Source organism: Litoribacterium kuwaitense (assembly GCF_011058155.1).
In the GTDB taxonomy this organism is placed as follows: domain Bacteria; phylum Bacillota; class Bacilli; order Bacillales; family DSM-28697; genus Litoribacterium; species Litoribacterium kuwaitense.
On sequence record NZ_JAALFC010000022.1, the window covers coordinates 1 to 57671 of the forward strand.

The 57671-nt window shown below is 42.4% G+C and carries 52 protein-coding genes and 1 CRISPR repeat array (1 of these 53 running past the window's edge); of the genes, 44 read left to right on the forward strand and 8 right to left on the reverse strand.

Annotated elements, in window-relative coordinates; translation table 11 throughout:
* Positions 1–70 precede the first annotated feature (70 nt).
* The 5 genes from G4V62_RS11645 to G4V62_RS11665 all read left to right on the forward strand — a co-directional run bounded on the left by G4V62_RS11645 (position 71) and on the right by G4V62_RS11665 (position 3874).
* On the forward strand, positions 71–973 hold the full coding sequence (locus G4V62_RS11645) for a GNAT family N-acetyltransferase (protein ID WP_165202395.1): 903 nt from the start codon (positions 71–73) through the stop codon (positions 971–973).
* Between the two features lie 530 nt (positions 974–1503).
* Positions 1504–1821, forward strand: a complete 318-nt coding sequence (locus G4V62_RS11650) for a hypothetical protein (protein ID WP_165202397.1) — start codon at positions 1504–1506, stop codon at positions 1819–1821.
* 15 nt (positions 1822–1836) lie between these two features.
* Complete coding sequence (locus G4V62_RS11655) at positions 1837–2034, forward strand: hypothetical protein (protein WP_165202399.1); 198 nt, start codon at positions 1837–1839, stop codon at positions 2032–2034.
* Positions 2035–2251: 217 nt separating this feature from the next.
* Positions 2252–3112: an endonuclease/exonuclease/phosphatase family protein gene (locus G4V62_RS11660; protein ID WP_165202401.1), complete on the forward strand. Its 861-nt coding sequence runs from the start codon at positions 2252–2254 to the stop codon at positions 3110–3112.
* A gap of 183 nt (positions 3113–3295) precedes the next feature.
* Complete coding sequence (locus G4V62_RS11665) at positions 3296–3874, forward strand: hypothetical protein (RefSeq protein ID WP_165202403.1); 579 nt, start codon at positions 3296–3298, stop codon at positions 3872–3874.
* A 370-nt stretch (positions 3875–4244) separates the two neighbouring features.
* Positions 4245–6294: direct repeats of the CRISPR family, unit length 29 nt; unit sequence GTTTTATCTGAACGTAGTGGGTTATAAAG.
* Between the two features lie 167 nt (positions 6295–6461).
* Here the strand turns inward: G4V62_RS11665 and G4V62_RS11670 are convergent.
* Positions 6462–8186, reverse strand: a complete 1725-nt coding sequence (locus tag G4V62_RS11670) for an ABC transporter ATP-binding protein (protein WP_165202405.1) — start codon at positions 8184–8186, stop codon at positions 6462–6464.
* Positions 8187–8310: 124 nt separating this feature from the next.
* On the opposite strand from G4V62_RS11670, the gene G4V62_RS11675 reads away from it, so the two are divergent.
* The 12 genes from G4V62_RS11675 to G4V62_RS11730 all read left to right on the forward strand — a co-directional run bounded on the left by G4V62_RS11675 (position 8311) and on the right by G4V62_RS11730 (position 20785).
* Positions 8311–8763 carry a MarR family winged helix-turn-helix transcriptional regulator gene (locus tag G4V62_RS11675; RefSeq protein ID WP_165202407.1) on the forward strand — a complete coding sequence of 151 codons (453 nt, stop codon included), beginning with the start codon at positions 8311–8313 and terminating at the stop codon, positions 8761–8763.
* Positions 8760–10484: an ABC transporter ATP-binding protein gene (locus G4V62_RS11680; protein ID WP_165202409.1), complete on the forward strand. Its 1725-nt coding sequence runs from the start codon at positions 8760–8762 to the stop codon at positions 10482–10484. The genes G4V62_RS11675 and G4V62_RS11680 overlap by 4 nt, the downstream gene beginning before the upstream one ends.
* Positions 10481–12322, forward strand: coding sequence for an ABC transporter ATP-binding protein (locus G4V62_RS11685; RefSeq protein WP_165202411.1), 1842 nt, complete (start codon positions 10481–10483; stop codon positions 12320–12322). The genes G4V62_RS11680 and G4V62_RS11685 overlap by 4 nt, the downstream gene beginning before the upstream one ends.
* A 269-nt stretch (positions 12323–12591) precedes the next feature.
* The gene (locus G4V62_RS11690; protein ID WP_165202413.1) at positions 12592–14379 is read left to right on the forward strand and encodes a methyl-accepting chemotaxis protein; all 1788 of its coding nucleotides are present in this window, start codon (positions 12592–12594) and stop codon (positions 14377–14379) included.
* Positions 14380–14794: 415 nt separating this feature from the next.
* Positions 14795–15055, forward strand: coding sequence for a metal-sensitive transcriptional regulator (locus G4V62_RS11695; protein ID WP_165202415.1), 261 nt, complete (start codon positions 14795–14797; stop codon positions 15053–15055).
* A 296-nt stretch (positions 15056–15351) separates the two neighbouring features.
* The gene (locus G4V62_RS11700; protein WP_165202417.1) at positions 15352–16479 is read left to right on the forward strand and encodes an MBL fold metallo-hydrolase; all 1128 of its coding nucleotides are present in this window, start codon (positions 15352–15354) and stop codon (positions 16477–16479) included.
* A 37-nt stretch (positions 16480–16516) separates the two neighbouring features.
* A complete protein-coding gene (locus tag G4V62_RS11705) occupies positions 16517–16753 on the forward strand; it encodes a sulfurtransferase TusA family protein (protein ID WP_165202419.1) in 237 nt (78 codons plus the stop codon).
* 211 nt (positions 16754–16964) lie between these two features.
* Complete coding sequence (locus G4V62_RS11710; protein WP_165202421.1) at positions 16965–17639, forward strand: hypothetical protein; 675 nt, start codon at positions 16965–16967, stop codon at positions 17637–17639.
* A complete protein-coding gene (locus tag G4V62_RS11715; RefSeq protein ID WP_165202423.1) occupies positions 17618–18361 on the forward strand; it encodes a cytochrome c biogenesis CcdA family protein in 744 nt (247 codons plus the stop codon). Before G4V62_RS11710 ends, G4V62_RS11715 begins: the two co-directional genes overlap by 22 nt.
* 16 nt (positions 18362–18377) lie before the next feature.
* A complete protein-coding gene (locus G4V62_RS11720; protein ID WP_165202425.1) occupies positions 18378–18974 on the forward strand; it encodes a peroxiredoxin family protein in 597 nt (198 codons plus the stop codon).
* 55 nt (positions 18975–19029) lie between these two features.
* Entirely contained in the window at positions 19030–19707 is a 678-nt protein-coding gene (locus tag G4V62_RS11725) for a response regulator transcription factor (RefSeq protein ID WP_165202427.1), read from the forward strand.
* Complete coding sequence (locus G4V62_RS11730) at positions 19697–20785, forward strand: sensor histidine kinase (protein ID WP_165202429.1); 1089 nt, start codon at positions 19697–19699, stop codon at positions 20783–20785. Before G4V62_RS11725 ends, G4V62_RS11730 begins: the two co-directional genes overlap by 11 nt.
* Positions 20786–21020: 235 nt before the next feature.
* Here the strand turns inward: G4V62_RS11730 and G4V62_RS11735 are convergent, their stop codons facing one another.
* Together G4V62_RS11735 and G4V62_RS11740 are read right to left on the reverse strand one after the other, a co-directional pair.
* Complete coding sequence (locus tag G4V62_RS11735; protein ID WP_165202431.1) at positions 21021–21707, reverse strand: lysophospholipid acyltransferase family protein; 687 nt, start codon at positions 21705–21707, stop codon at positions 21021–21023.
* 2 nt (positions 21708–21709) lie between these two features.
* Positions 21710–22429: a glycosyltransferase family 2 protein gene (locus tag G4V62_RS11740; protein WP_165202433.1), complete on the reverse strand. Its 720-nt coding sequence runs from the start codon at positions 22427–22429 to the stop codon at positions 21710–21712.
* Positions 22430–22947: 518 nt separating this feature from the next.
* Here G4V62_RS11740 and G4V62_RS11745 point away from each other — a divergent pair.
* The 4 genes from G4V62_RS11745 to G4V62_RS11760 all read left to right on the forward strand — a co-directional run bounded on the left by G4V62_RS11745 (position 22948) and on the right by G4V62_RS11760 (position 25377).
* Positions 22948–24159, forward strand: coding sequence for a sensor histidine kinase (locus tag G4V62_RS11745; protein ID WP_165202435.1), 1212 nt, complete (start codon positions 22948–22950; stop codon positions 24157–24159).
* Positions 24110–24586 (forward strand): response regulator, encoded by a 477-nt coding sequence (locus tag G4V62_RS11750; RefSeq protein WP_165202437.1) that lies wholly within the window; start codon positions 24110–24112, stop codon positions 24584–24586. The genes G4V62_RS11745 and G4V62_RS11750 overlap by 50 nt, the downstream gene beginning before the upstream one ends.
* A 14-nt stretch (positions 24587–24600) precedes the next feature.
* On the forward strand, positions 24601–24798 hold the full coding sequence (locus tag G4V62_RS20615; RefSeq protein ID WP_165202439.1) for a response regulator transcription factor: 198 nt from the start codon (positions 24601–24603) through the stop codon (positions 24796–24798).
* A gap of 396 nt (positions 24799–25194) precedes the next feature.
* On the forward strand, positions 25195–25377 hold the full coding sequence (locus tag G4V62_RS11760) for a hypothetical protein (protein WP_165202441.1): 183 nt from the start codon (positions 25195–25197) through the stop codon (positions 25375–25377).
* Positions 25378–25784: 407 nt separating this feature from the next.
* On the opposite strand, the gene G4V62_RS11765 is transcribed toward G4V62_RS11760, so the two are convergent.
* Positions 25785–27125, reverse strand: a complete 1341-nt coding sequence (locus tag G4V62_RS11765; protein WP_165202443.1) for a C39 family peptidase — start codon at positions 27123–27125, stop codon at positions 25785–25787.
* Positions 27126–27537: 412 nt separating this feature from the next.
* Positions 27538–28443 carry a glutamate biosynthesis transcriptional regulator GltC gene (gene gltC / locus G4V62_RS11770; protein ID WP_165202445.1) on the reverse strand — a complete coding sequence of 302 codons (906 nt, stop codon included), beginning with the start codon at positions 28441–28443 and terminating at the stop codon, positions 27538–27540.
* 174 nt (positions 28444–28617) lie between these two features.
* Between gltC and gdhA the strand changes: the two genes are divergently transcribed.
* The 4 genes from gdhA (at position 28618) to G4V62_RS11790 (ending at position 31222) form a co-directional block, all read left to right on the forward strand.
* Positions 28618–30000, forward strand: coding sequence for an NADP-specific glutamate dehydrogenase (gene gdhA, locus G4V62_RS11775; protein ID WP_165202447.1), 1383 nt, complete (start codon positions 28618–28620; stop codon positions 29998–30000).
* A gap of 261 nt (positions 30001–30261) precedes the next feature.
* The gene (locus G4V62_RS20850) at positions 30262–30567 is read left to right on the forward strand and encodes a mannitol dehydrogenase family protein (protein WP_165202501.1); all 306 of its coding nucleotides are present in this window, start codon (positions 30262–30264) and stop codon (positions 30565–30567) included.
* The gene (locus tag G4V62_RS11785; RefSeq protein ID WP_165202449.1) at positions 30564–30731 is read left to right on the forward strand and encodes a hypothetical protein; all 168 of its coding nucleotides are present in this window, start codon (positions 30564–30566) and stop codon (positions 30729–30731) included. Before G4V62_RS20850 ends, G4V62_RS11785 begins: the two co-directional genes overlap by 4 nt.
* 107 nt (positions 30732–30838) lie before the next feature.
* Positions 30839–31222, forward strand: coding sequence for an HIT family protein (locus tag G4V62_RS11790; RefSeq protein WP_165202451.1), 384 nt, complete (start codon positions 30839–30841; stop codon positions 31220–31222).
* 166 nt (positions 31223–31388) lie between these two features.
* On the opposite strand, the gene G4V62_RS11795 is transcribed toward G4V62_RS11790, so the two are convergent.
* Positions 31389–32279 (reverse strand): ROK family protein, encoded by an 891-nt coding sequence (locus G4V62_RS11795; RefSeq protein WP_165202453.1) that lies wholly within the window; start codon positions 32277–32279, stop codon positions 31389–31391.
* A gap of 455 nt (positions 32280–32734) precedes the next feature.
* Between G4V62_RS11795 and G4V62_RS11800 the strand changes: the two genes are divergently transcribed.
* The 4 genes from G4V62_RS11800 (at position 32735) to G4V62_RS11815 (ending at position 38332) form a co-directional block, all read left to right on the forward strand.
* Complete coding sequence (locus G4V62_RS11800) at positions 32735–33802, forward strand: glycosyltransferase family protein (protein ID WP_165202455.1); 1068 nt, start codon at positions 32735–32737, stop codon at positions 33800–33802.
* A gap of 523 nt (positions 33803–34325) precedes the next feature.
* Positions 34326–34640, forward strand: a complete 315-nt coding sequence (locus G4V62_RS11805) for an ArsR/SmtB family transcription factor (RefSeq protein ID WP_165202457.1) — start codon at positions 34326–34328, stop codon at positions 34638–34640.
* Between the two features lie 247 nt (positions 34641–34887).
* Positions 34888–35760: a phytanoyl-CoA dioxygenase family protein gene (locus G4V62_RS11810; protein WP_165202459.1), complete on the forward strand. Its 873-nt coding sequence runs from the start codon at positions 34888–34890 to the stop codon at positions 35758–35760.
* A gap of 259 nt (positions 35761–36019) precedes the next feature.
* A complete protein-coding gene (locus G4V62_RS11815) occupies positions 36020–38332 on the forward strand; it encodes a glycoside hydrolase family 95 protein (RefSeq protein WP_165202461.1) in 2313 nt (770 codons plus the stop codon).
* A gap of 47 nt (positions 38333–38379) precedes the next feature.
* Here G4V62_RS11815 and G4V62_RS11820 read toward each other — a convergent pair whose 3' ends face one another.
* Positions 38380–39255 carry an AraC family transcriptional regulator gene (locus G4V62_RS11820; RefSeq protein ID WP_165202463.1) on the reverse strand — a complete coding sequence of 292 codons (876 nt, stop codon included), beginning with the start codon at positions 39253–39255 and terminating at the stop codon, positions 38380–38382.
* Between the two features lie 178 nt (positions 39256–39433).
* Here G4V62_RS11820 and G4V62_RS11825 point away from each other — a divergent pair, with 178 nt between their 5' ends.
* The 13 genes from G4V62_RS11825 (at position 39434) to G4V62_RS11885 (ending at position 55530) form a co-directional block, all read left to right on the forward strand.
* A complete protein-coding gene (locus tag G4V62_RS11825; RefSeq protein WP_165202465.1) occupies positions 39434–40306 on the forward strand; it encodes a phytanoyl-CoA dioxygenase family protein in 873 nt (290 codons plus the stop codon).
* Between the two features lie 747 nt (positions 40307–41053).
* Positions 41054–42112 carry a LacI family DNA-binding transcriptional regulator gene (locus G4V62_RS11830; protein WP_165202467.1) on the forward strand — a complete coding sequence of 353 codons (1059 nt, stop codon included), beginning with the start codon at positions 41054–41056 and terminating at the stop codon, positions 42110–42112.
* A gap of 74 nt (positions 42113–42186) precedes the next feature.
* Entirely contained in the window at positions 42187–43155 is a 969-nt protein-coding gene (locus tag G4V62_RS11835; protein WP_165202469.1) for an ABC transporter permease, read from the forward strand.
* Between the two features lie 7 nt (positions 43156–43162).
* On the forward strand, positions 43163–44029 hold the full coding sequence (locus G4V62_RS11840; protein ID WP_165202471.1) for a carbohydrate ABC transporter permease: 867 nt from the start codon (positions 43163–43165) through the stop codon (positions 44027–44029).
* Positions 44030–44302: 273 nt separating this feature from the next.
* Positions 44303–45832 (forward strand): extracellular solute-binding protein, encoded by a 1530-nt coding sequence (locus G4V62_RS11845; protein ID WP_165202473.1) that lies wholly within the window; start codon positions 44303–44305, stop codon positions 45830–45832.
* Positions 45833–45864: 32 nt separating this feature from the next.
* Positions 45865–46911, forward strand: coding sequence for a Gfo/Idh/MocA family protein (locus G4V62_RS11850; protein WP_165202475.1), 1047 nt, complete (start codon positions 45865–45867; stop codon positions 46909–46911).
* A 34-nt stretch (positions 46912–46945) separates the two neighbouring features.
* The gene (locus tag G4V62_RS11855) at positions 46946–47845 is read left to right on the forward strand and encodes a Gfo/Idh/MocA family protein (protein ID WP_165202477.1); all 900 of its coding nucleotides are present in this window, start codon (positions 46946–46948) and stop codon (positions 47843–47845) included.
* A gap of 18 nt (positions 47846–47863) precedes the next feature.
* Complete coding sequence (locus G4V62_RS11860) at positions 47864–48724, forward strand: sugar phosphate isomerase/epimerase family protein (protein WP_165202479.1); 861 nt, start codon at positions 47864–47866, stop codon at positions 48722–48724.
* A 38-nt stretch (positions 48725–48762) separates the two neighbouring features.
* Positions 48763–49536, forward strand: coding sequence for a glucosamine-6-phosphate deaminase (locus tag G4V62_RS11865; protein WP_376768310.1), 774 nt, complete (start codon positions 48763–48765; stop codon positions 49534–49536).
* Positions 49529–50680 (forward strand): N-acetylglucosamine-6-phosphate deacetylase, encoded by a 1152-nt coding sequence (locus G4V62_RS11870; RefSeq protein ID WP_165202481.1) that lies wholly within the window; start codon positions 49529–49531, stop codon positions 50678–50680. Before G4V62_RS11865 ends, G4V62_RS11870 begins: the two co-directional genes overlap by 8 nt.
* A gap of 495 nt (positions 50681–51175) precedes the next feature.
* The gene (locus G4V62_RS11875; RefSeq protein WP_165202483.1) at positions 51176–52636 is read left to right on the forward strand and encodes a protein adenylyltransferase SelO; all 1461 of its coding nucleotides are present in this window, start codon (positions 51176–51178) and stop codon (positions 52634–52636) included.
* Between the two features lie 376 nt (positions 52637–53012).
* Complete coding sequence (locus G4V62_RS11880) at positions 53013–54311, forward strand: UDP-glucose dehydrogenase family protein (RefSeq protein WP_165202485.1); 1299 nt, start codon at positions 53013–53015, stop codon at positions 54309–54311.
* A 127-nt stretch (positions 54312–54438) separates the two neighbouring features.
* Positions 54439–55530, forward strand: coding sequence for a hypothetical protein (locus G4V62_RS11885; protein WP_165202487.1), 1092 nt, complete (start codon positions 54439–54441; stop codon positions 55528–55530).
* A 158-nt stretch (positions 55531–55688) separates the two neighbouring features.
* Here G4V62_RS11885 and G4V62_RS11890 read toward each other — a convergent pair whose 3' ends face one another.
* Positions 55689–56294, reverse strand: coding sequence for a nitroreductase family protein (locus G4V62_RS11890; protein ID WP_165202489.1), 606 nt, complete (start codon positions 56292–56294; stop codon positions 55689–55691).
* A 203-nt stretch (positions 56295–56497) separates the two neighbouring features.
* Between G4V62_RS11890 and G4V62_RS11895 the strand changes: the two genes are divergently transcribed.
* Together G4V62_RS11895 and G4V62_RS11900 are read left to right on the forward strand one after the other, a co-directional pair.
* Complete coding sequence (locus G4V62_RS11895; RefSeq protein ID WP_312855486.1) at positions 56498–56842, forward strand: winged helix-turn-helix transcriptional regulator; 345 nt, start codon at positions 56498–56500, stop codon at positions 56840–56842.
* A gap of 426 nt (positions 56843–57268) precedes the next feature.
* Positions 57269–57671, forward strand: the beginning of a protein-coding gene (locus G4V62_RS11900; RefSeq protein WP_165202491.1) for a DUF418 domain-containing protein. Its footprint extends 737 nt past the window's final position; 403 of the gene's 1140 nt are visible here — the first part of the coding sequence; the start codon lies at positions 57269–57271; its stop codon lies beyond the right edge, outside the window.

Consider the following 57671-nt stretch of genomic DNA (forward strand, 5'->3'; position numbering starts at 1 on the left):
TTTTTTTCAAACACTACAGGAAAGGGTCTGTGGTGTTTTTTTATTTTCTGATAAAGGAGCGGAACGGTAGATGACGAAGGCACAGATTGGTGTCAAGCTTGCTACGGGTGAAGATGCAGAAGCATTGCTAGCATTGGAGGTTAGAAATCGGGAGTTCTTCCAAGGGTTTGCTGGGAAAAGACAAGCGTCTTCTTATACGCTTGCTGGGCAACAAAACAGAGTAGAAAAGGCAGTCGATGAAGCTGAAAAAGACGAAGGCTACTTGTTTCTCATTCGCTTGCAAGAGACGAAGGAAGTTATCGGTGAAGTTGCATTAACGGAGGTGCAGCGGGGGCCATTGCAAAGTTGTTGGATCGGTTATTTCCTCGACCAAGCGCACAATGGCAAAGGCTATATGACCGAAGCAGTTCGACAGGTTGTGGAAGTCGCCTTTCAAACCTTGCAATTTCACCGGATTGAAGCTGGGGTGATGCCTCACAACCTCGCCTCAATGAAAGTTCTCTTGAAAGCAGGTTTTCATAAGGAAGGGATTGCGCGGCAAAATGTTTGTATTAATGGAGAGTGGAAAGACCATCAGACGCTCGCCATCATTAATGAGCCGAAGGAATTACGAGACGAGGCGAAGAAGCCGATGGTCGAATCTAACTTTAAATTGATTCCAGCGGATACACTGGTATTTTTACTGTCTGGGCAAGCCGGAACAGATGCAAACGGTGAGGTGCCGGAGGGTGTAGAAGCACAGCTAGTCAATGCTTTAATGAACAGTAAAGAAATACTGACGAGCGAGAATGCCTCAATGAACCACATCCTAAAGGTGAATATTTGGGCAACAGAGCGATTGGACAAAGCAGTTTTTCAAAGACATTGGCAAAGTTTTTATGAGGACAGCCCACCAGCCATGACATTAGGCTACGTATCTGAACTAGCGGATTCAGCAACAAAAGTTGAGATTGAAGTATGGGCTGCTCGGTAAGCAGAGTAACGAATACGGAAACTGAGGGCGGGAAACGATTTTCGCCCTCGCTTCTACGAAGCTGTTATGCTAGCTGAGCGTAACCTCAGGTGAACATAAAGTTATTTAATGCTGCTCTGTTTTTTAAATTATGCTCAGAATCTCTCACTGATCTTAGCCAGACTAGGTGGAAGGTGAGCGCAGGCACGGAAAAAATTATTTTATGAGAGGATAGGCAAGACTTGGAAGGGTGAACGCGAGCATTAATTGACCAAGGTGAAACAAGCCGTTTTCAGCGAACTTTCTTCCTTGGCAAATGATTGCAGGGTGTAAAAACTATTTGACAACAGAAGTGTGCTTGTTTATGATTGGAGTGTAAAATACTTTTGACAGAAGCGTTCTTTGCATCGTGAAGAACTTTGCGGGCAATGAGCTTTTCGCTGTGATGTAGGTAATCCATATACGTTTTTCCTCTTCAAGAGAAAGAATATTGAGAATAAATAAAAGGTCGCTAGTAGAAATAACTGATAGGCCATAAAGGAGGGTCTAAGATGGGCATCATACTATCATATCTCATTATTCCTATAATTTGGATGGTGATCGTTGGTTGGTTCACGGGTAATAAAGGTCTCCTTTTTAAATCTTATCAGCCAGATGATGATGAACGAAAGCAATTGATTAAACAAAAAGCGATTGTTCAAAGCTGGTCTACCTTGCTTTTGGTCCTTCTGTTAAATACCGTTTTAAAATTATTAAATATAGGGACTACTATGGAAGGGCAGATCTATCCGGAACTTTTCTATGTCGTTATTTTACTTGGAAGTTATGTCGTATTTTACCTAGTCAACTTTAGAAAAATGAGTGGTTAATTAAGGAGGCACAATGTGAAAAAAATAACAAAAACACAGATTGTCACCATTATTTTTATTTTGGGTTATATCATCTGGGAAATTTATGTTAGAGAATGGGCGAGCACGGTATCTGGACCAATCATTCGCGTAGATTTAGTCATCATTTATCCGATTCTTTTACTGATGGTTTTCTTATCTATTGTTCAGCTTGTGAAGAGACTCAATCGTTAGTTTAAAAGAACAACACGTTCAATTGTGTGCAGGTCCAATTGGGCGTGTTTTTTTCGTATAAGCCCATCTTTGGTCATGAAGTTGCTGAGATATAATAGTTTTTTGAACCAATTAACGAAAACTTAGAGGAATCGATAAAGATATGACGAAATACAGGAAACGTAACGTTAGGTGTTCTTATAGAAGGGGAAATCAAAAACACCTAGGAGGTTCAAGAGTGAAGAAATCAAACTGGAGCCGCATCATGTCTGTTGTTTCCCTGTCTCTCGTATTATTGTTATGTTTTGCTGGTGTCAATCAAGTGTCTGCTAAGGGGGGCCCCCCACACGTGCCTAAAGGAAAAATATTAAATGTAAAGGTTATGTCCTATAATGTTCACCATGCTGTCGGTGAGGATGGTGTTTTAGACATGGATCGGATTGCAGATGTCATCCGACAATCGGGTGCGGAGATCATCGGTTTACAAGAAGTGGACAGACATTGGTCCGAACGAAGCGATTTTGTCGACCAAGCAAAGGCGCTGGCAGATGCTCTAGGCATGCATTATGTGTTTGGTGCAAATCTTGATTTTGATCCTTTAGCGGAAGGAGACGAAAGACGGCAGTACGGAACGGCGATCTTGAGCACATATCCAATCCTTGATTCCGAAAATGTATTGCTCAACAGTAACGGTGAGCAGCGTGGGCTGTTACGGACTAAAATCAATATTCGCGGCGAGCACATCCAATTTTACAACACGCATCTCGGTTTAAGTACCGAAGAGCGTGAGCGTCAAACGGCTGAGATTATGCAAACCAGTCAAACTTTTTCCGGACCTTCGATCATTGTTGGTGATTTTAACGCCGAGCCAGATGATGTTGAATTGGACAATATCACAGCAGAGTATGAAGACGCATTTGCGGACAACAATGAAGCGTATACGTATTCTGCCGCAAATCCAACCACTCGGATTGACTATATTTTTCATTCGGATGAACTGAACTTGCAAGGTGCTGAAGTGATTGATACGTTAGCTTCGGATCACTTGCCCATTGTTGCGGAGTTCGAATGGAAACGAAAGCACCCGCATGCTAAGTAAAGTAAGTAGGACAATAACATAGATATGAGGAAATACAGGCTCCTTCTTTCTTTGAAGGGGCCTTCATGTGTTGACGATGGAGGTCATTGGTTATAGTTTTAGATCAATTGTAGTCGAATGATTTGAACTTTAACGTAGCAGTGGTGTTGTTGGTGGCGTTAATCATAAAATGAGGAGCTTGTCATGTCATATAAAGAATGGATCAGCGCGATTGCTATTTTGATTACAATTGTCGGCTTTTTTCCTTATATTCGTTCAATTATACGAGGTGTGGGAAAACCGCATGTGTTTTCATGGGTCATCTGGGGAATCGCGACATTGGTCGTCTTTGCTGCCCAGCTAGAGGATGAAGGTGGGGCAGGCGCTTGGCCAATCGGAGTGTCGGGGGCGATCACTTTGTATGTCGCTATGCTGGCATATCTTAAAAGGGCTGAAATTACCGTTGTGCGCATGGATTGGATGTTTCTATGTCTTGCACTTGCGTCCATTCCCCTCTGGTATGTGACATCGGACCCTTTGATTGCAGTGATCATCGTTTCAACGATGGAAGTTCTAGGCTTTGGCCCGACGCTTCGGAAATCGTATAGTGATCCATTCGGCGAAAATTTGACATTCTTCATTCTGTTCTTCGTCCGAAATGTCCTCGCGATCGTAGCGTTAGAAAACTTTTCGCTGACGACACTCTTGTTTCCCGTTGTCGCCTCCGGTGCTTGTCTCGTATTGTTGAGCGTCATTATCACGCGGCGGCGTATGGTTTCTTGATTCTCTAGAGGTGGGTCGAAGGAAAATTGAGAGGTGGGAAAATAATCCATCTAGGGTATCGTTGCTATGATGTTGTCGGAAATGAGAAGTGGCTGAGGAAAATAGTCAAACATGCAGCGCCATATTTTTCCCAAAGTTATGATAAGATGGAAGCAACAGATGATCCGAACATAACGATTTGTTTCTTTCTGCAGTGAACCGATTTTTGACCTAGAGCGCTGAAAGCCATGGCGCTCTAAGGACACAAGCTAGATTAGAAAAATTATAAATACACGACTGAAGGTTCACTGCAAAATGAAAAAGATTGTTTCAACGCCCATCTCCGCTGAGCCTTACAGCGAGAAGGGATTTCGTCGGGGGGAAATGAAGGGTTTTATCTGAACGTAGTGGGTTATAAAGAGTGACACGGATTCATAATGATCAAGGGGCGCTTAAACGGTTTTATCTGAACGTAGTGGGTTATAAAGTGATACTGGTAACCCGGGTAGCTCTGCTAGAGCCAATGTTTTATCTGAACGTAGTGGGTTATAAAGTTGTACAAGTAAATGGCGATGAGGCGACTGTGAAAAGTTTTATCTGAACGTAGTGGGTTATAAAGAGTTATACAGTCATGAGGATTTGATATTCAACAACAAGGTTTTATCTGAACGTAGTGGGTTATAAAGCCGTCATAGGCGACTTATCGTTTTCGTTATTTACAAGTGTTTTATCTGAACGTAGTGGGTTATAAAGCCGGCTTCGTTACGATAGGCGAAATGATATTACACGCGAGTTTTATCTGAACGTAGTGGGTTATAAAGTAGTAGGACTGAGGTTCTGTGCGATCTCGGAACACAGTTTTATCTGAACGTAGTGGGTTATAAAGCGGTCTACTATATCCTCAAGAAGTCCTTCTAGTTCGTTTTATCTGAACGTAGTGGGTTATAAAGCCTATTTTTAAGGCAGTGTTTAGTCACTGCCTTTGTGTTTTATCTGAACGTAGTGGGTTATAAAGGATAACGAGCCTCCTGCATCGTACTGGGGTCATTATCGTTTTATCTGAACGTAGTGGGTTATAAAGTTGGATACATAGACGCTCAGATCATCGATGGAAATGGTTTTATCTGAACGTAGTGGGTTATAAAGGGTAATTTCTTCGAGGATTGTTCTTCCCTACAGGTTTTATCTGAACGTAGTGGGTTATAAAGAAAGCTCAGGATTTTCGTAAATGTTTCCAACGATCTCGGTTTTATCTGAACGTAGTGGGTTATAAAGCTTGGACATCATGCTCAATCCCGACGAAGATAATCTGTTTTATCTGAACGTAGTGGGTTATAAAGACAAGCGCTAGTGTCCGTCCTGCTGCTACGAGTCATGTTTTATCTGAACGTAGTGGGTTATAAAGAGTTGTTCGACATTCGTGTTTGCGCTAGATGCGGCTGTTTTATCTGAACGTAGTGGGTTATAAAGGAGGTACAAAGCAAACACCTCGATATGACGCTAAAAGTTTTATCTGAACGTAGTGGGTTATAAAGTTAGTGTCAGTAGTTGTCACTAATGAATTAATATCTGTTTTATCTGAACGTAGTGGGTTATAAAGACTGATTTTCCAATATTACCAATCACTTCTGATTCAGTTTTATCTGAACGTAGTGGGTTATAAAGAATCGATATGCCTCGACGTTTATCCCTAGCGAGTGGTTTTATCTGAACGTAGTGGGTTATAAAGTAGATTCAGGATCAGCTAGCTCTTACGAGTTAAGGGTTTTATCTGAACGTAGTGGGTTATAAAGTTTTCTGTAAGGTACGAGAAAGTGTACCTTTTTTGGTTTTATCTGAACGTAGTGGGTTATAAAGGTAGGCAGGTCGAAAAATGGGTTTTTCGACAGGACAGTTTTATCTGAACGTAGTGGGTTATAAAGCATAGTTGCCTGCGCCGGTGTCTTGGCGTTCGATGCGTTTTATCTGAACGTAGTGGGTTATAAAGTCGAAATACTGGGCAAACCAAGAAAAATCTTGTTTTTGTTTTATCTGAACGTAGTGGGTTATAAAGTCATGGTCAAAAACTTTGACCGTAGCAAAGACGGCGGTTTTATCTGAACGTAGTGGGTTATAAAGTGTCACAAGCGGATTTTCGAAAATCGAAAATCAAGGTTTTATCTGAACGTAGTGGGTTATAAAGTCAGACGGGACAACTACGCCGTCAGCGCCTGCCTCGGTTTTATCTGAACGTAGTGGGTTATAAAGCAATTTTCACATACTCTTCCCCGTCTTTGTTTACCCGTTTTATCTGAACGTAGTGGGTTATAAAGCAGATTCGATCAAACGCTCCTTCGCCTTCTGACGCGTTTTATCAGAACGTAGTGGGTTAAAAAGTATGTCGATATTTACGAACTTGTTGTATTCCTTGATGTTTTATCTGAACGTAGTGGATTATAAAGACATAAATGGACACAACGGGGGAACATCAAAAAAAACAACGACGTCTTTCGTATAAGAAAGGCGTCGTTTGCATTTTCTAAACATGTCACATCATATGTAGATGGGGTCAGGCTTTATGGTCTCCCGTCCATGACCTTCATGAATTCCCTCAATGGCTTTATTCCCGTTAATAAATAGAAGCCTGCTGATGTGAATGCAGCTTCGTGAAGAGTCCGTCTTTGATGGAGAGCAGTTCTTCATGAGTGCCATCTTCGGCAATACCGCTTTCGTTAACAACGAGAATGCGATCGGCGTTGCGGATTGTTGCTAAACGGTGAGCGATGACGAGTGTCGTGCGATCTTTCGCTAGCTCGGTGAGTGCGTCTTGAATCAGTGCCTCGGTTTCTGTGTCGAGTGCGGAAGTGGCTTCATCTAAGATCAGAATGCGCGGGTTTTTCAGAAACATTCGGGCAATAGAAAGGCGTTGTTTTTGCCCGCCTGACAGCTTCAGCCCTCTTTCACCGATTTGTGTATCGTAGCCTTCGGGTAATGAAGCGATCAGGTCGGTGAGGTGAGCGCGTTTGGCCGCGTATTCAATTTCTTCCTGCGTCGCGTCTAAATGGCCGTAGGCGATGTTTTCTCTTAATGTTCCCGTAAATAGGAAGACATCCTGTTGAACGATCCCGATATTGGCGCGTAACGATTCTTTCGTCATATCCCGGATGTCGATGCCATCAATCGTGATGGCGCCATGATTGACATCATAGAAACGCGGGATCAACGAGCAGATGGTCGTTTTTCCTGCACCGGAGGGTCCGACGAGCGCAACGGTTTGCCCAGATTGGATTGAAAAGCTTAAATTGTTAATGATGCTTCGGTCGTCTTCGTAGCCGAACGTCACTTCGTCAAAGGCGATATTCCCTTGTAAATCGTTGACATGAATGGCGTCCGGATGATTTTCAATATCAGGGTGTTGGTCCATCAGCTCTGTAAAGCGTTTGAAGCCGGCCATTCCCTTTGGATAGAGTTCAAGCAGGGCACTGATTTTATCGATTGGCTTAAACAGGATGTTGATATAAAGGATAAAAGCGACCAATTCCCCGTACGTGAGCTGTCCTGAAAAGCTTAACCAGGCGCCATACACTAAAATAAATAATGTCATCAACCGCGTCGTCATGTAAATACCTGATAAATTATAGCTCATCACCTTGTAGGCTTGGAGCTTGGAAGCACGGAAGATTAAATTGTTTTTGTTAAAGCGTTTCTTTTCGTACTCTTCATTCGTAAAGGACTGAACGACACGTACGCCTGAGATGCTGTCCTCGACACGCGCATTAACGTCGGCAATATTGCCATACATTTTCGTCCATGCCTTGTTCATTTTGATATTTGAATAAGAAATGAGCCAGACGAGAAACGGGACGACAATAATGGCAATGAGGGCAAGCTTTACATTGATTGTCATCATGATCCAAAATGCGCCGATGAAGGTCATGACAGCGATGAACAAATCTTCGGGACCGTGGTGGGCGAGCTCTCCGATATCCATCAAGTCATTGGTGACACGGCTCATAATATGTCCGGTTTTCGTGTTGTCAAAGAAACGAAATGATTGGCGTTGGACGTGGTAAAATAGATCCCTCCTGAGATCTGTTTCAATATTGATGCCAAGCTTATGGCCCCAGTAATTCACGACAAATTGCATGATGGAACTCATCAAATATAGTGTGAGCAGTCCAGCACTGACAGCGAGAATGGTCTGCCAATCGCCGTTAGGCAGAAGGCTGTCAATAAACCAGGAAACCGCTAAGGGAAAGCCGAGCTCTAATAGCCCAACGAAAACAGCACAAATAAAATCAATATAAAATAGCTTTCGATGGGGGCGATAATAGCTGAAGAAACGTTTGATCATGTAAGCACCTCCTTTGGAAATGATTGAGAACCATTTTCATTATATAGAAATGTGCTCGGTTTTGCATTATAATTAACGCTAAATTAATTAAGTTACTAACTTATATAATAAAGGGGTTTTTAAAATGGACCCAGTTGCTGAAAAATTATCTGTATCAATTCGGCGTTTTCAGCGCAAGACATATGATTTGAAAGGCGCGCTTGGGGAGCATAATATCAATGAAGCGCGAGTGCTCCACATCCTGGCGAAGCGTGGACAGGACGATCTTCGGGTGTCAGAGCTTAGTGACATCATGCGGGTGACGTCACCCTTTATTACCCAGCTGCTTCAGCGTTTGGAGGAGCAGGGGTTTATTGTGAAGCATCGATCACCTAAGGATCGCCGTGTCGTCATGATTTCGCTCACCGATGCTGGTGAGAAGAAAGCGGAAAGCATTCAAATTGTAATGAGTCAGTTTTTTGAGGGACTCGTCGATCATCTTGGTCAGGAAGAAAGCCTACAACTGGCATCCTTGCTCGATCAAGCTTTTGAGTATGTGGAAGGTCATATTAAACGGCAAGGAGGAAATCATACGTGAGGTCGTTGTATCCCTATTTGAAACCTTATCGTCTCCAAGTTTTTCTCGTCATGCTTTTAACATTGGCAGGCATTATGCTTGAGCTCTATTTACCGACGCTGATGGCAGATGTCGTTGATGTCGGTATTGTCAATCAAGATGTTGACTATATTTTGCGAACAGGTGGCTTAATGCTCCTTTGTTCTGTTTTGGCGGTCGTGATGACCATTACTGTGACCTTCATTTCCTCACGTGTCGCGCAAAAGTTTGGTCGTGACGTGCGTCGCGGTCTTTTCGTGCACGTTGAGCAATTTTCGATGCAGGAGTTTGAACGTGTCGGTCCAGCCACGCTTATTACAAGGTCAACGAATGATGTGAAGCAAGTACAGGACGTGTTAAACATGCTGTTGCGGATGATGACACGCGCACCATTTATGCTCATTGGCGGGATTATTTTAGCGGTGTCCAGGGACGCGCAGCTGTCACTTATCTTTTTAACGGCATTGCCTATTTTAGCAGGTCTTATTTTTCTTATTTCTAAAAAGGCCATTCCGTTATTTAAATCGATGCAAAAAAAGACAGACCGCCTTAATTTACTGTTGCGTGAGACGCTGATCGGGACACGTGTTGTTCGGGCATTTAACCGCGTTCCTTTTGAGAAGAAACGTTTTAATGAAGCGAACGAAGCGTTTCGTGATACTGGGATTCGTGTCGGACAAATTTTAGCGTTTATGTTTCCGACGATGATGATTGTTATGAACTTTACAAGTGTCGCCATCATTTGGTTTGGCGCGCTGCGCGTTGATGCTGGAACGATGCAGATTGGTAATCTCATGGCATTTATGCAATATGGAATGATGATTTTATTTTCGTTAGTCATGATGTCGATGGCTTTTGTTATGATTCCGAGAGCGCAAGTGTCTGCGCGCAGGATTTATGAGGTGCTCGATCAAGTTCCGTCGATTACTGATATCCAAAACAGTGACGTTCCTTCAAAGCAAGGTGTTTTAGAATTTAAACAAGTCACTTTCCGCTATCCAGGGGCGGAGCGTCCGGCGGTTAAAGATGTATCATTTTCCGTTCGACCTGGTGAAACGACGGCGATTATTGGCAGTACTGGTTCAGGTAAAACGACGCTGCTTCAGCTCATTCCTCGTTTTTATGATGTAGAACATGGCGAGGTGGTCGTCGATGGCGTGAATGTAAAAAATTGGCCGCAAAAAGAGCTGCGCCAGAGACTTGGGTATGTACCGCAGAAGGCGTCTCTTTTTACTGGAACGGTCGCAGAAAACATCCGTTTCGGCGATGAAGCCATTCGTGATGAAACAATAAAGGAGGCGCTGGAGATTGCGCAAGCGTCGTCGTTTATAGAGGAGCGAGAAGACGGTATACATTCCATGATTTCACAAGCAGGTGCGAACTTGTCGGGTGGACAAAAGCAGCGCCTGTCTATTGCGCGCGCGTTGGCAAGAAAGCCTGCCTTTTATCTGTTTGACGATAGCTTCTCTGCGCTCGACTATCAGACGGATGCGAAGCTGCGCCAGGAGTTAAAGGAAAGAACAGAGAATGCTGCGATTTTGATCGTGGCCCAGCGTGTAAGTACGGTCGTACAGGCTGATCAGATTATTGTATTGGATGAAGGAAAGGTCGTTGGTATTGGCACGCATTCGGAGCTGCTCCGCGATAGTTCTGTTTATCAGGAAATCGTCAATTCACAAAAGGCTGAGGAGGTGGGCGCATGAAGGAGAATGAGCGAAGAGGAGGCTCTAGGCCAATGGGAGGACATCCAGGCGGGGCTGCGATGAGGCCTGTGGAGAAGCCGACAGAGTTCAAAAAAACGTTGAAGCGAATGGCTGGGTATTTAAAGCCGTTTCGTTTCCTTCTCACCCTTGTTGCCATCGCGTCGTTGCTCGGAACGCTGTTTAACGTCATCAGTCCGAAGCTTCTCGGTTTGGCGACGACCTCATTGTTTGACAGTTTTACGCGAGGGATCGGCGTGGACTTTTCCTTTATTGGTCAGCTCCTCCTCTTATTGCTTGGCTTATATACGGTGTCGTCACTGTTTTTATGGGTGCAGCAATATGTGATGGCTAGCATTTCGCAACGAACCGTAGCGAGTCTCCGTAAAGCGGTTAATGAAAAGCTTTCGCGATTGCCGCTAAAGTATTTTGACCAAAACGCCCATGGTGATGTACTGAGCCGGGCGGTCAATGATGTCGACAATATTAATACGTCGATGCAGCAGGCGTTGACGCAAGTGATTACGTCTTTGTTTACGCTGTTGGGCATCATTACGATGATGTTATTTATAAGCCCTGTTTTAACGCTTGTCGTCCTCGTGACCATTCCGCTTTCGACACTGGTGATCAGGAAAGTCACAGGACGATCGCAAAAATATTTTACGCGACAGCAGTCTGAACTTGGTGCGGTTAATGGTCATATTGAGGAAATGTTTAGCGGTCATCAGGTCGTTAAAGCATACGGGCATGAGGAAAAAGCGATTGAAAAGTTTGACACGATGAACGACAAGCTGTATGAAGCAGGGTGGAAGTCGCAGTTTATCTCAGGTGTGATGATGCCTTTGATGACGTTTATTGGCAATATAGGCTACGTCCTCGTCAGCATTGCTGGCGGCGTTCTTGTCATTTTTGGGCGCATCGCTATTGGAGATGTTCAAGCGTTTATTCAATATACACAGCAAATTTCACAACCGATGGCGCAAGCGGCGGGTATTGCCAATATGATTCAGTCTGGACTGGCCTCGGCTGAACGTGTGTTTACGCTTCTTGACGAAGAGGAGGAAGTGGCGGAACAGCCGGCAGATATCGATTTAGACGCGCTTGAAGGTCGGATCACTTTAGACAATGTTGTCTTTAGTTATGAAAAAGGGACGCCGATCATTCAAGGCGTTGATTTAGAGGTTGAGCCGGGACAGATGATTGCAATCGTCGGTCCAACGGGAGCTGGAAAAACGACGCTCATCAATTTGTTAATGCGTTTTTACGAATTGGATAGCGGGAGGCTCCTTTTAGACGGTGTCGATGTAAAAACATTGAGCCGAGAGCAATTAAGGAGTCGGTTTGCGATGGTCCTCCAAGATACGTGGTTATTTCATGGAACCATTCGTGAAAACATTGCTTATGGTCGTGAAGGTGCCACCGATGAGGAAATCGTGAAAGCAGCGAAAAATGCGTACGCCGATGATTTTATCCGCACCCTTCCGGATGGCTACGATACGGTGCTCGGTGAAGATGCGTCCAATATTTCGCAAGGACAGCGACAACTGCTCACGATTGCACGGGCGATGCTTTCCAATCCGCTTATTCTCATTCTCGATGAAGCGACGAGCAACGTCGATACGCGAACAGAGATGAACATCCAAAAAGCGATGAACGAAATTATGAAAAATCGTACAAGCTTTGTCATTGCACACAGACTGTCGACAATCCAAGATGCGGATCGCATTCTCGTGATGAATCAGGGAAATATTATTGAACAAGGCTCGCATGAAGCGTTGCTGCAGGAAAATGGCTTTTACGCCGATTTATACAATAGTCAGTTTGCGGAGCGAGCTGTTTAATGTACCTTTGACAGAAGCGTGCAGATAAAGTCAAAAATCACTTTGTCTGCGCGCTTTTTTAACAGCAACCGCTTGTTTTCATAAATGTTTAAAATGATTTGTTCATTTGACCTCAAGACAATGTAAAAATCACTTAGCGCATCGTATATGCCAGAAGGATTTTTGAAACATCCCCTTCAGAACCTGACTGTTCGTGACGATATGAATGATACCAACTAGACTTGATTTATTAATCGATAACAGAAATATCACGAGTGGAGATGGGTAAGATGCAGACATTATTAAAGAGACTAAATATCGGATCAAAGTATGGGCTCGTTTGGGCAGTAGTGACAGTCCTTTTTATCGCTTCAGCTGTTGCTGTCACTTTTTTACTTAGGACGGTAGAAAACGATATTGAAGCGATGGAACGCCGAGCACAACGTTCCGTAGACATTATTCATCTGCAAGTGAAAATTGCCGAAAAAGAAGCATTGGCTTATCAATATTTGGCAGAATCAAGTCCTGAATTAATTAAGGACTATAAAAATAAGCAAGGCGAGTTCACTGAAGTGATGAAAGCTCTCAAGCCTAAAATGGATACAGAAAAAGAGCTGACGCTATATGAAAATATTCGGGCGAATAACCAAGAAGCGGATGACTTATTTCTCGAAGCGATCGGTACGGTCAATGAAGAAACGGTACTGACCTTACTTTTAGAATCGACGAAAATGCAAAATTTGACAGAGCAATTGTTAAATGAGTTAGTAGACGAAGTGAAAGATACAAGGCTTGAAGCGAATGATCATGCCAAAGAGAGTGCAAGCATGACTTTCTGGGTGCTCGTTGGCAGCGTGCTTGCTTCAATTGTGCTGAGCGGTATTCTTTTTGTCATCATCAATCGGATTGTCAGGCGTCCAATGAATTACGTTGTTGCGACACTTGAACAGATGTCTACGGGTGATTTAACAGTCCCTCTCGTTGAATACGAAGCAAAGGATGAAATTGCTAAAATTGCAGCCGCCTTAAATCAGATGGTTCAGCAATTTCGTGACTTAGCCTCTCGCATCCACACGACTTCAGACGAAGTAAGCAGTCAAGGGTCAATGCTGCAGCTGGCGTCAAGCGAAGTAAACATAGGGGCACAGCAAATTGCGGCATCGATGGAGCAAATGGCCGCGAGTGCGGAGGAACAGGCTAGTGGAGCGCAAATGATTGCCAGTCTACTGGAGGAGTTGGACAATCAAATCAAAACAGCGAATGAGGCAGGCGATTCTTTAGACGAAGCCTCTCGTCAAGTATATGAACGCTCGACTGAAGGAAAAGTGAAAATGCAACAGTCGATGGACGACATGACATCAATTCATGAACTTGTTTCTGCAGCGGTTGAAAAGGTGAAGTATTTGCAACAGCATACAGAAGACATTGGCGATTTGGTTGAGGTCATTAAAGGAATTTCCGAACAGACAAACTTGCTTGCGCTAAATGCCGCCATTGAAGCATCAAGAGCGGGCGATGCAGGGCGTGGTTTTGCTGTCGTCGCTGAGGAAGTGCGAAAGCTGTCCGAAGAGGTGTCCAAATCTGTCGGAAACATCACTGAGCGCATCAATGGAATTCAATCTGAAACAAAAAATGTTGTGGACTCTTTGCAAGACGGGTTTGAAAAGGTAGAAGCGGGCACGAAGCAAATGCATGTGAGCCAAGAGAGTTTTGGTGAAATTAGCGAAGCGATGGAGCAAATGTTGCATCGCATCCAACACATTTCTGAAAGTTTAGCATCAATGACTGACCAGAGCGATAAGGTACGTCAGTCTGGTGAAGATATCGCTGCAGCGTCGGAAGAATCTGCCGCAGGGGCAGAAGAAAGTGCTGCTACCGCTGAACAGCAAAGTGCATCTATTCAAGAAATGGCAAGCAGCATCGAGACATTGAATGGGTCCGCACAGCGAATGAATGAATCGATGGAAGCTTTTAAAGTAGATCATCAAAAAACGACTCACAAGACCTATGAAGAAATGGATGTAAGTGAATTAACGGAAGAACAGGAAAGCGCAACGAAAGACGAAGCACAAGTTTAAGCAGACGTGTAAACACTTTTAATAAAATACATGACTTCAGTGTTGGACTGAAGTCATGTATGAGTGTAGACAACGTCTTTTTTTTGTGTTCTTCTACATCTTTGCGCAACCTTTTCATCATTTTCGGTCTGACTTGAAAGTCTAGGCGCTAAGGAGAGCGAAGACTCGAATAAAATATTTTGGTTATGAGAGGACGAGTGAGAGTGTTTGTTATGAAAGCGTTTGTTAACAGGCTGTAATTATGTTTTTCAAAAAATGAGGCATCCTAAAAGGAAAAGCAAAGTTTGAGTAGAAACGAATAAAGGGAAATGAACGAAGTGGTAAATAAAAAGTAATTTCGCTCTTGACAAAATACCCGATGGGGTATAAAGTGTTTATAGCAAGTTTTTGAGATGACAAAGGAGGTGTGAGCGGTATGGAGTATGATGCAAAGGTGATCAATCGAGTGAAGCGAATCGAAGGGCAGGTACGCGGACTCATCAGCATGATGGAAGAAGGAAAAGACTGCCGAGAAGTTGTTCCTCAGATGACTGCTGTTCGAAATGCGATTGACCGAACCGCTGCCGTAGTTGTCAGCAAAAACTTGGAGCAATGTATCCGTGAGGAAAAAGATAATGGTCAAAACGCCGAACAATTAATTCAAGAAGCAGTCAATATGCTCGTAAAGAGCCGCTAAGTTTTAAATGAGCAATAAAAAGGGACTTACTGAAAAAGGCTAGCCCTTTTTTTACAACAAAATTTATACCCCAACCCGTATTAGTATAAACCTTTAAGTGAACAAGTTGTTGTTGGAAAAAGATAACGACCATTGCTTGATGCAGATGATGTTTAAGTGCTGATTTCTTAGGTCATTCACGCTCTATGAGTGACTATGCTTTCAACCTTAGGGAGTCAGCGCTCTGAAAGGCAACATGAATGTGTTTATTTAATAAGAGGAAAATAATGAACAACAATTGAAAGGGGAATGTACACATGGCAAAAACGATCGAGCCACAACAACTCATGGAGCGTATGCTATCTAAGCAAAAAACGACTGTTCTCGATGTGAGAGCAACAGATGTCTTTGAAGAGTGGAAGCTTGAAGGGGAAGCTTTTGATGTCATTAATGAACCGTATGTCAATTTACTGGACGATGTGTCTGCGCTTGAAGGACGGTTGAACAAAGATGATGAAGTGGTTGTCATTTGTAATAGAGGAAACTCGTCCACGCTCGTTGTTGAGCAACTCGAAGCAAATGGCTATACAAATGTGGTAGAAGCCACAGGCGGGATGTCTGCTTGGGGAGAATATTTATACCGCGTAAAAATCAGTGACTTAAAAGACGGCGGAGCCCTTTATCAATTTGTCCGTTCAGGTAAAGGATGCCTTTCCTACATGGTTGTTGCTGACGGCAAAGCGGTTGTTGTTGATGCTGCAAGAATGACTGAAGTGTATGAAGCATTTGCTGAAGAACAAGGTGTTGAGATTACGCACGTCATTGATACGCACCTTCATGCTGACCATATCTCTGGTGGACGTTCACTGGCTGCTAAAACAGGTGCGACGTATTTATTACCAGAAGGCGATGCAGGTGAGGTCACTTACAGCTTTACCCCGCTTGAAGAAGGAAAAGATATTCAATTGGGTTCATCCGCTGTGACTGTTCGACCAATGCACTCACCAGGACACACACCGGGAAGTACATCATTGATGGTAGACGATCGTTTCATCTTAACTGGTGATATTTTGTTTTTAGCTTCCATTGGTCGTCCTGACTTAGCTGGTAAAGCGGAAGCTTGGGCGGACAATTTGTATACAACATTGCAAGAGAAGTTAATGTCTCTTCCAGAACACCTTTACGTGCTTCCGGGGCATTTTGCTGAAACGACAGAACTCAATGATCAAGGCGCTGTTGTTGCCGAACTTGGTGACATTAAGAAAAATAACAACGGGCTGAACGTTAAAGAAGAACAAGCATTTCACCGCATGGTTACGGAAAATCTTCCTCCACAGCCGAATGCCTATCAAGATATTCGTATGGTGAATATGGGGAAACAAACTCCGGATGCAGACCAGCAAAAAGAGATGGAATCAGGACCGAACCGTTGTGCAGTTAACTAAAAAATATCGCTATAAACAAATCTGAGGAGGAATAATGATGAATTCAACGAAAGTATTAGATGCAAAAGGCTTGGCATGTCCAATGCCGATCGTTCGAGCGAAAAAAGCGATGGCTGAGCTGGAGCCAGGTCAAGTATTGGAAATCCACACGACAGATGTAGGCTCAAAAAGCGACTTAGTCGCATGGGCAAAGTCTGGCGGACACACGCTCTTGCAAAATGATGAAGAAGGCGGAGCTTTCCGTTTCTGGATTGAAAAAGGAAACCAAGGGTAAATTACACGTAATCGTATCAATAAGGAAGATAAGACTTTTAAAAAGAGTAAGCGCAATGACTTCTAAGATGAATGAGCTAGACAAATAAAGATTAAGTTGTCTACACTATGGAGCGACAGGAAATCATCTGTCGCTTTCTTTATTTTCATCAAATCTTCATAAACGATTGATATGCTTATGATGTTATGTATAGCGAGGATGGAGGTAGAGGATGCCGTCAGCATGGGTTTTTGGTCCATTTGTGATTCAAGATCGTCTTGTTTATATCGTAGCTAGTTTTGTTTTAGCGCTTTTATTTTATCGTTTGGTAGCGAATCCTTTCCCTAAAGATAAGGTGAAGCAACATATTGACCAATGGTTTTCACTGCTCTTTACGTTTATTGTGATTCTTTGGGTAGCTAAAATCATTGTCCATTTTGATGTCTTCCTGGCGGATTTCAGGTCAATTCTTGCCTATCCAGCGGATGTCACATCATTGTACATTGCGATCGTGGCTGTCTTTTTGTATACAGCGATTAAGCATCCTCTAAAGTCAAAAGAGAGGATGATGCAATGGTATTCGTGGTTGTACATGCTGTTGGCAACCTTGTTTATTTATCATTTTTATCAACTCATTTGGGAAGATGCGAATGCGTCGATCAGTACGGTAGGCGTGACGGTGGCGCTGCTCGTTTTCGTCACCTTGATTGAGAATCGCGCAATAGCGACAGTTGTGATGGGGGTAGGCTGGGCGGCTAGTTCATTTATCATTTCTTTTTTTCTCAGTGTGCCCTTCTTCCATTTTCCCGTAGATAAATGGTTTTATGCGCTCGTGCTCATCTGCTTATTTGCAATTTTATTATTACAACGACGGAGGGAAACTTCATGGAATCGACGCTCGACTTAACAGCTTGGATTGCGCTAGGGGCAGGAATCCTTTCATTCCTTTCCCCTTGTACACTCCCTCTATTCCCGGCATACTTATCTTATATTACGGGGATGAGTGTAAAAGAAATACAAACTTCAACAGAAATTAATGTTCGAAAACGATTGTTGACACATGCAGTATTCTTTTTACTTGGTGTATCAACGATCTTTTTAAGTCTAGGTGTAGGGGTCTCATTGGTTGGTCAATGGATGCAGCAATTGATTTCTGGTGAGATCGGTCTCTTTTTACAACGAATTGCCGGATTGTTTATTATTATCATGGGGTTGTTTGTCGCTGGTTGGATTAAATTTGGCGCACTGATGAAGGAAAGACGTTTTCAAATGACGAGAAAGCCATTAGGGATCATTGGTACATACTTCGCTGGGATAGGTTTTGCGGCGGGGTGGACGCCCTGTATTGGACCGATTTTCGCCTCGATTCTTGTCATGGCTGGCAGTCAGCCTACCCAAGGCGCGTTTTACACAGTGATGTATGTCATCGGGTTTGCCATTCCTTTCTTAGTCTTAACGTATTTTATTGGCTCAGCGAAATGGCTTGTTCGGCATAGCGGTAAAATCGCGAAGGCTGGCGGTGTGTTAATGATTGCTATGGGTGTGTTGCTATTTACTGGTCAGATGACGAAGATTTCTAACTTTGTACTCCGTTTAGTACAAGACAGCTGGTTTGCTAATCTAGGGTGAAAGGGGATAGAGAGACGTGAAAAAGATTGTTTTAGCGGCAGTATTTACCGCGCTATTCGGCTGGGCAGTGTTTGATCTTGTTTCTAGCCAAAATGAAACGAAAGAAGAATTTGTCGTACAGAGCAATGAAAAAGCGATAGTTAGCGGACAAGACGCTAACATGAATACGGATTATACCAATACAGGCGAAGTCGGGCTGAATGAAGGGAATATCGCTCCCGACTTTACGTTGACAAATTTGGAAGGGGAGACGATGACGCTTTCTGATTTCCGTGGACAAAAGGTCATGATCAACTTCTGGGCGACGTGGTGCCCGCCATGTCGAGCAGAGATGCCAGATATGCAAACCTTTTATGAAGAAAAGGATATCGAGATACTTGCAGTCAACTTGACGCAAACTGAGTCAGGTACGGATGTTGTCGACGAATTTATTACTGATTTTGAATTAACGTTCCCAATCTTAATGGATGAAGAGCTTGAGGTGTCTTTAGATTATCAAATTAGGCCGATTCCTACGTCCTTTATGGTGGATGAGGAAGGCGTTATTCGCTACAAAGCGCTTGGTGCTTTGAATTATGATTTGATGCTTCAAGCGTATGAAGGAATGAACTAAACGCTCTCTATTTTGTCCATTTTCACGTACAATAGGGGCAGGAGGTGGTCTTTAAGTGAAACAAACACTGTTGGTGGTTGAAGATGACCCCATGATCAGAAATCTCATTCGACTCTATCTTGAAAAAGCAGATTACGATGTGAAGACAGCTGGGGATGGGGAGGAAGCAAAAACCATTTTCTTACGAGATCATCCTTGCCTAGTGATTTTGGATTTAATGCTCCCGAAGATCAGTGGTGAGGAATTGTGTCAATGGTTCCGTGATCAGGAGAATAATGAAGTTTCGATAATCATGCTATCGGCAAAAGCGAGTACAAATGATAAGATTCAAGGGCTGAAAATGGGAGCAGACGGATATATGACAAAACCGTTTGAGCCGGAGGAGCTTGTAGCTCAGGTCGAAGCCGTGTTGCGCAGGACAGGCCAATTTTGTCAAAAAATCGCTTACGGTGGGCTTTGTATTAAGCCGCGTAAAGGAGAAGTGTTGTTATACAATCAACCGATTCATTTAACGAAGCATGAGTTTACGCTGTTGTTCTATTTGATGGAGCATCCGAATCAGGTGTTTTCAAGAGCCGATTTACTTGAACAACTGTATCCATATGGGGATCGTGACGTGATGGATCGGACGATTGATGCCCATGTGAAAAAGCTTCGTGAGAAAATCGAAGAAAGCTCTTCACAAAGGCGCCTGCAAACGGTTCGAGGGATGGGGTATATGTTTGTTCCGTAAAGACCAGCTTTTCTTACGACAACCAAAGAAGGTGTTTTGGCGTCTATTTATCTTTAACGTAGCTGTTACAACGCTGTTTATCGCCTTTAGCAGCGGTACGATTTATTACACGGCCTGTTTTTTAGTTGATAGAATCAGTGGTACAGAAAGTGCGCAACAGCTGCAATTTGATGCCGACTTGTTTTCCTATTTATTGCCGATTAGCATCGGTGCTATTTCTGGTGGAACGGTACTGCACTACGTCTTTACGCGACGCATCCTTAGCCCGTTGCGGGATTTAATTGCGTCTACAAAGAAAATGAAGCAAGGAGAGTATCCGCCTCCATTAATTGTGAAATCCGAAGATGAAATGGGCGAATTGATCGTTCAATTTAATGAAATGGTGCAGCAGCTCAAAGATACGAAGGAGCGGCACGAAAAAAAGGTATCTGATCTCTCGCACGAGTTTCGGACACCGCTTGCCAACCTTTCCGGCTATTTAAAGGCGCTAAAGAGTGGTGTTATTACAGGAGATCAACAACTGTATGAGTCACTGTATGATGAATCGCAGCGCCTCATTCGCATGGTCGAGCAGCTTGAGCAGCTGAAGGAATGGTACGAGGCGCCGATGAGCACGCTTTCCAGAACAGTAGATAACGAAATGCGTTCGCTTATCCATCAATCAGTGGCGATGTTTCGTCTCAGTTCAGCAGAAAACAACTGCACAATTGATGTGTCAGCAGATGAAGGATACGTCATGGAGCGTAATGGCGGTTTAAGTCAAGTGCTATATAATTTGTTAGACAATGCGATCCAACATTACGAAGGTGTGGGTGCGATTGTCGTACAAGGAGAAAAGATAGACGGGGCATACCGCGTTTCCGTGTCAGGACCAGGAAAGCCGATCCCGCCGGAAGCATCTAGCGCCGTTTTTGAGCGGTTTTATCGAGTGGATGCTTCTCGAGAAGGAAAAACAGGTGGGGCAGGTCTTGGCTTAGCCATTTCAAAGGAAATCGTTGAAAGACACGAAGGAGAGATCGGTATGTCGTCGAACAACGGTTATCATACGTTTTGGTTCACTGTTCCTGTGAATCATTAAACAGTGAGATGATTAGAAAAACACTACCGTCACAAGGTGCTCGCAGATTAAAGGAGTCATCGTGAGAATAAATAGTTCATGCGCGTGAGCGTATTAAACAGGCTATGCCTATGTCTATGTCTAAGTTCAGAATAGACATAGGCTCTTTTTACCTCTACGATCAAAGTCTTTTAATCAGAAACATATGTTTTGACGATGTAAGCCGCACGATAGCTTTGCTTTTACTCATTTCTCTTTACGAGTTGGCTAGCTGATTGAGCTGATGCTGGATAGATGTTAGCAGCCGTTGTCGTTCCACGGTCATTGCCTTTCCATTTGGCAAAACGATCGGCTCTCCTTCGACAATTGTGCGTTGTGCTCGGTCGATGTGAATGGGAACGAATTGCACATGCTCCCCTGTCTCTTTGACATAATAATCATCTACATGTAAAAAGCCTTCATACATTTGTCCAACTTCTGTAGACTGGCTAGTGTATTCAATATCAGGGAAAATGGCGATTGCTCTATTCTGTTTAAGTGCAGCTGCACTTTGTTTAAACGTTTGAATAATTTTACGCGAGCCCCGGTAGACAGGAATGGCACGCATAGAGTGCATGAAAGCACTGATCGCGTAAGACAATGGATAGGCCAGTATGGTCGCAAGCCATTTTGGCAGGCGAACACGCTTCGTCCACGTGTATTCTACATATTGTTTAAAGCACGATTTTCGCTGGCAAAACACATGGTAGACCCAGACGTGTATGGGGGCGGGGTGCCAAAGCATAAGCATGACCGGTCCCCAAAGGTTTTGATGGTGCCCTACATAAACGACCGGCTGATGGTGCGATCGTGTATAGACTTTGTACTTCGGCATCATCAAACGGATAAGAGCCCGAATCAATTTGAAGAATCGTCCATAGAAGGGTTGAGGTAGTGTAGTCATCGTTAACTTTCCTTTTTACGCGGTTGTGCTTGAAACAAACCACGGACTAAGTTTGCTGAAATGCGTACTGAGTCTTTGATTGGGTTAAAGTGTGAGCTTTCATTTTTCTTAAAGTACAATGTTTGAATAGGAACTTGATAAATCGGTAAGCCCCGCTTACTTGCATCGATCAGCATCGTCATTTCAAATTCAAAGCGTTCTCCGTGAAGCGTCAACAAATGAGGCAGATCTGTAGCATGAATCCCCCGCAATCCTGTCTGAGTATCCAGAAGGTTCTGTCTAAATAGAGCATGAAAGAGCATACACGTCATTTTATTCCCAAAATAGCTGCGAACAGGCACTTGAGGGGAATGAAAGTCACGACAGCCGAGAATGAGTCCATGTGTCGTTTTTTCGAGCGCGGCAGCAACACGAAGGACATCTTGCACGGCATGTTGACCATCGGCATCTGCTGTTACAACACCGCAATGAGAAAAGCCTTTTTCAATGAAGTGCATAAACGCTGTTTTAAGTGCTCTCCCTTTACCTTGATTCAGAGAGTGCGTCAATACGGTGCAGTATTCAGCAACATTGAGCTTGTTAAACAACGGATGGGTGCTTTTGTCACTTCCATCATTTACGATAATGATCTTTTCACATCCATGCATGTGCAACTCTTCTACATAAGCGAGCAAAGAAGGTTCAGGATTTAGCGCGGGAATGACAACCGCTGCGTCTGTCATGTCAAAATGCTCCTTTCACAAATGATCCTATAGGAGGCACGTCTGCTTTACAGAAGAGATCGTTCACGAGAGAGAAAATTCCAAATGTTATTTTCCCATGATATGTAAGCGGCAAACCTCTAATGATGTTCCCTTTACGAGAGGAAGGTCAGCAAACGATGTCATAAGTGAGGCGGTGAGGGAATATACGTGTCGTAGTCATTTGCCTTGAGCTTATTCATCTTTATTAAGATTATATCTCACGAGTGGCAAAAGTATGCCGAGATGTAAAAGGGAGTTTAAAAATGAGTCCATGTCAGACATTTTTTATGATGGTGACAGGCACGTATATATTCCTTTTCTGAAAAAGCAGCGTAATGGGAAACGTCCTTTTTTATGAATGATCCAGTTTAAGGAGTCTATGAGACTATCTCATAAAAAGGAGACTTTTTTGACTCAAGATTTACCATTCCTACTTGTAGGGTTAGGACGAACATACTAGTATGATTACTAACTCTGTTTTTAGGTGGTTTATCCCTATGGAAAAACAGCATTCGCGAGTGATCGATACGATTTTGTTTGTGTCGCTCTTTTTTTTAACACTAGCACTCTTTTATAATCCTCCTGAACACCAACTTATTATGGGAGGAGCTGCTTTTTTATTTTCAATTATTCAATTTGTCCGTTATCGTCTTTTAAAGCTTGAGATTTCTACGTTTTTAGGGGGAGCGCTTTTATCCATTCAATGGGGTCTGGCTGTTTTAATTCAAGTGATTGACGGTACCTTCTTACCACAAATTTTCTTTTTTATTTTAATCGCAGAACTGGCTTTTACCGTACCGCAACATGTAAGTTTATCGTTTGCCATTTGGTGTTACGGAAGCTTTGTTTTTGGTGTGGCTGTTCATCATCAGTTTCCACCCTTTGAAAAGATCAATTTTGTCGTCCCACGGATACTGGAATATGCTTTAATCTGGGGATTTAGTTACATTGCAAAAACGGTGATTGACCAGCGCAATCAGTTGGATCATGCGTATGGTAAATTAAAAGAAAATGCTATGAAATTGGAAGAGAAAACGTTGTTGGAGGAGCGGATGCGTTTATCGCGTGATGTCCATGATACCGTTGGTCATACGTTAACGGCGGCCATCTTTGGTATTGAAACGAGTAAACAGAAGTTCAGCCAAAACGATCATGAACAAGGGATCAAGCATTTGGGACATGTTCAAGAGCAAATGAGAGCAAGTTTACAGCAGATTCGCCAGTACATTCATACGTTGTACGAGCAAAAGTCATTTTTACACTTTGAAAATAGCTTGCGACAATTGTTGAAAGATACAGAGGAGTCTTCGGGAGTTGAAATTGATGCGGCCATCTACGATATTCCTCCTTTGACGCCTGCTCAGGAGTTAACTGTTTACCGTGCGCTTCAAGAAGGGTTGACAAATGGGATTAAGCACGGAAAAAGCCGTTCATTTCAATTCGTTTTAAGAGGTGTCAATGAAAACCTCCACTTTCAACTAGACAATGATGGTACTTCTCCTGCCCGGATCCAATATGGTTTTGGTTTATCAACGATGGAAGAGCGTATACAAGCTCTTTGCGGGAAGCTTCAGCTGCAAATCAGACCGACCGGTGGGATGAGACTTTCTTTTTCGCTGCCTCTGACTGAGGAACAGTCCTATAGGAAGGAGGGTGAACATGCCTGTGACAAAAATCCTCATTGCAGACGATCAACCAATGATTCTTGATGGATTAAAAGCGATCATAGCCTCACAGCAAGGAATGGACGTTGTTGGCATGGCTAAAACTGGTGATGAAGCACTGCAGCTCGCTCAGACGTGTCATCCAGACGTCATTCTGCTCGATATTTATATGCCAGGATGTACCGGGATGGAGGCGCTTGTACAAATGAAGCAGCTGCTCCCTCATACACCAGTCTTATTAATGACATCTTTTTCGCAGGATGCGCTCATGCTAAAAGCCATAGAGTATGGCGCAACTGGGTTTTTATTAAAGGAGTGGGAACGAAGCGCATTATCCAAGCGATTGATGATGCGCAAAATGGGCAGATGGTTCTCCCGCAATCAGCCGGAAAAGTGCTATCGCAAAAACTGTTACATTATGCTGTCGAAGATCATGACCCCATTTTCGACAAAATTCCTTGGAATAAGCTAGATGTCGAATTTTCTGTGCGCGAAAAGCAAGTACTGACATTGTTATATGACGGTTATAAAAATGAAGAGATTGCCAAGCAGCTATTTTTATCGTTAGGCACCGTGAAAAACTATATTAGTGGCATATATAAAGTGATCGGAGTCAAAAATCGTACAGAAGCCATTCTTTTTCTTAAAAAGGCGGCAGAAAAAAGCATGTTTACGAAGTTATAGTGGAATATTGAATAAAAGAAAAGTCATGATGGTCAATGGACAACATAAGGTCGATGTAGTTTAAGCATATAGATAAGCGATCGGTCAAAGCGCTGATTGCTTGCAGTGGACAGCATTTCTTTAGGATAAAACATTAGATGACAAGAAAGTGAATATTTAGACATTGGGGTGAAATGCTGATACAACTTCTTCTAAAAGTTGGTTTTGTTTTCGTTATGTCTGCGAAGTTTTTTCACGCTAATGATAAGGAAGAGTTTTTCTCTTTTTTCTCCATATCAGTGCCGTCCGTCTTTACTAAGATGTAACATGATCGAAATAAAAAAGCCGTCGCGAAAAAGCGCAAATCATGATAGAGTAGAGACAGGATCAGAGATGGGGAAAGGAGAGAGAAGACCCGTGAATGGACCTGTAGCTAGACAGATGAAAGAAGCGTATCTTGCTGAGGAGGAGTCTCTGCATGAGCTTCAATTGCGAGAACTCGAAGGAACGGAATGTGGGCTCGATGCATTGCACACTTACGAACAATTTGTCGTTTCTGTTACTGAAGACGACGGAAATCAGGGCTCCATTGATGAATAAGTCGAAAATTGTCTCTCTTTTATATATGTTGTACGGTTTTTGAGCCAAAGTCTACAAAGACTTTGGCTCAGCCTGTTGACAAACGCTTTCATCCGTCGCCTGCCGCCTCGCTCGTTCTCTCATGAACTAAAAGTTCTATTCGAGTCCTACGCTTGACTTCACGCCTAGTCTGACAAGCGTTTTCAAGCCAGGCTGAGTCTAGAGAGTGTTGACAAACGCTTTCGTCCGTCGCCTGCCGCCTCGCTCGTTCTCTCATGAACTAAAAGTTCTATTCGAGTCCTATGCATGGCTTCGCGCCTAGTCTGACAAGCGTTCAATCCAGGTTGAAATTAAAAGTGACGATTGTAAGCGGATGCAAATACATGCTACTTTAGCCAAAGTCTACAAAGACTTTGGCTTTTTACGATTTATAAAATGGTGATGGCCTGTTTGCCAAATTGCTCCCAGCCTTTTTTAAAGCCTTCTTTATTTGCTTCACTTGTTTTGCCGAACGGCTCATTAAAATACACTTTGTCGTGATCATAGCCCGTAATGATCGCTGCATGCTCGCGGTAAGTGATTTGAATAGGGCCAGATGAGGTGTTCCAAGTCAACCATTCTGAAGAAGGTAGAGGGGCAAAGGTTGTAGAAATGATGACCCATACAGGTCTGCCCATCGAAAGCTGATATTCCACAACCTCCCAGTCACTTCCCGTTAAATCAGCAACACGTCCAGGTGCATACTGATTCGCCAGCTCAGCAACTGGTTTGTGATATACGCCGAGACCGGGCTTCGTTAAGGAATACATATCTCCGACAAACCCATCGTTCGGATGACCATGAATTGTTTTTCCTTCCTCATCGACAGTGGTCGCTGGAATGGTGCGCACTTCTTGTGCAAGTGAAAGCTTGTCGACATCCGAGCCACCCCATTGGAGCATCATTGCTAGACTAGTCACTTCGCAGCCTCGTGGAAGCTCAGGGTATTGATGGATGAGGGGAACATCGTCTATTTGTGCACTTGGTGCTGTCTGATCTCCGGAAACGAAGATTGGATTCCCAGTTTTATGTAAAATGACAGCGCCTGCATAATGAGTAGCTAAGCTGTACGCCTCTGTAAAGTCAGTAAAAGAATAGAGTAGGGTGTCATTTTGCAATACAGCGTATGTGTCTTTGGTCGTGTCAAAAACAGCAGTCCCTTCCGCATCAACGACCGTCGCTTGTGCCTGATTCGCTTCAGCTAGTGCCATTTTAAGTGATTCAAAGTATTGAACCTGTTGGTTTGCCAGCTGAACTCGATATGGCTTTTTGTCAATAAAGCTCTTTTGATAACTTGTGAACTCTTTTTCTAACAAAGGGTCGCTGAGAGACAGAAGGTTACCATACACATAGATTGGCTCGCCGAAAGAGGTCAAAACTGCTCGCAACGGTACGTATGAAATGCCATCAATCAAACGATAGTGCAATTGCTTCTCTTTATTTTTGCTAAGTGTCAAGTTATTCAGCTTTAATTCAGCCGTTTGACTGTCCCAATGCAGTGAAACATCATAGATTTGAGCGAGGAGACGTGAAGGTACATATGTGACACCCTCCAGTCGAATGGGGGTTCCTGCAATATTTTCAGGCTGAAAAAGCTCTTTTTGTTGACCGATCCAACTACTCCCGATCATTAAGACAGTTGATGATGAAGGCTTATTTATTGATACACTTGTGAAAAAAGCCGCGATTAAAAGTAAGATAAACATGGCTCCGGAAATCATGATACGCATAAGAACGCTCCTTAACTATTGGTCCTAATGATCACCGTCGTTTAAGAATACCTTCTATAATGATCATATAGTATTATCATCGGGAAAAGGGAGCGAACTGTTTAACGGTTTATGAACATTAGCTTGATGCGTGTTCAAAAAAGCCTGTTCAATCATAGATCATCTCTGCAATATCACGATTGAGCCAAGAGTAGAAATAAATAATTTTAAGTTAGAGCAACTGAAAAGAATTGCACTACCATTTGAAAAATAATCAACAACGGAGCTGAGCTAGAGGGTTCCAGAAAGTGAGGAGGAGTGCTTGTCTTAACCACTCTGTGCAACATTTAAATTAAATATTTGTCTTTTGCTTTTCATTTGCATAGAATAAAGTTCATGATGAAAACTGAATAGGTAGCAGTTTTTCATTTAGTTAGTTGTTAAAATAGTTGAGTCGTGAAAAGAACTCTTGTAAAAATTCATAAAAGAGTTCTTCTGTTGGAAGCAGTTTTCTTTGCGTTGGTGTGATGACGCCGACGGTTCTTGTAAGATTTTCATCATCTAAAGGGATTCGAACCGTTGAGCGTGGGATATTGTCAACGAGTGTTACTTCGGGCATCAGCGCGACCCCAAGGCCGGCAGAAACAAGACCTTTCAAAGCATCAGTATCATCACCTTCAAAGCCTACACTTGGGGAGAATCCTAGAGAAAGGCAGGCTTTCTCAACGATCTCTCGAAATACGAAGCCTTTAGGGAGTGTAACAAATTGTTCGTCTTTAAGCTCTAAAAGCTTTAACGATTTTTTCTGTGCTAAAGAGTGATGGATCGGTAAAAGCGCCACAATATTTTCGGTAAAAAGCACTTTGCGGTGAATTTTTTTCTCATCTTTTGGCAGAGGACCTAATAAGGCAAGGTTATATTCCCCCTTGATGACCCCGTCAATTAATTCATCATAGAGCGCCTGCTTTAAATGAAATTTAGCTTCAGGATAATGCATACGAAATGCATGAATGACTGTTGGTAATATATAGGCGGCGAGACTGATTGGGAACGCAACGCGAATCGTCCCCTTTTTAGGATCCAAGTGTTCCTCAACTTCACGCTTGGCATCATCGATGACGTTCATCGCTTGCGCCATACGTTCATAGAAAATTTTTCCAATAGGTGTTAATTTCACCCTCCGTTTTTCACGGATAAACAGATCTACCCCTAGTTCACTTTCCAAATTTGCAATTTGCCTGCTCACTGACGATTGCGCGACATGCAGCGCATCAGCGGCCTCGGTAACATGCTCTCTCATCGCGACTTCCATAAAATATCGAATTTGGCGAAGCTCCATTTTATAGCTCTCCTTGACTTCATGCGTTTAACGCATGAACTTTATCGATTCTTTATATTGATTAGATGCTTTAATAAATTATAAGATATATTTTAATAGGAGTTTTAACAATTTTTATGAGTAATTACTTATTATATATGAATTTTTATAAATGACATATAAGGGAATGACATGATGAAAACAATTGAGAAAATGGAACAGACTCATTTGCAAGAAGCACAAGCTTACGTTCAGCAAGCCTACGAGGCGGTTCAAAAGCGAAACCCCAACCATGTAGAGTTTCAGCAAGCTGTCAAAGAAGTATTCGACTCTTTAGTGCCTGTATTTGCAAAACATCCTCACTATATGAAGCAAGCTATTCTTGAAAGATTGTCTGAGCCTGAACGATTGATTTCCTTTAGAGTACCATGGGTTGATGATGAAGGAAACATTCATGTCAACCGTGGCTTCCGTGTCCAGTTTAACAGCGCCATCGGACCTTATAAAGGCGGTTTACGTTTTCATCCATCGGTGAATGAAAGCATTATTAAATTCCTCGGGTTTGAGCAAATTTTTAAGAATTCCTTAACTGGGCAGCCAATTGGTGGCGGTAAAGGTGGATCTGATTTTGATCCTAAAGGAAAGTCAGATAGTGAAATTATGCGCTTTTGCCAAAGCTTTATGTCTGAGTTGAGTCAACATATCGGTCCAGATCTTGATGTCCCTGCCGGAGATATCGGTGTAGGCGCACGAGAAGTGGGCTATATGTTTGGTCAGTATAAAAAAATGCGCGGTGGCTATGAGGCTGGTGTTCTGACAGGAAAAGGTCTTGAGTATGGCGGAAGCCTCGTTCGTAAAGAAGCGACCGGCTACGGTGTTGTTTATTTTGTTGATGAAATGATGAAAGATAAAGGGCTCAGCCTGCAAGGGAGCACAGTCGTCGTATCAGGTTCTGGAAATGTGTCAATTTATGCGATTGAAAAAGTGACTGAACTAGGTGGAAAGGTTGTCGCTTGCAGTGATTCGGGAGGCTATGTATATGACAGTAAAGGGATTAATGTTGACACTGTGAAACGCTTAAAAGAGGTTGAGCAAAAGCGCATGAGTGAGTATGTGCAAGAGCATCCACATGCAGAATACTATGAGGGATGTTCTAACATTTGGTCAATACCTTGTGACATCGCTCTTCCGTGTGCTACGCAAAACGAAATTGACGAGTATTCTGCCAACCTGCTGATTTCCAACGGCGTTAAAGCGGTTGGTGAAGGGGCAAATATGCCGTCAACGCTGGAAGCTATTGACGTTTTTCTAGAAAGCAATGTTCTTTTTGCACCTGCGAAGGCAGCAAATGCGGGTGGTGTTGCGGTTTCGGCTTTGGAAATGGCCCAAAACAGCCAGCGACTCTCTTGGACGTTTGAGGAAGTCGATGCAAAGCTCAAAGCCATTATGAAAAATATATATCAAGATTCTATTTCGGCATCTGAAGATTATGGTACATCTGGAAACCTTGTTGTAGGAGCAAATATTGCTGGCTTTAAAAAAGTAGCCGATGCCATGATTGCTCAAGGTTTAATTTAATTTGTAGCTTCGAGATTTGCTAGACGGTTCCCCCGTACCAACAACATCATTATTACTTGATCCTTAAGCAGAGCTTTGGCCTTTTTCGCCATTGCTCTGTTTTTTCTTGTTTCATTGTTGTCACTTCTGTCACATGTTAAATCGTGTCAGGGGTGGTTATGACACAATCGCATGATCAATCGATTGAGTCTGTAGGTGATCTTATCCTGAGCTTAATATTTGAATGATGTATATATTTTAGGGGGAAGGGAGTTCATAGTCATGTCAGAGCAAAAAGGATTGCGGGCAAAAGTGCATCGCTTTGGTAGCTTTTTAAGTGGAATGATTATGCAGAACATCGGTGCTTTTATTGCCTGGGGTATTATTTCAGCATCATTTTACCGTCCCGGACATGATCAATACGTTCAAAAAATTGTTGAGCGGTTTCTAAATCCGTATGTGTCTGACGACGTCACTCACGTTGCCCGTGGTCCTATGAGAAAGCTTGGACCAAATGTTCGTCTCATCCGTCCTGCTCAAATGTATATCAAAAAACAGGGAACATTCCGCATCACCTCGCCCGAGTGATTGCCAGTGCTTTACAGTATAAAAACGATAATGATCCTGAAGCGGAGAAGTTACAAGAAACAATTGAACGAAAAGGATACGAAGCTGCGCTCATTGAAGTCTCGCAGCTTGCAGCAGGGGATCCATTAATAACTGCAGTGACTGGGGCACTCTCTCAATCGTAAACAAATATACTTTACGCGTTTGCTGTCGGGAAGTCCTGTGTGTGAAGGAATTTCCGGCAGCTTCATTGTATATAGGAGATATAACTCGTTTCAAGGGGGAGTGAAGGATGGAAGAATGTCCACTTTGTCAACTGAATCTAGTAGAACAACAGCAAGTGATTGTCAAAAACGAACGGTGTATTTTTCTGCAAATGCCCCAAGACGTTTTAATCGGTTCCGGGCTTATTGTTCCGATACAGCATCGGGAGACCGTTTTTGACCTTACGCCAGAAGAGTGGCAAGCGACATATTCATTATTACATGAAGTGAAGGCAATGTTAGATCAATCTTATTCCCCGGACGGATACAACGTTGGCTGGAATTGCTATCCTGTCGGAGGACAGAACATTATGCATGCGCATTTACACGTCATTCCTCGGTTTAACGATGAACCTTTTTCTGGTAAAGGGATCAGACACTGGTTAAAAAAGAAGGAAAATCAAAGACAATGAACGTCATTGTCAGAAATAGAGGGCTTGCTTAGTCAAATTCGCAACTTTCTAAAGTGACGATTACCCAAGCAGCCCCTACTTCAAGCCATCTATAAAGGGGCGTGTGGATAGTCACAAACGCTTCTGGTACAAAATGAAACATTGTGTTGGGGTGGAGATGTCCATCTTAATAAGCAGCGACGCCTTGCCTCTTGCGAAAATGATAGACGGCTCCAACCATTCCCGCATGATTACCAGAAGAAGCGAGTGTGAGTGGCGTGTCCCACTCCGGAGTCATTTGCAACATCGCTTCATGGACTTCGCGCTGAAAAACCGCCCCACGCTTCGTCACGCCACCGCCAATGACAACCATTTCCGGATTTAAAATCGCATGGATGGTATGAATACCAATGGCCAAATGTTTTAAAAAGTGTTTGACGTGCTTTTTAACTGAAGGGTGACCTTGATCATACAGCCGAAAAACATGCTCACCGTCTACAACATGCGGAGCTGAAGGGTCATCAACGACAGCTTTTACTAATGCACTGATTGAAGCACTGTCTTCAAATCTTCTACCGTGCACATCCATGTATCCCCATTCTCCAGCGCTAAATGAGTGACCTCTGTATAATGCTCCATCTAAAAAAAGCGCGCCTCCAATCCCTGTTCCTAGTGTCAATGCGACAAAATTCATTGTATTTTGACAACCGCCAATCCATTTTTCTGCGAGCGCGACACAGTTCACATCGTTATCGACCTCAACGGGAAGATTCGTATGTTTCTCTAAAACGTTTTTAAGGTTGGTGCCAGCATAATTTGGAATGGTTGGACCAGCTTTAAAAACTACGCCATTTTCTATATCAACCTGCCCAGCTGTACTCACAGCCACCCCCTTGATTCCCTTAGACTCAGATAGATATAAATCTGCTAAACGGCACAATTCATTAAGAATGCCTGCGCCTCCACGGTGCGCCTGAGTGGGCGTCTTATCCGCGCCAATCACAGCACCTGCAGCGTTGATCAAACCGGATTTAATGTCTGTTCCCCCGATGTCAAAAGCTAAATACAGGTCTTGCATGAAACAAAACCTCCTTTTAATAAACGTCCAATTAGATTAATAAAAAGTATACCAATCATGGTAGCTTCTTACAATCGTGACCCATTAGAACAGTCGGGTAAATAAAGGTGAGCAGTATGATGATCAACTGACGAGGATAGACTTAAAGAGACATCAATTTGTTACAAAACATTTGCATTCTCCAATTGTCGTTCGATTGCCCGTTAATGAATTTTGGTCATGGCAAACCTATTCGGCTGTTTTGTGAAGCAAATCTTCGAGGGAGTAACGCCAGGGAAGTATTTTTACTATAGCGATCTAGATCGAATACGTTAACATAGGGTTCGGTCTTAAACGAACATAGCTTTTATATTGATTTAACAATTCATTAAGTTTGCACCAAGATGGGAACGTATGTTTTTGTCGTGCTAGACTGTATGCAATTATAAGTCTTTATGATGGGGTGGGAGGAAACGATGAGTAAAATACATATTGTTTATTACATCTCCGATGAAGGAGCCAGTCATATGGCGAGAAGCGCTGTCGTTGCTGAAGAATTGCTGTTAGCAATGCCTAACTTGCATATTACGTTCGTTCATCGCTCAATGATTCGCTATTTAAAGAGGCGATTTTTCAAATGGAAGGACCGTGTAGCTTTCAGATCGCTTCCCTTCCATTTAAATTACGTATATGAGAAAAATCATTTTACAATAGATCAAGTGAAAATGGCCGAACATTTCGATATATACAAACTGAATTGGTCTATGATGCATGCTGAAGAAACAGCTTTCTTAAAAGAGTTGAAACCGCACTTAGTTTTAAGTGATATAGAGGCAGTTGCTTTCTCGGCAGCAGATGAGGCAGGCGTTTATTCAATCGGAATGTCCCATGTAACATGGCATTCAGTGATGACAGAGGTCCTTATGAAAAAAGCTACGTTTTTAAGGGATGCTTATGAGAAAATGGACGTGTGGATCGCTCTTCCAGGAGGAAATGAACCTTCTTGGGGGAACGACAAAAAATTCGACTTAGGGTGGTTTGCGACTCCGACGCATCTGCAGAGGGTACGTAAATTACGTAGGCGATGGAAATTGTTTGGTCAATCAACAAAATTGATTTTCATTGATTTTGGTGATCAAAGCAATCATTGGTCAATTCCCGAAACATGGGTAAGCGAGAGCACAATGTTCATCGTATCTTCTGGATTAATGACAGGTAGCCCATATGTTATTCCTGTTCCTCGTTTTGAGCCAAACCCACAAGATTATCTTGCTGCAGCCGACTGGATGATCGCACGGCCGAATTGGTCTTTGGTTGCAAACGCCGTACTGTCTAATACGCCTGTCCGTTTAGTCGGTCACAGCGAACGGTATGAAGAGCGTCAGTTGTGTGCAAATATCGAAAGAAACCAATTTGGGGAAACCCACTTAATCAATCATCTGAAAGATATCCAGCGATTGCCTCTTTCTCAACCTTTACGGACGACGGCTCATGTAGAAAACGAGTTGCCTAAGCTCATTTCTATATTACTATCCTTTGTGTGAATTAAAATGTATGAGAGAAAAACTTCTACCTATGCTGTAAGAGAGCTCTAATCCGTCGTTATTCGGCTCGTTCTCCGTTTGATTTTGGTCTTCGTTAGCTTCGTACTCAGTATGTCGAACATTGTTAAGCCAACAGTTCTGAAAAAAAGAGAAGTTTTTAGGATGATTGGAGAAACGAACTTTTTTTAGATTGTTAGTTACTTCAAGTTTTACCTGAAAAAACCGATAAGAAGAATAAGCTTCGGTTGTTATGCTTCTCTTCCTCATTTTTATGTAGAAATAGGTAGGAATGAAAAACTAGCAATAAATAAAAAAAACTAGATTTTTCTATACAAGGGAAGATATACTAATAAGGGTTGAGTTCATAGAAACGACCGTTAGGAAGAATAAACAATTCAAGATGATGCAAAATATTGGTAGATTATAGCGTGAATTGATCCCTTACATAAATACGTGTCGTTCAGAAAGATAAAGAGTTCAATCATAAGTAAAATGCTTGTATTAAGTGAAGAGGTGTGATCGAATGAAGTCCAACAGCAAGGCCGTGGATGATTTTAAGCATACGACCTCATTCCTAGCAGCATTAGGAGATCCGATCCGCCTGCAAATCATTAGATTTCTCGGACAAAAAGGTCAAAGCAACGTAAAAGACATTGCTGAACAATTTGATTTAAGCAGACCGGCCATTTCACATCATCTAAAAATACTAAAGATGGCGGCAGCGGTGGATAGCCGAAAAGCAGGTCAAGAGGTTTATTATTGGCTCCAAAGAGAGCACGTCGTTTCCACATTACAGCAAATTGCTGAAGATACATCCCAAATGCGTAACGGTCAATAGCACAAAGAATATGAAAAACACAAAACGGGGCAGTCTTATCCAAAGCGGAGAGACTGCTCATTTATTATGTAATGCTGAAAAAGAGAGCACTTAATGAGGCGATTGAGGTTGAAAAAATTATCAACTGATGAAACTCTAGTCGGAATAAATGATCAAGAACCGAAAAATCGTCTAAAGACATCATTAACACGCAATGGTAAATTAAACTAAATATTCTAATTTATCGAAAAGGTGGTTGGTGACAAATATGGTTGAAAAGCCAGGTGAGGGTTTAACAAAGGAGCAGGTAGATTTTTATCAGCGGGAAGGGTATCTCGTGTTACCGTCTCTGTTATCAGCTGAGGAGCTCAATCCAACAAAAGAGGCAATGAATGATAAAGTATCAATGATTGCAAATGAATTATTTAAAGACGGGCTCATTAAAGACCGTCTAATCGATCGTCCATTTGAACGTCGGCTTGCAGAGTTATTTAAAGATTTAACAGAGAAGGATTTCTTGAAGTATGGTGTAAGTTGGCGTGATCGCCACCCTGGCTATTTTCATTTAATGAGCCATCCGAAAATACTTGATGTTGTTGAGTCTTTGATTGGGGGAGAAATTTTTTCCAATCCACTTTACAATACGAGACCGAAAATACCGAAAGTAGCTGCTGGAGCTGTTCCTTGGCATCAAGATAAATCATATTGGCCAGGTGCGAAGTCAAATCCAGTGATTACAGTTTGGATACCGATTGTCGATGCCAACGAAATAAATGGTTGTTTGCATATTAAACCAAAAACGCATCGAAAGAGACTTCTTGAGTGGCATCGTGAACAAGATACTGGGGCCGGTTATACTGCTCTTCGGGAAAACCAACTTGGGAACACGCCAAGTGTCGTGTTGCCAGTCAAAGCGGGAAGCGCCATTGTATTTAACGATCGTTGTCTTCATATGTCGACACCAAATCATTCTGAAGAAGTACGCTGGAGCGTTGATTTACGTTATCAGCCAACGGATCAAGACCCAATGACAGATCGAGGAATAGGGTTTCTAGCGAGAAGTCGAAAGCATACTGAACGAGTCGCAACGCTGGAAGACTGGTTGGCCAATCGGCCCGAACATCTAGATGAATCATCGTAGAAGATTACAATTTTTATTGTACTTGGGTTGTTTTATTAAAGGCATCCAAGTACAATTTTTGTCTGCAATGATGGAAGGGGAGCATTAACGCACCGGAGTATACAGTGTGGTTTATCAATAAAATGATTTGTTTATTTTCGTGTGTATATGAAGGTTTTTACGAAAAATAACGAATGTTAAGTAAATTAAATTTAGTGTAAGTGGTTCAATTGTTTTGGTGAAATAAACAAGATAAATCATTGAAGGGGAGGCGATATGCATGGACAGGCATGTATTATGGTATGATCGTCCATCCACACTGGCGGGACTCAGCCGTAAGGAAAGTTGGGATAGGGCTCTGCCTATCGGGAATGGCCGTTTAGGTGCAATGGTATTTGGAGATCATCCTGTGGAGCGTTTGCAAGTAAACGAAGAGTCGATTTGGGCTGGACCGCCCGTTCCGGAAAATCAGCCGCAAGCACGTGAAGCAATTGAGGAGGCGAGAGCTCTTTTATTTGCTGGCAAGCATGAAGAAGCGGAGCAGATCGTTCAGTCTCAAGTGTTGCATCCCCATACGAGACCGAGAAGTTATCAGCCTTTTGGTGACTTGTACTTACGTCCATTAGGTGACCTTGCAATTGAACAATATAGGCGAGAGCTTAATCTGGATACGGCCATTGCTGAAGTATTTTACGTCCAAAAAGGAGTGCGCCATAAACGGGAAGTATTTTCAAGTGCTGTAGATCAAGTGCTAGTGACGCACTGTGAAAGTGAACAGTCAGGAACGTTACATACTAAAATTGAACTGTCGCGTGACGATCAAATCCACCTTTCTGAATGTAGAGGCGACGCACTTTTGCTCGAAGGTCAGGCGCAGCATGAAGGAACTCATTTAGGCGTTCATTTTTGTGGTGTTGTCAGGGTAAAGACTGATGGGGAGTTACAGGCAGACAAAGGGAGCTTCATCATCCGTGATGCATCATATATAACACTTTATTTGGCGGTCCGAACGGACTACAATTTAGCTAATCCGTATGAACCACTTCAGGAAGATTTAGTGGCTTGCTGCGAAAAAGACCTTGAGCAGGCGATGGTGAAATCGTATGACAAGTTGAAAAAAGATCATATGACGGCTCATCAGAAATTGTTTCGCCGTGTGAATCTGCAACTAGGCACTGCTGAATATGAGCCATATGCTTTACATCCAACTGATCAGCGATTAGCGGCTTTCCGACAAGGTCACGACGATCATCACTTGATTTCTCTTTACTTTCAATATGGTCGCTACTTGCTCATTTCGTCCAGTCGTCCGGGAGGATTGCCGGCGAATTTACAAGGCATTTGGAACGAGGATATGCAAGCCATTTGGGATAGTGACTTTCATTTAAATATTAACTTACAGATGAATTACTGGCCTGCACAGTTGACGAATTTGGCGGAATGTCAGTTGCCTTACTTTACTTTGCTAGAAAATATGATTGAACATGGAAAAGAAACGGCACGTGTCGTTTACGGATGCCGAGGGTTTGTCGCGCATTATACGACGGATGCGTGGCTGCACACTGCCCCGTTAGGTGAAATTCCTTATGGGATGTGGCCGATGAGTGCTGGTTGGTGTGCACGTGATTTTATGGAATATTATCGGTTTAATGGTGACCATGCGTTTTTACAAGCCCATGCATATCCGATGTTAAAAGAAGCTGCGACCTTTTTTCTGGACTGGTTAGTGCAGCATCCGGATACGGGGGAGTGGGTTTCTGGACCGTCAATCTCACCAGAAAATCGTTTTTATTCAACTGCTGGCAATGCAGTAGCACTATGTATGGCGCCTGCTATGGATCAACAAATCATTTGGGAGACATTTTCTAATGTGCTGGAAGCAGCCGATGTGTTAGAGGTTGAAGATGAGGTCTTCCTCCAACAGGTAAAAGATGTGCAGAGCAAACTAGCATTGCCGGAGATTGGAGAAGATGGACGTCTAATGGAGTGGTGTGAGTCTTATGAGGAGGTTGAGCCGGGTCATCGGCATATTTCTCATTTGTATGCCGTTCATCCAGGGAATCAATATACATTTAGAACGGCACCAGCGATGATGGATGCTGCGAAAAAGTCGCTTTCCTACCGTTTGCAGCATGGCGGTGGTCATACTGGATGGAGTCGCGCGTGGATGATTAACTTTTGGGCACGCTTTAAAGACGGTGAACAGTCGTATAAACACATTTGTCATTTATTACAGCAATCGACACTTGATAATTTATTTGATACGCATCCGCCTTTTCAAATTGACGGAAACTTTGGAGCAACAGCGGGGGTTGCCGAGATGCTGCTGCAAAGTCACGATGGCAAGATTGAGCTGCTTCCTGCACTTCCGCGAATATGGGCTGAAGGCGCTGTTCATGGATTGAAAGCACGTGGTGGCTTTGAAGTCGCGATGACATGGGAAAAGGGCGCGTTAACAAAATCGACTGTCTATTCGCTGCATGGTGGGGAGTGCCGGCTATCCTATCAAGGACAAGACATTGTGCTGATGACAGAGGCTCGTAAGCAGTATGATGTTATTTGGACAGGCAATACACTTCTCTTAAACAAGTAGATTGACGAGAGATATATTGATTGATGTGGGTCATGCTGCTCCTTAGTTTAAATAAACAGGGAGCTGCTTTTTTTTTGGCTGCGATACTCGCTCGGTGCTACCCCGAAATATGACTTGAATTGCTTTGTAAAATGATGAACCGATGAATAATTCAAATCAGCAGCAATCTCAGTAATCGTACGCTGGCTTTCGAAGAGGAGGACGGCAGCCTGCTTCATCATCGCTTTCGTCCAATAAGCTTTTGGAGATAAGCCGGTCGTTTGCTTAAACCTTTCATGGAACTGTGTTTTTTTTAAACCACTTTCAGCCATCCACTCGTCGTAATTGGAAGCCGTTGATGGGTCGCGATCAATCCGCTCAATAATGGGCTGTATTCGATAATCTGGGATCCGCTCATCATAACGCATTAAAACAATTTCCAAAATAAATGCTTTTAAAAGACTGATCGCGATGTCATGCGATAGACATTCCTGGACTTGGTGTTGATCTACAAGCTGATTAAAGCGATCTTTTAATGTGTTTTTGTGTTGTAAAGATAAAACAGTCGGAATGTCATCAAGAGCGGTACCTTGGCGCGCATACGTCAACAGCTGGTTATCAAAATCGTTGTGATTCCAAACGATATGACGATTTGTATATTGAGGTTGGTCAGTCCATAGTTCAGCGTATACGTTCAATGTTAATAACGGTTGTTTGGCATCAGAATGAAAAGAGTGAACCTGTTTAGGAGGGAGAAATACGAGGTCATATTTTTTAAGTGAATATGAACGACCTTCAGTTGTTAATATCCCTTTCCCATCAACAACGAGATGCCATGCATAGCAATAGCCAATTCGCATTGATTCTTCAGCATTTCGATCACTTGGGAAACGATAAAGGTGGGCAACACGAATATAGGGTGAGATTTCACAGACTTCATTCATCTCAAGGTTCCTCCTTACTCCTCAAAGTTCATTGCTATGGATTGTACCATGAAAAACAAAGTGAGGGAATATTCCGGTAAAAATGATCAAATACCGAAAGAGTGTCTAAAGACAGCACTCATAGAGGGTGTTAAGTTATAACAAAGTATTAAATTCCCTTTAGAAAGGATGATCTTAGGTGACTGAAAACGTAAACGGAGGTTTAACTAAGGAACAGCTTGATTTTTATGAGCGAGAAGGGTACCTCGTGCTACCTTCGCTCTTGACACCTGAAGAGCTTGAGCCTACAAAAGAGGCGATGAATGCAAAAGTATCTATGATTGCGGATCATTTACTAAAAGATGGGTTAATCGACGATCCATTCATTGATCGTCCGTTTGAAAAGCGGCTTGCGGAGATGTTTAAAGACTTAACAGAGGAAGATTTTTTAAAGTATGGTCGAAGCTGGCGTGATCGGCACCCAGGTTATTTTCAGCTAATGAGCAATCCAAAAATTTTGGACGTTGTTGAGTCCTTAATTGGCGGAGAAATTTTTTCCAGTCCCGTGTACAACACAAGGCCCAAAATACCGAAAGTGGCTGCTGGCGCTGTTCCTTGGCATCAAGATAAGTCTTACTGGCCAGGTGCCAATGCCAATCCGGTCATTACAGTCTGGATACCGATAGTCGATGCCAATGAAGTGAATGGCTGCTTGCACATTAAACCGAAAACGCATCGGAAGAGGCTGCTTGAGTGGCATCATGAAGAACTTACAGGGACGGGATATACTGCTCTTCGGGAAAATCAGCTTGGAAATACGCCGAGTGTCGTGTTGCCAGTCACTGCAGGAAGCGCCATTATTTTTAACGACCGTTGCCTCCATATGTCGACACCCAATCGCTCAGAAGGAGTGCGCTGGAGTGTAGACTTACGCTATCAGCCAACCGATCAAGATCCCATGCTTAATCAAGGTGTAGGCTTTCTGGCTCGGAGCCGCAAGCATCCTGACCGGGTGGCGACGCTAGAAGATTGGCTGGCAAAACGACCAGAGCATGAAGAAGTCCCTTCGTAGAAAAATGCTTGCTCAATGAGTATGAAAATAGCTGTACATTCAGATGTTCAGGTTTGCTTCCTGTGCATCTTTTTTTGCGTTTGATTCTCCCACATCAAAGAAGGTTATCGTATCGATGGCTCATGAAGTAAGCAGAGGCTGAATTGGCTTGACGGCTTAAGCCGAGTTAACGATGTGACTTTTCGTGAGGCTACGCATTAATCGAGCAGGAGGCAGTGACGCGCGCCCAAGCGTGTTGTTCAGAACTTGGCAGATTTAGTTCAATCATATGAGAACGACAAGACAAAAAAATGCCCCTTTGATGTTGCCATTATTGGTTGCCAAGGACTTTATGCGGGATTGGACTTTGTGAGATGCGTTAAAGCCTTTACTAGTTGTAAGCTCAAAAAAATGAGAAGTTGCCAGTGATCATTGATAAAATAAAAAAATCGCTTAATGAGATTAATAGACAATTTAAAGACTTGTCATTTCAAAATGACTCAAGTAAATTTGAAGTTAGCAAATCCGATATCTGAATCTTATTAATATATAAAAAATAAAATCGTTAAAAAGGGGGACGTCGTGTGCGCAAGAAACGGGTTTGAAACGAAGTCATATTCATCAATTGCAATCAGCAGTATATTACAAATATAAAGGGTTAATGTAGAAGTGATAACTATGCAGTCGCCAACCCTGTTTACACGTGACCGGTCCAATAATAAAGCTTGTTACAAAAATAGATATCGATTACTAAAAGGTGTGGAAATGGTGAAAAAGCATCCGACGATATATGATATAGCAAAAAAAGCAGGAACTTCTTCAGCGACAGTTTCTCGCGTCTTAAGCAATAGCGGCTATCCAGTGAGATCAGAGTTAAGAGAAAAAATAAAAAAAGTGGCGGAAGAAGTCAACTATATTCCTAACATGCTAGGAAGACAATTAAAAACAAATAATAGTATGACGATCGGAGTGATTATTCCATCCATAACGAACCCTTTTTATTCCTCTATCGTTCTAGGTGTTGAAGATATTGCTAGGAGTCGGGGATATCATGTGTTGTTATGCAACTCCCATCGCAGTCCGCAACTTGAAGAGGAGTATTTAAAAACGTTATTTGAAAAGCAAGTCAAAGGCCTCATTGTTTCTTCTATTTCCCCAGATAAAAATTTGCTCGGAGCTTTAGTTCGAAAGGGCTTACAAATTGTAGCCTTTGATCAAACAATCGATGGGTTAAATAGCAGTCAGATTCACTTTGATTATAAAAAAGGTGGGTTTATGGCGACGGAATATTTAATCAAAAAGGGGCACAGAAAAATTGCACTAATCAGCTCTCCATTGACCCGACCAAGTCGAATAAGTGTTTATGAGGGATATCTAAATGCCTTGGAACAGAATGATCTTGACATAGATGAATCGTTGATCCAGGTTGCTTCAAAAGAATACGAAGCCTTTGACAGAAGTTATGAGTTTAAAAATGGCATCGAATTAACACAAAATTTATTGAAAAATTCGGAATTACCTACAGCCATATTCGTTTGTAATGATATGACAGCATTTGGTGTTATGAATGAACTGACGAAACAAGGTATAAATGTTCCTGAGCAAATGTCTGTGATGGGATTTGATAATATTGAGTTTTCCGAAATGATCACGCCACCTTTGACTACAATTCAACAACCAGACTACGAAATGGGGAAATTAGCCTGCAATTTGCTTTTAGACCAACTAGATGGAAAAACAGTCGAAAATGTAGACATCATGTTACAGCCAAAAGTAATCGACCGTAGCTCAGTACTAGCTCTAGAAAGCGCTGTACTAGAGAACTAAACAGTGCATAGTAATCGATTTCTATTAAGCCGGTAATCGGTTGCTACCTCAAATGCTGAAGGAGGTATCGATGAATGGATCAATTGGAGCCGAGAGAACAAGAGAGAACTGCGGTGAAAACAAAACGATCTAAGGAATATTATAAGTCTTTAAGAAAAAAACTGAATAACAGCAAATATCTCTTAATATTATTTGCACCTGTTTTACTTTACTACTTAATTTTCCATTATGCACCGATGTTTGGGGTCGTTATTGCCTTTAAAGATTACAATTTGTTTAAAGGTGTTTTGGAGAGTGAGTGGGTAGGGTTAAAATATTTTCAAATTTTTATAGAAAGCCCTGACTTTTTAAATCTATTACGAAATACATTTTTGTTAGGTTTTTATAATTTTCTTTTTGGGTTCCCCGTTCCAATCATATTTGCCCTGTTATTAAATGAATTGAAAAATATGTATTTTAAGCGCTTTGTTCAAACGCTTAGTTACTTACCGCATTTTATATCAAATGTCGTGGTCGCGAGTATGATTGTCGTTTTTCTTTCTCCTTCAGGTATTGTCAATCGAATGATTTCATACTTAGGCATTGAGCCGATGAATTGGATGATCATGCCAGAAATGTTCCGTACGATATTTGTCTCGTCAGAAATATGGCAGCATATGGGATGGGAGGCGATTATTTACTTAGCTGCTTTAACGTCCATTAGTCCGCAATTATATGAAGCGGCAGATATTGATGGTGCTGGGCGGTTTGCGAAATTATGGTATATTACGTTGCCCGGAATTTTGCCGGCAATCTTTATCGTAGGTATTTTAAATATTGGAAAAGTGTTGGAAATTGGTTTTGAAAAGGTTTTCTTGTTATACAATCCAGTCACGTATGAAACGGCAGACATCATTTCTACCTATGTTTATCGAGTCGGTCTTGTCCAAGGAAACTACAGTTATGCTACAGCCATTGGGTTATTTTTAGGGGTAATCAGCTTTACCTTCTTATTTGGTGCCAATTATCTTGCGAAGCGATTTGGACAAGAAAGTCTATGGTAAGGGGGCGATGGTTTTGTCAAAAGCAAAAATGACTCCGTTTACATTTATAAACAGCGTTCTTTTGCTAGGTGTGGCATTTGTTACAATTTATCCGTTTCTTCATATGATTGCTGTCTCGTTAAGTGGAGATGTTCATGTCATGAGGGGGGATGTGAATTTAATTCCAAAGGAGCTGACATTTAAAAACTATGAGCATGTACTAAGTGACTCTCGAATTGGGACAGGGTACTTTAATACGATTTTATACGTCACCTTAGGAACAGCGATCTCTTTAATCATTACAGCGATGGGGGCGTATGCACTATCGAAAAAAACGATGATTTTTCGTAAAGGTTTTATGATCATGATTGTTTTCACGATTTTATTCGGCGGGGGCATGATTCCAACTTTTCTCGTCGTAAAATCTTTAGGATTATTGGATACGGTTTGGGCGATGGTGCTGCCTCAGGCGGTAAGCACATGGAACTTAATTATTATGAGAACTTTTTTTTCTGCGACAATACCGAATGAATTAGAGGAATCGGCTAAGATTGATGGTTTAAATGATTTAGGTATATTTGCTCGAATTGTTCTCCCATTATCAAAACCGGTATTGGCAACGATTGGCTTATTCTATGCTGTAGGGATCTGGAATAACTTTATCCTTCCATTGCTATATCTAAGGGATGATGCACTGTATCCTTTACAAGTGATCCTTAGAAATCTAGTTCTTGTTGAGCAAATGGCTGATGTATCGGGTGGCGATGCCGTAGTCGTTCAGGAATCGATTCAATATGCAACGATTTTAGTTTCTACGCTGCCGATCCTTTTACTTTATCCATTCCTCCAAAAATACTTTGTTAAAGGGGTGATGATAGGATCATTAAAAGAATAGAGAAAGCGCTTTAATAAAAAGATCCAATATGATGGAGCATGGTCGGCTCAGGTTGGGAGATATTGAATGAAGATACAACAACAAGAAAAACAAAATTATACTTTTTGGTGTACAAGACAGCGTTTATATCTATGAAGAAGAGAATGCAATAAACAGCGTTGAAATAAAAATCAGCTTGACCATCTAAGTAGCAAGGCTACAAGTGACATCAAGGCTTGTAAATAGCAGTTGATTACATGAGTTATTTTCTGATAATTGAGAGGAGAATAAATAATGAGAAATATAAAATCCCCTTTTATGATCATGATGTTCCTTTTGGCAGTCCTGGCAGCATGTTCTGATTCTCCATCGTCTTCAGATGTCGAAACAGATGTTGAAGCAAATGGTGAATCAGATGGGGAAAGGCCAACAATCGAATTCTATACGAATGAACACCCAAGCTGGCCGACTGATGAAGATTGGCTCGTATTCGACTTGATGGAAGAAGGCGGTCAGATGAATATAGATTTAACGATTGCCGCCGAGCCTTACGGTGAGTCATTAAATCTTACGGTTGCATCTGGAGAATTACCGGATTTATTACGGATGCCCAATTATTCGACAGCGAACAGATATGGTAACGACGGAGCTTTAGTCAATCTGCTTGATCATATTGATGACATGCCAAATTTACAAACTTGGATGGAAGAATTTCCGGAAGCAGCCAGAGCCACTCTTTCTCATGATGGAAAAATGTTTATCTCGCCAAATATCGGCATTGGAGAAACCAACCGCATGCTGTACATGTATCGGCAAGATATCTTTGCAGAGCATGGTTTAGAGATACCAGAAAATTGGGATGAACTGTATGCCGTTTTAAAAGAGTTAAAGTCGATCTATCCAGATAGCTACCCGCTTGGCTTTCGAAATGGTACAGACAAACTTGAGAGCTTTGCACCGAACTTTGGTACGAGCTTGAATTACTATTACGATCATGAAAAAGATGAATGGCGTTATGGTCCTATCGAAGACAATTTCCGTGCATTGGTGGAGCATCTGAATACATTTTTTAGCGAAGGTTTAATCCCATCAGATTTCCTCTCAACAGATACAGCTCAATGGCAAGAGTTAATGTCTACGGGTACCTCTTTTATTACCCAAGATTATATTGGAAGAATCGACGAGTTTAATCTTGCAAACCGTGAAACAAATCCAGATTATACGTTACTCAATATGGCACCGCCTGCTGGTTTTCCTGGGGACGAACAAGTTGCTTATTCAGCACATAAAAATGAATCGGGTTATTCGGTTGCTGTCACTTCTGATCATATCGATACAGTGATTCAATACATTGACTGGACCTTTTCTGAGGAAGGCAGGGATGCATTGAGCTGGGGTGTTCAGGATGAAACGTATACAGAAGAAAATGGCGAGAAGCAATGGATGAAAGACTATCAAAGCCCTGCAGATCTTCGGAACGACACTGGGATATCTACGTATGCAACATACTCATGGTTTGATTACGATGCGCATATGAGCTTATTCAGTGATGAAGTGAAACAAGCCTATGAAGAAGGGCGGCAATACGATGAGCCAATCGTTCCGGTTCCAGCTTTTTCTCCAGAAGAACAGGAAGTCATAGCCATTCAGGGAGAAGCCATTATTAAACACAGAGATGAGCAAATCGCTAAGTTTATTATTGGTGATCGTGATTTAAGTGAGTGGGATGATTATGTGAAGGAAATGGAAGACCTTGGTGTGCAACAACTTGTTGACATCCATGCAGAAGCATATCAACGGATGCAGGAAGCAGAGTTGAATTAGCATGTCATTAAAAAAATAAAGGGGTGGATTTTGTGTCTAATCCAAAAAAGGTAGTGATTGTTGGGGCTGGAGTCATTTCAGCCTCTCATGCAAGAGCGATCACTGCACATCAGGAAGCTAAGCTCGTTGCTATTTGTGACATTGAACAGGAAAAGGCGGAGAAATTAGCTTATGAATTTAAAGTAGAAAAAACGTATACGGATTATGAGGAAATGTTTGCCCAAGAAGCTATTGATATTGTATCTGTTTGTGTGCCAAGTGGATTGCATGCGGAGGTGACAATCGCAGCTGCCCAACATGGGATCCATGTACTTTGTGAGAAACCGCTTGATATTACAAGTGAGAAAATGTCAAAAATGATCGACGCATGCAAAGCGAACAATGTTAAATTAGGCGCCGTTTATCAACGAAGAACATTGGATGCAGCGATTAAAACACGAAAAGCCATCCAAGAAGGAAAGCTTGGAAAACTGGTGCTTGGCGATGCTTATTTAAAATACTACCGAAGTCCGGAATATTATCAGAGCGCTGGTTGGAGAGGTACTTGGGAAATAGATGGCGGTGGCGCATTAATGAATCAAGGAATTCATGGAATCGACCTGATTCAATGGATGGTTGGTGAGGTTGAATCGGTTTTTGCTTATACCGCTCCTTTAGTTAGACATATCGAGGTGGAAGATACGGCAGTGATTGCAGTCAAATATAAACATGGCGCTTTTGGTGTCATCCAAGGAACCACATCTGTGTATCCAGGACAGGAAACGAGGTTTGAACTGCATGGTGAAAAAGGTTCGATCATTTTTGGAGACTCAGGCTTTAAACAATGGGCGTTTATTGATCGTGATGAAGAAATTCCACAAGTGAGTCACACAGAAGGGGGAAGTCACGACCCAAAAGCCATTTCGAATAGGGGACACGCTATTTTTGTGAATGATATGATCCAAGCAATCAAAGAAGACCGCGAGCCACTCGTATCCGGTGAGGAAGCTCGTAAAGCAGTTGATTTGCTTTTGGCGATTTATGAATCGGCAAGGACAGGAAAAGAAGTACAGCTAAATGCAATGAATCAATTCAATTAAGAGCTATTGCAGTTTAAATCATAGGGGGAGCGTCATGGATACGATTAGAATTGGAATGATTGGCTTAGATACATCTCACGTTGTCGCTTTCACAAAATTACTAAATGATCCAGCTCATCAGTATCATGTGCCAGGGGGAAAGGTCGTCGTTGCCTTTCCTGGAGGTTCTTCAGATATGGAATTGAGTTACTCTCGTGTAGAAGGCTTTACGCATGAGCTGCGAGATCATTATGACGTTAAAATTGTAGATTCCCCGGAGGAAGTTGCTGAAAAGTGTGATGCGATTTTTTTGGAATCTGTCGATGGACGGGTTCACCTTAAACAATTCAAAAAAATTGTTTCTTATCAGAAACCTGTCTTTATTGATAAGCCCTTTACAACTTCATCAAAGGAAGCCAAGGACATCCTTTGGTTAGCTGACGAAAATCAGACGCCCATCATGAGTTGCTCAGCAGTCAGGTTTGCAGTGGGTTTATCCTCAGCACTCAAGAAATTGGAAGGAAAAACAATCATAGGTATGGACTGTTACGGGCCGCTGGCGATTGAAGCCCATCATGGTTTGTTCTGGTATGGTATCCATACTGCAGACATGCTTTACCGTGCTTTTGGTACAGGATGTGAAAGGGTTACAGTGACAAAAAATGCCGATCATGATGTGCTTATAGGGGAATGGAAAGACGGTCGTATTGGCAGTCTTCGAGGAAATCGAAAGGGAAATAACACTTTTGGTGCAGCTATTCACAGCAACGAGAAAACAGAATTTGTAAACGCATCATCAGGCGATAAGCCTTATTATGCAGCGCTTTTAGAGGAAATCGTCCAATTTCTATGTACTGGGATATCGCCGGTTGATATTAATGAAACGGTTGAAATAACTAGATTTCTCGAAGCGGCGAATGAAAGTCGTTCAACTGGAAAAACAGTCGAATTATAAAGCAGGGAGTGAATATCATTGGTTTTTGATCGATTGGGTGTCATTACAGATGAAGTATCATCTCATACGGCTGAGGCCTTAAATTGGGCGAAAGAAAAAGGTTTAAAACATGTGGAAGTCCGACGGGTGAATGATAAGAATATCATTGATCTGTCTGATCGTGAAATTAAGCAGCTGCTTCACGACATTGAGCAGCGGGGGTTATTTGTCTCATGTATATCATCACCAGTATTTAAATGTGCACTTAACCCTACGAGAACGGTTGCCACAGGGGATACTTTTGGACAAGATGAAGAAGGTGTTGAAGCTCATTTTCAGAAACTAAACCGCGCTTTTGACATTGCTAGACTGTTAAAAACGGATAAAATCCGCATTTTCTCATTTTGGAGAGAACAAAACCCTTCCAATTATGAAGATGAAGTCATCGGTCATTTAAAAAGAGCAGCAGAGTTAGCTGCAAAAGAAGATATGCTACTATTGCTGGAAAATGAAGGGGCTTGCAACGGTGGCTATGCTTCTGAAGTTAGCAGCATGGTGAAGAAGGTAAATTCATCTCATCTTAAAGCACTTTGGGATCCCGGCAATGAGGAGCATGGTGGCCGCTCCGCCTTTCCTCAGGGCTATGAAGAGGTGAAAGGGCTGATCGGCCATGTCCATTTAAAAGATGCTTATATTCAAACAGATGGACAGCCAAGGTGTGTGCCGATTGGCGATGGTCATGTCGCTTATTTGGAACAGTTACAGGCGATAGATCACGATGGCTATCGAGGGTTGTTCACGATTGAAACCCACTATGTTCCAGAAGATGGAACAAAAATGGACGGCACACAATTAACATTGGACGGTTTAAAGCGACTATTTCAAAAGGCAGAAAAATAGTATAAACAAGGCTCAATAGAAAGGAGTTTTAATAAACATTGTCACTAAAAGTACAACCTTATAAAGAAAAAAAGATTGATCACTTAGTTGTTCGAGTATATGAAGAGCGAGACGGTATGGGGCGGGCTGCTGCGGCAGATGTCATCGCAAAAATGAAGGCCCTGTTAAAAGAGAAAGAAACGATTCGGATAATATTTGCTTCTGCGCCTTCCCAAAATGAATTTCTGGAGACGTTAAGGACTGCTTCTGGCATTGAATGGCACCGGGTGACCGTTTTTCATATGGATGAATATATCGGTTTAAAGCCACAGGAAGAACAATCCTTTAGTAAGTTTTTATGTGATCGATTATTTGACAGTGTCAAGCCAGGGAAAATTCACCTAATCGATGGTTTAAACGATCCAGAACTTGAATGTCAAGTTTATAGTGAACGATTAATGGAAGCTCCAATTGATATCGTTTGTTTAGGGATTGGCGAGAACGGTCATATCGCCTTTAATGATCCACCGGTAGCTCATTTTAATGATCCTAAATTAATAAAGATGGTTAAGCTGGATGAAATGTCTCGGCAACAGCAAGTGAACGACAAATGTTTCCACAAATTAGCTGATGTTCCTACTCATGCACTGACTCTGACGATTCCGGCATTGTTGTCTGGCAGTTACTTGTATTGCATCGTTCCAGGGTTGACAAAAAAGAATGCAGTTAAACAAACGTTAAAAGGACCCATTTCAGAGACAAACCCAGCTTCTAGCTTGCGCCGTCATCCAAGTTGTATTCTTTATTTAGACAAGGATTCTTACGATGAATGAGTTTTTAGAAGGGGTTCATTATGCTACTGGGGAACAAATTGCCGTAACGTTCAATGGAAGTCAAATTAGCGATATTCAACCACTATCTAAGCGAAAGAGTGATCTGCCGTTTATTGCGCCTGGGCTCGTTGACTTACAAATTAATGGCTACCAAGGTCATGACTTTAATACGTGGCCAATCACACAAGAAACGGTAAAAAAAGTGACTCATTTACTTTGGGAGGAAGGAGTGACTTCCTATTTTCCTACCATTATAACCAATCATGATAAAGCGATCGAAAATACAGTAGAGGTCATTTCCAAAGCGTGTGAAAACGATCGTTTTGTCGAAGCATGTGTTGCTGGGATACATTTAGAAGGACCCTTCATTTCTCCAGAGGATGGCCCTAGGGGTGCACATAGTCATTCTTATGTTAAAGCGCCTGACTGGGCCCTTTTTCAACAATGGCAAGAAGCGGCGAACGGCATGATAAAGATCATCACAATGTCACCTGAATGGCCAGGTTCTGTTGATTTCATTACGAAATGTGCTGAACATGGTGTTGTCGTGTCCATCGGTCATACAGCAGCAACTCCTGAACAAATACAAGAAGCGGTAGAAGCAGGCGCGACAATGTCCACACATTTGGGAAATGGAGCACACCTTATGCTGCCAAGGCACCCCAATTATCTCTGGGAGCAATTGGCTGAGGACAATCTATCGGCGTGTCTTATTGCAGATGGGTTTCACCTGCCTGAATCATTTCTTACCGTTGCCCTGCGCACAAAAAAGGCGCAAGCGATGCTAGTCAGTGATGCAGTGTATCTCAGTGGACTCAAGCCAGGAGATTATGAAACGCATATCGGTGGTAAGGTAGTACTGACACCCGAAGGCAAGCTTCATATGAAAGAAAATCCGAAATTATTGGCTGGTTCAGTAAGGATGTTAAAGGATGGAATCGCACACCTTGCAAATCGTGGGTTATGCACGGTACAAGAAGCTTGGGACATGGCGTCAATACGTCCAGCTTCTTTCATGAAAGCTCCAATGATGGAAGGTCTCAAGGAAGGGGCGAAAGCTGACCTAGTCACTTTTACAGGTGAAAAAGGTGCAGTAATAATCGTACAAACATATAAATCCGGAAAACGAGTGTATCCGTTCTGAGTTTATGAATATATTAGCGTGTGCTGTCTGTGCAAAAGGGCACTTTGTCCATTTGGAACAGACGGCTTTTTATTTTTACATATAGCAGTTGGGTTTCTGTACTATGTAATAGGTTTTATATTGTCTGTGAAAAGTATACCTTTGAGAAAGGCGCTATCGAGACAGTCATATTGAATTTAAACAAAAGCGGGCGATGAAAAAATCATCCTTCGCCCACATGTAAAGTTTGCTTTTAGTTCAATTCTTATCTCTCTTACCTATTTATACTAAGAGGATGTTAGGCGGACAACTAAAGACACGCCTAGTTCAATGCGGGACATTACACCTGATGTCGATTTCAATGGTTTTTAATCCCTCAGATGATGATCGATTTATTGTTCTCATTTTAAAGGATGTTAAGGCGTTGTCTTTCGTTCCCATGTATAATGCAAACGATCGATCACGTATGATAAGGTTGTCTTAAATATACAGACTTGGATTGGAGAGAGCACAACGATGTCAAACGATGAAACGATAGGCTGGTCGTTAAAAAACAGCTACATGAAGCTGCCTCAGACTTTTTATGAAGAAACGCATCCTGAACCTGCGCTGCACCCACATCTTGTAGCCTTTAATGAGACGCTCGCTCAATCACTAGGCTTAGATGCGCAGCAGCTTAAAGAGAGTGAAGGGATCGCTGTGCTTTCAGGAAGTCGAATTCCAGAAAAGTCACAGTCGATTGCGCAAGCGTATGCAGGCCATCAATTCGGTCATTTCACGATGTTAGGGGACGGGCGTGCGGTTCTTTTAGGGGAGCAGATCACGCCTGCTGGCGAGCGTTTTGATATCCAGTTAAAAGGAGCGGGGCGAACAACTTTTTCTCGTGGAGGAGATGGGCGAGCAGCTCTCGGACCAATGCTTCGCGAATACATCATTAGTGAGGCGATGCATGCTCTCGGTATTCCGACGACGCGCGGTCTTGCGGTTGTGAAAACAGGGTTGCCTGTCCATCGTGAACGGCCTTTACAAGGCGCGGTACTAATACGAGTGGCCGCAAGTCATATTCGGGTAGGCACATTTCAATACGCTGCCGCACGAGAAGCAAGCGATGAGTTGAAAAAGTTAGCTGATTACGTGATCGACCGTCATTATCCAGAGGTCAAAGACGCGGAAAATCCGTATCATGAACTGTTTCGCCATGTGATCGATCGCCAAGCCTCTTTAGTCGCTAAATGGCAGCTTGTTGGCTTTATTCACGGGGTCATGAATACCGACAATATGACCATTAGCGGTGAAACGATCGATTACGGTCCATGCGCTTTTATGGATACATACGATCCCAAAACGGTTTTTAGTTCGATTGACCAGCAAGGTCGATACGCCTATCAAAACCAACCGGGCATTGCTGAGTGGAACTTGGCACGCTTTGCGGAAACGTTACTTCCTTTGTTTCATGACGATACAGAACGTGCCGTAGACATTGCTCAAGACTTACTCGCAACATTTGCGAGCCGTTTCCATCGCTATTGGATGAAAGGCATGAGAAATAAACTAGGGTTAAGTAACGAACGGCAAGAAGATCGCGACTTGATCAAAGATCTCCTCCAATTAATGGAGCACCATCAAGCAGATTTTACAAATACATTTAGGTCATTGACGTTAGAATCATTTACAGACGAAGCGCTTTTTGAGGCTGAGGATTTTGCTCATTGGCGGAAGAGGTTAGAAGAGCGACGAGCACAGCAGTCGGAATCGATTAAAACGGTGCGGGAACTCATGCGTCAGCATAACCCGGCGGTAATTCCTCGAAACCACCGGGTTGAAGAAGCTTTGGCAGCAGCGGAACAAGAAGAATGGGCACCTTTTCACCAACTGATGCAGACGCTCAAGAAACCTTACGCTTATTCGGATGACCAAAAAGCTTATATCTGTCCGTCCAGCTCTACTGTTCCGTATCGCACGTTTTGCGGCACGTAATTCTCAAAAATACCAGTAGGGATCGTCATAACGTTGGCTTTTTCGTCTATATATTTTCTTTAACTACACTCTGAGTCCAGCTGGTGTTAGTGCTGGACTTTTAGTTTTTTAACTTTTCCTTAAGATGCAGATAAATAAAAAGGAAAATACATGCTATGCAGCGTAGTGTTCTTTAAGGAGAACTTTTCTATAATAGAGTTATCGGACATTATTTTTAAGAAAATTTTATAAACTTTTTATTTTATTGCTAATTCACCTTAAGTAATATATAAGAAGAGGTAAAAACTCTATTTTTTTACAGTGGATGTTCTCTAAAAAGAACGAAACTTGTCGTTTCTTGCTGAAAAGAGACGTAGGTGTTAAAGGGGAAAGGGAAATGGAAAAATCAGTAGTTGTCATCGGATCGTGTTTTCTAGGAATGATGACAGGTGTTACGTTGGCTAGCTTAGGTCATCATGTCACTGTACTTGACACAGATACGGAGCGAATTAAACGTTTGAAAAAAGGAGTTATGCCTTTCTATGAACCGGGCTTAGAAGAGCGCGTGTATGAGTTTATGCAAAAGCAATGTTTACATTTTGAGGACAAAAAAGGGCTTCTCCTGACACAAGCTGATGTTATTTATGTAACGACATTGCATGGCTTAAGTCAACAAAATCAAGTACAGGAAACACTTGAACGCGAAGCGGCATATGTATCAGCATACGCAAACAATAACGCGATTGTAATGCTTAAAGGATCAGTGCCAGTCGGGACAACGAGACAATTTAGCCGACAGCTCTTGCAGCCATTACAAGTAGGCTATGAATCTTCTTTTCTCACGCGTGGGTCCGCTTTAAGAGATGCTTTTAAAGGAGAACGAACTGTTATTGGGACGACGTCAAATCAAATAAAATATGCCATTCGCTGTTTATATGAAACGTTAGATGTTCCTCTCTTTGAGACAACAATAGAAACTGCGGAGTTGATCCAATACGTAACGCACGCGTTTTTAGCAACAAAAATTAGTCTTATTAACGAATTGGCAGATATTTGTGAAGAGGTTGGCGTGGATATTGAACACGTGTCAGAAGGTGTAGGTATGGATTCGCGCATCGGTCACAGCTTCTTACAAGCGGGTCTTGCCCACGTCGGGTCACGCTTTTTTAAGGATACACATGCGTTAAAAAATATCTTAAGATCAAACCTTCGTGACTCTTCGATTATTCAAGCTGTGTTAGAAGTACAAGAGGCTCGGCCAAGAAAGATTTTTCGTGCGATTCAGCAATTAGGTCCGCTTCATGGAAAGCGCATCGTTCTCTTAGGACTCGCTGAGTCTGCGAACACAGACTGTATGATCGACGCCCCTTCAATTACAATAACAGAACTATTATTGCAGGAAGGTGCGACAGTGCTAGGGTATGATCCTATAGTCTCCTCAGCTGCAAAAGAAATGATGCCTAGTGCGTTTCAACTCGCTGAATCTATTGAAGAGGCTTTATACGAGGCAGATTTGGCGGTCTTGATGACCGATTGGGTTCAAATTGAACAGTATCCCTTTGAGGGCTATAAGACATTCATGAAGACCCCGTTACTTTTTGATGCGCGCAACGTGCATGACCCAGAAGAAGCGAGTCAATCAGGAATTCAATACTATTCAGTGGGACGCAAGCCTGCCCATGTGACGAGTTTTTAACACTGTACGAGAGAGGGGGATATTTATTTTGAAGCAAGATAAATGCTGGATCAACCGAGTGTTCTTCGCGACGTTTTTCCCAGCTCTGTTACGGAGCGGTGATGTAGAGGAAGTGGGTGTGTAATGAATGGCACATCTCGTTTATTATGTATCTGTTGGAAAAGCGCACATGAAGCGCTGTGCTCTTATCCTCGAAGCGCTACTTCATTCGCATGACGAAATACATGTCACTATTGTCTACTGTGAAGGCATACGATATTTACGGCGTAGACTATCTCGTTTTAAAAATAAAATCCATTACCGTCAGCTCCCAATCGCCCTAAACTACATATTTTATTCGAATGAGCTTCGTGTCAATGTGATGCAGACACAAGAGCAGCTTCTGGCGTATAAAGATGATTGGGAAAAATTAATTGCTCACGAACGACATTATTTAATGACAAATGAAGCACATTTTGTGTTTAGTGATATTGAACCAGTGGCCTTTCCAGCTGCTCAACAAGCAGGCGTTCGCAGTGCTGGTATGGGTCATTTCACATGGTATACGCTGATGATGGAATGGTTTCCTGAAGAAAGTTTATTTCTAAAACAAGCGTATGAACAAATGGATCAATGGATTGCCTTAGCAGGTCATAAAGAGCCGAATTGGGGAAATGTTGGCTCCTGTACACTGGATTGGTTTACGGGAGAAATCAATATTAAACGAGTTCGCAGAATGCGTAAAAAATGGCTTCAACAAACAGGAAATGACCGTGTTGCTTTTGTTGGGCTGGAGAAGGACTTGGGAAATATCAGGCTGCCACAAACATGGTCGAATGAAAAAACGGTCATTGTCGTGTCGTCAGGGAGTGTCACAGGAAATACGAATGTTGTCCCGATTCCTACGTTTGAGCGGTTTCCACAAGAATTTATGGCTGCTTGTGACTTGGCAATCATGCGTCCGAGCTGGGATACAATCGCTGAGGCTGCGGTCACTGGCAAACCAATTAGAGTAGCTGTTCAGCATAAGCTTCCTGAAGAGCGAGGGTTGAGAGAAGCAGTGAAACATTTCGGACTAGGGGAAACAGTGATCATCGATAGCACCCAGGATATCTTTGATCTTCCGTTAAAGTTACCGGTTCGAGCAGGTGTGACAGCCACAAACCAGTTGCCTCGTGTGTTAACGCTCTTACGTTATTGGCTTTTTCATCAACCTTCCACTGGAATAAAGACTTTATAATCAATGCTCCTGACAGGATAAACAGCCATAGCTGTTTTCCTGAGAGGAGCATTTTTAATGATGTTAGGAAAATGGCTTCATCTCTGCTCTGCTTTATGAACAAGACAGGAGTATGTATTTCATCCTCGTGTCATGGAAGAGATGAACAAAGGACACATTTATGAACCGTGAACCTTAATACGGTCATCTAAGGGCTTAAATTCTTTTGGACCAGCGTCGCTTGTCGGTTTGCCAAACGGCATTTGTGCATATAGCTTCCACGTATTAGGAATATTCCATTTCTCCGCAACAAGCTCGTCGATAATCGGGTTATAGTGCTGGAGTGAAGCACCTAAGCCTTCTGTTGCAAGTCCAGTCCACACAGCTAATTGGTGCATCCCAGACGTTTGGATAGACCAAATTGGAAAGTTATCAGCATATAGTGGGAATTGCTCCTGCAATCCACGCACGACATCTTGATCTTCGAAAAACAGAATTGTACCGTAGGCGCCTTTAAACGCGTCCATTTTTTGTTGCGTACCGGAAAAGTCAGCCTCTTCACCAACGACACCTTTCAGTGCGTCCGTCGTCATATCCCATAATGTGTCATGATCTTTAGCAAATAAAATAACGACACGGGTCGATTGTGAATTAAATGCAGATGGGACATGTTTCACTGCATGCTGGACAATCTCTTCGATTCGTGTGTTTGAAATGGTCGTTTCTTTGCTAAGGGCATAGTGGCTGCGACGATTTTCGAGTGCGTCATAGAAGTTCATGCTCATTTTATATTCTCTCCTTTATGTGTCTGTTCGTTTGATCATGTACTAGTGTAACCAGAGACATCGGGAAGTAACAGTACGCACTTTAAAGTGGGTTAGTATCCTAAAGGAAACTATGACGGCAAAGCTTAACGAGACAGCTTGTTTTTTTACAGTTCAGTTTAGTGGTATACTATCTCTAAAGAAACTGTATTGGAGGCTTTCTCGTGGACACTTGCAAAGCAGAGACAGCATTGGATATTTTAGTCGGGAAGTGGAAGCATAAAATCTTGTTTCAATTAACGAAGCATGAAGTCTTGCGCTTTAATGAGCTGAAACGTGCTATTCCGGGGATCACACAAAAAATGCTGACGGTCCAACTGCGCGAGCTAGAGGCTGAAGGAATTGTCGGACGTAAAGTGTATTCGCAAATCCCGCCAAAAGTAGAATATAGCATTACGGAGTATGGTAAAACACTACAGCCGATTCTTGAAGCGATGCATGATTGGAGTGAAAAGCATATTGAGCGAATGAATGCACAATATGTCGAAGCCCAGGTTCAACAGTCATAACCATACGTTAATGAAGTCTTAGGCTTGTCTCATGATGTTGCTAGGCGCTGATGTGTCCATGAACGATTTGCTCTATTCGAGTCACCTTTTGTCTCGGCCACTAGGCTTGAAGTTTGAGACAAGGTATTTGAATAAATCGGTTGTTCCTAATCTATAAACCCGTCACATTCTTTAACCACTTGTTTCGTCATTCGACAGGTGGTTTTAGTTTGTTTCGAAGCCTTAAACAGTTTAATGATTTAGAGTCATTTTAGTACTGTCTATCAGAAGTTAAATAAAGGTCGACTTCTTTGTTCAATGCTAGTCACTGGTAATTATTTTGTGACATTTGTCATGAATTATTGCTTACACTTGTGAATGTTTCGTAGCTCTTTTCAATATTACAATCGAATGAAGCTGAACAACTTTTGAAAAGAGTGAGTAAACATGGAACAGCAGAGGGAAAGAATTCGCTTGCTTGATATCTTGCGAGGGTTTGCTATCTTGGGGACTCTTGGAACGAATGTGTGGATATTTGCTTATTTAGGAAACCTGTCTTATATTACAACGTTTGATCACTCAGGATGGTGGAATATCAACGACCTCCTCAGAATGCTCGTATTATTTTTGGTTAACGGAAAATTGCTCGGGTTATTAACCATTATGTTTGGTATAGGGTTAGAACTTAAATATCAGCAGGCATTTCGTAAAGCAAAGGCATGGCCTGGAGTTTATATTTGGGTATCACTTATCCTAATCATTGAAGGGCTACTTCACTATATTCTAGTTATGGAATATGACATCCTTATGAGTTATGGTATAACCGCAATCATTGTTGCGTTCATTGTTA

Bases quoted from the DNA above. Each gene is read 5' to 3' on its own strand.
- G4V62_RS11645 (WP_165202395.1), top strand. From the start codon at position 71: ATGACGAAGGCACAGATTGGTGTCAAGCTTGCTACGGGTGAAGATGCA.
- G4V62_RS11650 (WP_165202397.1), top strand. From the start codon at position 1,504: ATGGGCATCATACTATCATATCTCATTATTCCTATAATTTGGATGGTG.
- G4V62_RS11665 (WP_165202403.1), top strand. From the start codon at position 3,296: ATGTCATATAAAGAATGGATCAGCGCGATTGCTATTTTGATTACAATT.
- G4V62_RS11670 (WP_165202405.1), bottom strand. From the start codon at position 8,186: ATGATCAAACGTTTCTTCAGCTATTATCGCCCCCATCGAAAGCTATTT.
- G4V62_RS11675 (WP_165202407.1), top strand. From the start codon at position 8,311: ATGGACCCAGTTGCTGAAAAATTATCTGTATCAATTCGGCGTTTTCAG.
- G4V62_RS11685 (WP_165202411.1), top strand. From the start codon at position 10,481: ATGAAGGAGAATGAGCGAAGAGGAGGCTCTAGGCCAATGGGAGGACAT.
- G4V62_RS11690 (WP_165202413.1), top strand. From the start codon at position 12,592: ATGCAGACATTATTAAAGAGACTAAATATCGGATCAAAGTATGGGCTC.
- G4V62_RS11695 (WP_165202415.1), top strand. From the start codon at position 14,795: ATGGAGTATGATGCAAAGGTGATCAATCGAGTGAAGCGAATCGAAGGG.
- G4V62_RS11700 (WP_165202417.1), top strand. From the start codon at position 15,352: ATGGCAAAAACGATCGAGCCACAACAACTCATGGAGCGTATGCTATCT.
- G4V62_RS11705 (WP_165202419.1), top strand. From the start codon at position 16,517: ATGAATTCAACGAAAGTATTAGATGCAAAAGGCTTGGCATGTCCAATG.
- G4V62_RS11710 (WP_165202421.1), top strand. From the start codon at position 16,965: ATGCCGTCAGCATGGGTTTTTGGTCCATTTGTGATTCAAGATCGTCTT.
- G4V62_RS11715 (WP_165202423.1), top strand. From the start codon at position 17,618: ATGGAATCGACGCTCGACTTAACAGCTTGGATTGCGCTAGGGGCAGGA.
- G4V62_RS11735 (WP_165202431.1), bottom strand. From the start codon at position 21,707: ATGACTACACTACCTCAACCCTTCTATGGACGATTCTTCAAATTGATT.
- G4V62_RS11740 (WP_165202433.1), bottom strand. From the start codon at position 22,429: ATGACAGACGCAGCGGTTGTCATTCCCGCGCTAAATCCTGAACCTTCT.
- G4V62_RS11745 (WP_165202435.1), top strand. From the start codon at position 22,948: ATGGAAAAACAGCATTCGCGAGTGATCGATACGATTTTGTTTGTGTCG.
- G4V62_RS11750 (WP_165202437.1), top strand. From the start codon at position 24,110: ATGCCTGTGACAAAAATCCTCATTGCAGACGATCAACCAATGATTCTT.
- G4V62_RS11765 (WP_165202443.1), bottom strand. From the start codon at position 27,125: ATGCGTATCATGATTTCCGGAGCCATGTTTATCTTACTTTTAATCGCG.
- gltC (WP_165202445.1), bottom strand. From the start codon at position 28,443: ATGGAGCTTCGCCAAATTCGATATTTTATGGAAGTCGCGATGAGAGAG.
- gdhA (WP_165202447.1), top strand. From the start codon at position 28,618: ATGAAAACAATTGAGAAAATGGAACAGACTCATTTGCAAGAAGCACAA.
- G4V62_RS20850 (WP_165202501.1), top strand. From the start codon at position 30,262: ATGTCAGAGCAAAAAGGATTGCGGGCAAAAGTGCATCGCTTTGGTAGC.
- G4V62_RS11790 (WP_165202451.1), top strand. From the start codon at position 30,839: ATGGAAGAATGTCCACTTTGTCAACTGAATCTAGTAGAACAACAGCAA.
- G4V62_RS11795 (WP_165202453.1), bottom strand. From the start codon at position 32,279: ATGCAAGACCTGTATTTAGCTTTTGACATCGGGGGAACAGACATTAAA.
- G4V62_RS11800 (WP_165202455.1), top strand. From the start codon at position 32,735: ATGAGTAAAATACATATTGTTTATTACATCTCCGATGAAGGAGCCAGT.
- G4V62_RS11805 (WP_165202457.1), top strand. From the start codon at position 34,326: ATGAAGTCCAACAGCAAGGCCGTGGATGATTTTAAGCATACGACCTCA.
- G4V62_RS11810 (WP_165202459.1), top strand. From the start codon at position 34,888: ATGGTTGAAAAGCCAGGTGAGGGTTTAACAAAGGAGCAGGTAGATTTT.
- G4V62_RS11815 (WP_165202461.1), top strand. From the start codon at position 36,020: ATGGACAGGCATGTATTATGGTATGATCGTCCATCCACACTGGCGGGA.
- G4V62_RS11820 (WP_165202463.1), bottom strand. From the start codon at position 39,255: ATGAATGAAGTCTGTGAAATCTCACCCTATATTCGTGTTGCCCACCTT.
- G4V62_RS11835 (WP_165202469.1), top strand. From the start codon at position 42,187: ATGGATCAATTGGAGCCGAGAGAACAAGAGAGAACTGCGGTGAAAACA.
- G4V62_RS11840 (WP_165202471.1), top strand. From the start codon at position 43,163: ATGGTTTTGTCAAAAGCAAAAATGACTCCGTTTACATTTATAAACAGC.
- G4V62_RS11845 (WP_165202473.1), top strand. From the start codon at position 44,303: ATGAGAAATATAAAATCCCCTTTTATGATCATGATGTTCCTTTTGGCA.
- G4V62_RS11855 (WP_165202477.1), top strand. From the start codon at position 46,946: ATGGATACGATTAGAATTGGAATGATTGGCTTAGATACATCTCACGTT.
- G4V62_RS11870 (WP_165202481.1), top strand. From the start codon at position 49,529: ATGAATGAGTTTTTAGAAGGGGTTCATTATGCTACTGGGGAACAAATT.
- G4V62_RS11875 (WP_165202483.1), top strand. From the start codon at position 51,176: ATGTCAAACGATGAAACGATAGGCTGGTCGTTAAAAAACAGCTACATG.
- G4V62_RS11880 (WP_165202485.1), top strand. From the start codon at position 53,013: ATGGAAAAATCAGTAGTTGTCATCGGATCGTGTTTTCTAGGAATGATG.
- G4V62_RS11885 (WP_165202487.1), top strand. From the start codon at position 54,439: ATGGCACATCTCGTTTATTATGTATCTGTTGGAAAAGCGCACATGAAG.
- G4V62_RS11890 (WP_165202489.1), bottom strand. From the start codon at position 56,294: ATGAGCATGAACTTCTATGACGCACTCGAAAATCGTCGCAGCCACTAT.